The organism is Bacillus sp. bc15 (assembly GCF_900142585.1).
In the GTDB taxonomy this organism is placed as follows: domain Bacteria; phylum Bacillota; class Bacilli; order Bacillales; family Bacillaceae_G; genus Bacillus_A; species Bacillus_A cereus.
Window position 1 is genome coordinate 1 of sequence record NZ_FRBJ01000018.1, and the last position, 47,264, is coordinate 47,264.

Below are 47,264 nucleotides of genomic sequence, written 5' to 3' on the forward strand. Positions count from 1 at the left end.
CGTTCCCATACCGAACACGGAAGTTAAGCTCTCTAGCGCCGATGGTAGTTGGGACCTTGTCCCTGTGAGAGTAGGACGTCGCCAAGCAACTAAAACACGAGTCAAATGACTCGTGTTTTTTCGTGTTTTATTTTATAATCCATAGTAATAAAAAATGTGTTTAAAGTATTCATATTTTGTTTAAATACAGGGGAATGTGGCTAGGATAGTGAATAAGCAAAAGAGTTGCAAATTTTATTAATACGTATATAATTAAAGTCAAAGATAGTCAAAGTCAATAAAGGTGGCGGATAAATGAGAAATATATCTGATATCATTGAGAAATATCTAAAGCAAGTTATTGACTTAAGTAATAATAATGTGATTGAAATCAAGAGAAATGAGATTGCGGATCGATTCGAGTGCGTACCATCTCAAATCAATTATGTAATCAATACCCGTTTTACGTTAGAAAGAGGATTTGTAGTAGAAAGTAAACGTGGTGGAGGAGGTTACATTCGCATTATAAAAGTCAAACTGCATGATGATATAGACATTATTGATCAAATGCTTCATATGATTGATCATAGCGTTGCGCAAGGGAATGCAGAAAGTATGATTATACGTTTAATAGAAGAGGGAATCATAACAAATCGTGAAGCGAAACTGATGTTAAGTGTAATAGACCGTTCTGTATTATCAATGGATGTTCCTTCTCGAGATGAACTTAGGGCTCGAATATTATGCGCAATGTTAAGAACACTGAAATATAAATAAATATAACTTTTGTAAAAGATTGATAACTAAGATAAAGCAGTTAAATATTGTAGAAGTTTTGAAAAAGAACATGCACTTTTATTTAAATGGATTCAGGAAAGCGAACAATCTAGTAATGTATGAAAAGTACCATGAGATAGAGCGTTCCTGTTGTAAAGGTGGGGATAGTGATGACTTGTCAAAACTGTAACATAAGACCAGCAACTTTACATTATACAAAAGTAATTAACGAGAAGAAGGCGGAAGTTCATCTTTGTGAGCAATGTGCAGAGCAAAGTGGCTATACGTCTTTCTTTCAATCATCGCAGTCTAACTTTTCATTTCATGATTTATTTGCTGGTTTATTACACGGTGAATCAACAATGTTTGAAGAAGGAAAAAATGGATTTTCAAATGCAGATATAGTAAGGTGTCCAGATTGTAAGATGACATATGAACAATTTACAAAAGTCGGACGTTTTGGCTGTTCTTCTTGTTACGATACATTTAAGGAGCATTTAAAGCCATTATTAAAACGCCTTCACGGTGGGCATACAGAACATTGTGGAAAAATTCCGGAACGTATAGAAGGAAATATCCACTTAAAGAAAGAATTAGATGAACTAAAACTTATTCTGAAACAATACGTACAGAAAGAGGAATTTGAGAAAGCTGCAGAGGTAAGGGATAAAATCCGAGGTCTTGAAATACAGCTTAGTGAGCATAGGGAGGGGGAATAATTCTATGTCACTGGACAAAATTATGAACGAAGCAATTAGTCCATGGATGAAGGGGGATGGCCCTGATTCTGATATTGTTTTAAGTAGTCGAATTCGTTTGGCTCGTAATTTTAAACAATATCAATTTTCCACTATGCAAAACGAAGAAGAAGCTAAACAGATTCATGAACTATTCAAAAAGAAATTTATAAATAAAGCAGTAGGGTCCTTTGGGGAGTTTGGACTATTAAAGATGAATGAATTAACCCCTCTTCAAAGGAGAGTTTTAGTCGAAAAGCATTTAATTAGTCCAAATCTTGCAGGGACAGAATATGGAGCATGTCTACTATCAGAAAGTGAACATATTAGTGTTATGCTTAATGAAGAAGACCATATTCGGATTCAGTGCCTATTTTCAGGATTACAGTTATCAGAGGCGCTTCAAAGCGCCAATCAAATAGATAATTGGATTGAGAAAGAAGTTGAATACGCTTTTGATGAGTCACTTGGATATATTACAAGTTGTCCTACTAATGTTGGCACAGGGTTAAGAGCTTCTGTGATGATTCATTTACCGGGACTGGTTTTAACAAAAAGAATTAGCCGTATTATACAAGTAATTCAAAAATTAGGGTTAGTAGTAAGAGGAATATACGGTGAAGGTAGCGAAGCGTTAGGTAATATATTTCAAGTTTCAAATCAAATGACGCTAGGAAAGTCTGAAGAAGATATTATTGCAGATTTAAAGAGTGTCATTCAACAAATTATACAGCAAGAAAAAATAGCTAGAGAATTAATTGTACAAAATTCAAGTATTGAACTTGAAGATAAGGTTTATCGTTCTTACGGCATACTAGCAAACAGTCGTTTAATTCAATCTGCAGAAGCAGCCAATTGCTTATCGGATGTACGACTTGGTATTGATCTAGGATATATAAAAGGTATATCGAGAAATATTTTGACTGAGCTAATGGTTCTTACACAACCAGGTATTTTACAACAATACGCAGGTGGACCTTTAGGGCCAGAAGAAAGAGATTATCGAAGAGCAACCTTAATCCGTGAGCGATTACGTATTGAAAAAAACTAAGCGCAAGTAGGAGGCGATTTCTATGATGTTTGGAAGATTTACAGAAAGAGCACAGAAAGTATTAGCTTTATCTCAAGAGGAAGCAATTCGTATTGGGCATAATAATATTGGAACAGAACATATTTTACTTGGGCTTGTACGCGAAGGTGAAGGAATTGCAGCAAAAGCATTAATTGCTCTTGGATTAAGTCCAGAGAAAGTTCAAAAAGAAGTAGAAGCGTTAATTGGGCGTGGAACAGAAGCTTCTCAAACTGTACATTATACACCTCGTGCTAAAAAGGTTATTGAATTATCTATGGATGAAGCGCGTAAGCTAGGCCATTCTTACGTTGGAACAGAACACATTTTACTCGGTTTAATCCGTGAAGGTGAAGGTGTAGCAGCACGTGTTTTAAATAATTTAGGTGTAAGTCTAAATAAAGCAAGACAACAAGTTTTACAACTTCTTGGAAGTAATGAAGCTAGTTCAGGTCATCAAGGTGGTTCAGCATCAAATGCAAATACACCGACACTTGACAGTTTAGCAAGGGACTTAACAGTTGTTGCGCGTGAAAATCGCTTAGACCCTGTTATTGGACGTGGTAAAGAAATTCAACGTGTAATTGAGGTATTAAGCCGTAGAACGAAAAACAACCCAGTATTAATTGGTGAGCCTGGTGTAGGTAAAACGGCAATCGCAGAAGGATTAGCACAGCAAATTGTAAATAATGAAGTTCCTGAAACTTTAAGAGATAAGCGTGTTATGACACTAGATATGGGTACAGTGGTAGCTGGAACGAAATATCGCGGTGAATTTGAAGATCGTTTAAAGAAAGTGATGGATGAAATTCGCCAAGCAGGCAATATTATTCTATTTATTGATGAGCTTCATACATTAATTGGTGCAGGTGGAGCAGAAGGTGCAATCGATGCATCGAATATTTTAAAACCATCTTTAGCACGAGGAGAGTTACAATGTATTGGGGCAACAACTTTAGATGAGTATCGTAAATATATTGAAAAAGACGCGGCTTTAGAAAGACGTTTTCAACCAATTCATGTTGATGAGCCAAGTTTAGAAGAATCGATTCAAATCTTGAAAGGTTTACGTGATCGTTATGAGGCGCATCACCGTGTATCTATTACAGATGACGCTATTGATGCAGCTGTAAAACTTTCAGATCGTTATATTACAGATCGCTTTTTACCAGATAAAGCAATTGATTTAATTGATGAAGCTGCTTCAAAAGTTCGCTTACGTTCTTATACAACACCACCAAACTTAAAAGAGCTTGAAGTGAAGCTTGAGGAGATTCGAAAAGAAAAAGATGCAGCTGTACAAAGTCAAGAATTTGAAAAGGCTGCATCCTTACGTGATATGGAGCAACGCTTACGTGAGAAGTTAGAAGATACAAAACGTCAATGGAAAGAGCAACAAGGAAAAGAAAATTCAGAGGTTACGGTAGAAGATATTGCAAATGTCGTTTCTACATGGACGCGTATCCCAGTTTCTAAACTTGCACAAACAGAGACTGATAAATTATTAAATTTAGAATCCATTCTCCATGATCGTTTGATTGGTCAAGATGAAGCAGTAGTAGCTGTAGCAAAAGCTGTTCGTCGTGCAAGAGCAGGATTAAAAGATCCGAAGCGCCCAATTGGTTCATTTATTTTCTTAGGGCCAACAGGTGTAGGTAAAACAGAACTTGCAAGAGCACTAGCAGAATCTATGTTCGGTGATGAAGATGCAATGATTCGCATCGATATGTCAGAATACATGGAGAAGCATTCTACTTCCCGTTTAGTTGGTTCTCCTCCAGGATATGTTGGATATGAAGAAGGTGGACAATTAACAGAGAAAGTTCGTCGCAAGCCATATTCAGTTGTCTTATTAGATGAGGTAGAGAAAGCTCATCCGGATGTGTTTAATATTTTACTACAAGTATTAGAAGATGGTCGTTTAACAGATTCTAAAGGACGTACAGTTGATTTCCGTAATACGATTGTTATTATGACGTCTAACGTTGGTGCCGAGGCGTTAAAACGTAACAAACATCTTGGATTTAATGTACAAGATGAAAGCCGTGATTATTCGGATATGAAAGGTAAAGTAATGGATGAGCTGAAAAAGGCATTTCGTCCAGAATTCTTAAACCGTATTGATGAAATTATCGTATTCCATATGCTTGAGAAAAAACATATTCAAGAGATTGTAACTCTTATGGTAAATCAGTTAGTTAATCGCTTAAAAGAACAAGAAATCGAATTGCACTTAACGGAAGGGGCAATTTCAGCTATTGCAGATAAAGGATTTGATCGTGAGTATGGCGCTCGTCCACTTCGCAGAGCAATTCAGAAACATGTAGAAGATAGACTATCAGAAGAACTTTTAAAAGGTGCTATTGAGAAAGGACAAAAAGTTATCTTTGATGTAGAAGGAGAATCATTTGTCATTCATAGTGCGGAAAAGGTAAAATAAGTATAGACAAACAAAGAGGGCTACGCGATAGCCCTCTTTCTTGTACGAGAAGGATAAACGTTTATAGACGAAAGTGAAGTGAACTATAAAAAGGTATGGCTAAAAAGAAAACGAAATTTATATGTCAAGAATGTGGTTATCAGTCACCAAAATATATGGGTAAATGTCCTGGATGTGGTCAATGGAATACACTTGTTGAAGAAATGGAGCCAGTTGTATCATCTAGGCGCCTTAATTACGCGAATGCAATTCAAACGGAAGTAACAAAACCAAGACGTCTTACCGAAGTAGAAACAAAGTCTGAGGCACGTATTGAAACGGAATTTCAAGAGTTTAATCGTGTGCTTGGTGGTGGAATTGTAGATGGGTCCTTAGTGCTTATTGGTGGAGACCCTGGGATTGGAAAATCAACATTACTATTACAGATTTCATCACAATTAGCAGATTCTTCATATGATGTATTATACATATCGGGTGAGGAGTCGGCAAAGCAGATTAAACTTCGTGCAGATCGTTTGCATGTAAAGGGTAGCAATCTATTTGTTGTAGCAGAGACAGACCTGCAGCGTATTGCAGCACATATTGAAGAGATGAATCCAGCTTTTGTTGTTATTGATTCTATTCAAACGATACATTTACCTGAAGTGACGTCAGCACCAGGAAGTGTGGCACAAGTACGTGAATGTACAGCGGAATTAATGAAACTTGCAAAAACAAAAGGAATCCCTATTTTCATTGTCGGGCATGTGACAAAAGAAGGAGCAATTGCAGGACCTCGTATGTTAGAACATATGGTCGATGCAGTTCTTTACTTTGAAGGAGATCGACACCATACGTATCGTATTTTACGGGCTGTGAAGAACCGTTTTGGTTCCACGAATGAAATGGGTATCTTTGAAATGAAAGAGCTTGGTCTTGCGGAAGTTTTAAATCCTTCTGAAATCTTCCTTGAGGAAAGGCCGGTTGGTGTTGCAGGATCAACAGTAGTTGCTTCAATGGAAGGAACAAGACCGGTTTTAGTAGAAATACAAGCATTAATCTCCCCTACTAGTTTTGGAAATCCTCGAAGAATGGCGACGGGAATTGATCATAACCGCGTTTCGCTTATTATGGCAGTATTAGAAAAAAGAACAGGTTTACTATTGCAAAATCAAGATGCATATTTAAAAGTAGCTGGTGGTTTGAAATTAGACGAACCGGCAATTGATTTAGCGGTGGCTTTAAGTATAGCCTCAAGTTTTAGGGATAAATCTACGGCACCAACTGATGCAGTAATAGGAGAAGTAGGATTAACTGGAGAAATAAGAAGAGTATCAAGAATCGAACAACGTGTACAAGAAGCGGCTAAATTAGGATTTCAACGTGTTATTATTCCTAGAAAAAACTTAGGAGGATGGACAATTCCGGATGGGATTGAGGTTGTAGGTGTTTCTAATTTAGGAGAAGCGCTTCGTTTGACATTAGGAGGCTAGGCTATGGAAGAAAATAAGCAACGTGTCAAAAGTATGATTAATATTTTACAGCTCGTGGCCCCAGGAACACCACTGCGTGAAGGGATAGATAATGTACTTCGCGCACAAACAGGGGGGCTAATTGTTCTTGGATATAATGAGCAGATTAAAAGTATTGTGGATGGTGGTTTTCACATTAATTGTGCATTCTCTCCTGCTAGTTTATATGAATTAGCAAAAATGGACGGGGCACTTATTTTAAATGAAACGGGAAGTAAAATTTTAATAGCGAATGCACAGTTAGTTCCAGAGGCATCTATTGATTCTATTGAAACCGGTATGCGTCACCGAACAGCAGAACGTGTAGCGAAGCAGACGGGCAGCCTTGTTGTGGCCATTTCACAAAGACGTAACGTAATTACGCTATATCAAGGGAACTTACGTTATACACTAAAAGATATAGGGGTTATTTTAACAAAGGCAAACCAAGCTATTCAAACGTTAGAAAAATATAAGGCTGTATGGAATGATGGTATTACGAATTTGGGCATTCTAGAATTTGAAGAGGTCGTTACAATGTCTGAGGTAGTTCACGTTTTACATAGTGTTGAAATGGTACTGCGTATTAAAAATGAAATATTGAGCTATATTCATGAGCTAGGAACAGAAGGTAGGTTAATTCGTTTACAGCTTACAGAATTACTAGCTGATTTAGAAGCAGAGGCAGCATTGTTAATTAAAGATTACCATCAGGAGAAAACACAAGACCATCATCAAATTTTGAAAAAGTTACAGGACCTTGCAAATACACAACTTTTAGAGGATAGTGATTTAGTTAAATTACTTGGTTACCCAGGGCAAACCAGTTTAGAAGAAAGTGTGACGCCAAGGGGATATCGAATTACAAGCAAAATCTCTCGTGTTCCGCCACTTATCATTGAAAATTTAATTAATCGATTCAAAACGTTGCAAGGAGTTTGTCGCGCGACTATTCATGAATTGGATGATGTGGAAGGAATTGGGGAAGTAAGGGCGAAGAAAATACGAGAAGGCCTAAAAAGAATTCAAGAGCATCTATATATGAGTAGACACAATTAAGAATATTACATTGATTCCATAATATAACGACACTAGAACATTTTTGGTATATGATATGATATATTGGTAAATAAAACTATTTATAAAAAAACACGTCCGCTTTTGCATTCGGCGTTTTGATTAGCGAAACAATGGTTAATAATGAGTAGGAGGTGGTTGGATGTTAAAACGGATCGTACAGCTCTTCTTTCTAGTGATCGGGGGAGCGTTAGGGATTTACTTAATCCCAAAAGTTATTAATGTATTAGACATCGGTGCTGTTCCTTTATTGGAAGGATCGTATGTTCGTGCGATTATTGGTGCAATTATTTTATTTTTAACAACATTTTGGCTTGTAGATTATATTGTTCAACTTATTAAGCATATTGAAGAGGCTCTTGTAAAGGCGCCTGTAGCAGATGTTTTATTTGGTACATTAGGATTGATCTCTGGTCTTATTGTTGCATATTTAATTTTAATACCGATTCGTGAATTTACAATTCCGGTTATTAGTACGGTATTGCAAGTGTTCTTCACTCTTTTACTTGGATATTTAGGATTCCAAGTAGGATTTAAAAAGAGGAATGAATTGCTAGGATTATTTACATTACCCCAACGCGGAGGTAAGAAGAAAAATAATAACGAGAACGAAGAGGCAGAAGCAGAAAAATCTACGACTCATTGGAAAATTCTCGATACGAGTGTAATTATCGATGGACGTATTGCTGACATTTGCCAAACGAAGTTTTTGGAAGGAACAATTGTGATTCCACAATTCGTATTAGAAGAGCTTCAGCATATTGCCGATTCTTCCGATGCTTTAAAGCGTAATCGTGGTCGCAGAGGACTAGACATTTTAAATCGTATTCAAAAAGAGATGCCGATTCCGGTAGAAATTTATGAAGGCGATTTCGAGGATATCCAAGAGGTGGATAGCAAACTTGTAAAGTTAGCAAAAATCACCGGTGGAACTGTAGTAACGAATGATTTTAACTTAAATAAAGTTTCTGAATTACAAGGAGTAACAGTGTTAAACATTAATGATTTAGCTAATGCAATTAAACCAGTTGTACTCCCTGGCGAAGAATTAAATGTTTATGTTGTGAAAGATGGTAAAGAGCAAAACCAAGGTGTTGCGTACTTAGATGATGGTACGATGATTGTAGTAGAAGATGGTAGAGAGTATGTAGGTTCGCAACTTAATGTACTGGTTACTAGCGTATTACAAACATCAGCTGGTCGTATGATTTTCGCAAAACGTAAATTATTAGAAAAAGCATTATAGGTAGAGGATTATTAATATGTATACATTAATTATTCCGGCAGCCGGCCAAGGAAAGCGGATGGGTGCTGGCAAAAATAAGTTGTTCTTACTTATAAATGAAGTACCGATTATCGTTCATACATTACGTGCTTTTGAAAGAGATAAAGCGTGCAAAAGTATTGTTATGGCAATTAACGAAGAGGAACGCCCGTATTTTGAAGAATTAATGCAGAAGTATCCGATTGAAAAACAGGTACAATTTATTCAGGGTGGAGCCGAAAGACAAGATAGTGTATATAACGCGATTCAGCATGCGAGTGATGTTGAATACGTTCTTGTACATGACGGAGCGCGCCCATTCGTAACGAATAAAGTGATTCAAGATGTATTAACAGCAGCAGAAAAATATGGAGCTTCCATTTGTGCAGTGCCAGTAAAGGATACAGTTAAGAAGGTAGAGCAAGGTGTTGTTGTCGAAACGGTAGAACGATCTCAGCTTAAGGCTGTACAAACACCGCAAGGGTTCTCTGTTTCTCTTTTGCTAGAAGCTCATAGAAGTGCAAAACAGAGCTGTTTTCTTGGTACAGATGATGCAAGTCTCGTGGAACGTATTGGAAAGCAAGTAGGTGTAGTAGAAGGGAGTTACTATAATATTAAAGTGACGACTCCAGAGGATTTACTAATTGCTGAAAGTTTCCTTCATGTTCTGAAAAAATAGCCGTGATGGTGTATAACAAAGAAAAGCTCGGCAATGGCCGGGCTTTTCTTTGTAAGGATATCGATATAATATAGAGTCATAAAGCTCAGTGGTTTAGCTCAAGGAGGATGTAAAGAATGTTTCGAATTGGACAAGGTTTTGACGTGCATGAATTTGCAGAAGGTAGACCGTTAATTATTGGCGGAATTACAATTCCACACGAGAAAGGATTAATCGGCCATTCAGATGCAGATGTATTGTTACATACGATTGCTGATGCATGTTTAGGTGCCATTGCAGCAGGAGATATCGGAAAGCATTTTCCTGATACAGACCCAGCTTTTAAAGATGCAGATTCAGCTGTATTGTTGCAAAAAGTTTGGGAATTTGTGCGTGAACAAGGTTACGAGTTAGGGAATTTAGATTGTACAATTATTGCTCAAAAGCCAAAAATGGCACCGCATATTGAAAGTATGCGTAAACGTATTAGTGAACTGTTAGAAACGTCTATAGATAACATTAATGTAAAGGCAACTACAACAGAAAAATTAGGATTTACAGGTAGGGAAGAAGGAATTGCCTCTCAAGCAGTGGTATTATTACAGAAAAAATAATGGTTTTTAATTCGTAAGATGGATAATCACATTTTTTTGTTGTACAATTATAGAATGTGTAGACATTAAGAATGGAAGGTGTACCAATTATGGAAAAGCAAGTGAGAGTGCGCTATGCGCCAAGTCCAACAGGACACTTACATATCGGAAATGCGCGTACGGCATTATTTAATTATTTATTTGCTCGTCATTTAGATGGCAAGTTTATTATTCGTATTGAAGATACTGATGTAAAACGTAACGTGGCTGGTGGAGAAGAAAGCCAATTAAAATACTTAAAATGGCTCGGTATGGACTGGGATGAAGGTGTTGATGTTGGCGGTGAATTTGGACCATATCGTCAAACGGAGCGTTTAGATATTTATAAAAAATTATATCTAGATTTATTAGAGCGTGGTTTAGCTTACAAATGTTATATGACAGAAGAAGAGCTAGAAGCAGAGCGTGAAGGACAAATTTCTCGTGGTGAAACACCTCGTTATGCAGGTAACCACCGTGATTTAACTGAAGAACAAATGAAAGAATTTGAAGCTGAGGGACGTATTCCGAGTATTCGTTTCCGTGTACCAGCTAATCGTGATTACACATTCAAAGACATCGTAAAAGACGAAGTTGCATTCCATTCAAATGATTTTGGTGATTTTGTTATCGTGAAAAAAGATGGAATCCCAACTTATAACTTTGCGGTAGCAGTAGATGATCACTTAATGGAGATTACACATGTACTTCGTGGTGATGATCATATTTCAAACACGCCAAAACAAATGATGATTTATGAAGCTTTCGGTTGGGATATCCCACAATTCGGTCATATGACTTTAATTGTAAATGAAAGTCGTAAAAAATTAAGCAAGCGTGATGAATCTATTATTCAATTTATTGAGCAATATAAAGAGCTTGGATATCTTCCAGAAGCAATCTTTAACTTTATTGCGCTATTAGGTTGGTCACCAGTAGGTGAAGAAGAAATCTTCTCTAAAGATGAGTTTATCAAAATGTTTGATGCAGCTCGTTTATCAAAATCACCTGCATTATTTGATTCTCAAAAACTAAAATGGATGAACAACCAGTATATGAAAAAGCAAGATTTAGATACGGTTGTAGAGTTAAGTTTACCGCATTTAGTGAAAGCTGGACGTGTGGGAGAAACTTTAAGTGAACAAGATCAAGATTGGATCCGTGGTGTAATTGCTTTATACCATGAACAAATGAGTTTTGGAGCTGAAATTGTAGAGCTTTCTGAAATGTTCTTCAAAGATCATGTTGATTATGAAGAAGAAGGACAAGAAGTATTAAAAGGTGAACAAGTACCAGAAGTACTTCGTGCATTTGCTGGTCAAGTAGAAGCACTAGAAGCGATGGAACCAGCAGCAATTAAGGCGGCTATTAAAGCAGTTCAAAAGGAAACAGGTCATAAAGGTAAAAACTTATTTATGCCAATCCGTGTTGCAACTACTGGTCAAACACATGGTCCAGAGCTTCCGAATGCTATTGCACTTCTTGGAAAAGAAAAAGTTTTAAATCGTCTTCAAAAAGTAATTGGTTAACATTTTCTAGGTTTAGAAATATAATAAGTATACTTAAAACCTAATAAGGAAAAGCGACGAGAAGGAGAAGTAGAAAATCAGGCTTTTTACAGAGAGAACCACCTTTAGGCTGGAAGTGGTTTATAAGCGGATTTTTGAAATGCCCCTTCGAGTCTTCTGCTGAACAGTAAATTGTTTTGCGAAACGTCTTAGGGCGTAAAGTAAGCAGAAGCGGTGTACACCGTTATCAGAGATGAGTTTGAGGCTTTTTTAGCCTAAACAGAGTGGAACCGCGCTTATAAGGCGTCTCTGTCAATATGACAGAGGCGTCTTTTTTTATACCGTAAAACTGGGTATGAGTATAAATTTTATCTACGTGTATAAAGATTTAGGGAGATAAGTAGGGAGTTAGTTCATTCGAAAAAGCAGCCCATAAAGGGGAGGGAACGTCGATGTTTAAGAGGCTTCGGGAAGATATTGAAGTCGTTTTTGAACAGGATCCAGCGGCAAGAAGTTATTTCGAAGTCATTTTGACTTACTCTGGATTACATGCAGTTTGGGCCCATCGAATTGCACATGCTTTTTATAAAAAAAATTTCTTCTTTATTGCACGTTGGATCTCACAAGTTAGTCGTTTCTTTACTGGCATTGAGATTCATCCAGGAGCAACAATTGGTCGTCGTTTTTTCATAGACCATGGAATGGGGGTTGTAATTGGAGAAACGTGCGAAATTGGTGATAATGTAACGATCTATCAAGGGGTTACATTAGGTGGTACGGGTAAAGAAAAGGGAAAGAGGCACCCTACAATTCAGGATAATGTATTAATTGCAACAGGTGCTAAAGTACTAGGTTCTATTACAGTTGGAGAGAATTCTAAAATTGGAGCAGGTTCTGTCGTATTAAAAGAAGTCCCTGCACATTCTACAGTTGTAGGTATACCTGGCCGAGTCGTTATTCAAAATGGAGTAAAAATCGGTCAAGAATTAAATCATTCTGACCTTCCAGACCCAATTTTTGATAAGTTAAAGGTCATGGAAGTAGAACTTGATAAATTGAAAAAACAACTTGAAGTAAAGGTAGAAAGGAAGGATAAAAATGACTATTCACATTTATAATACGTTAACACGTCAAAAGGAAGAGTTTACTCCATTAGAAGAAAATAAGGTAAAGATGTATGTGTGTGGACCTACAGTTTATAACTATATTCACATTGGGAATGCAAGACCACCTATGGTATTTGATACGGTACGCCGTTATTTAGAATATAAAGGGTATGATGTGCAGTATGTGTCCAACTTTACTGACGTAGATGATAAATTAATTAAAGCAGCAAATGAATTAGGTGAAGATGTGCCGACAATTGCTGACCGTTTCGTTGAAGCGTACTTTGAGGATGTAACGGCACTAGGTTGCAAACACGCAACAGTTCATCCGCGTGTAACGGAAAATATGGATATTATTATTGAATTTATTCAAGAACTTGTGAATAAAGGATATGCATATGAATCAGAAGGTGATGTGTACTTTAGAACGAAGGAATTCGAAGGATATGGTAAATTATCGCATCAACCAATCGCAGACTTACGTCACGGTGCGCGTATTGAAGTAGGAGAAAAGAAACAAGACCCTCTTGATTTTGCTTTATGGAAAGATGCTAAAGAAGGAGAAATCTTCTGGGAAAGCCCTTGGGGGAAAGGTCGTCCAGGCTGGCATATTGAATGCTCGGCAATGGCACGTAAATACTTAGGAGATACAATCGATATTCATGCTGGTGGTCAAGACTTAGCATTTCCTCATCATGAGAATGAAATTGCGCAGTCTGAGGCGTTAACTGGAAAAACATTTGCACGTTACTGGATGCACAATGGATATATTAATATTAATAATGAGAAGATGTCTAAGTCATTGGGGAACTTTATTTTAGTTCACGATATCATTAAGCAATATAATCCGCAGTTAATTAGATTCTTTATGCTATCGGTACATTACCGTCATCCAATTAATTTCAGTGAAGAGTTATTACAAAGCACAAATAACGGACTGGAAAGAATTAAGACGGCTTACGGTAACTTAAAACACCGTATGGAAAGTAGTACTGATTTAACAGACCATAATGAGAAATGGTTAGCGGAACTGGAAAAATTCCAGACTGCATTTGAAGAAGCGATGAATGATGACTTCAACACTGCTAATGCAATCACTGAGTTATATAATGTGGCAAATCATGCGAATCAATATTTACTGGAAGAACATACGTCTACAGTGGTAATTGAAGCATACGTAAAACAACTTGAAACATTATTTGATATTTTAGGGTTAGAATTAGCGCAAGAAGAGTTGCTTGATGAAGAAATTGATGCACTTATTCAAAAACGCATTGAAGCTCGTAAAAATCGTGATTTTGCATTATCAGATCAAATTCGCGATGACTTAAAAGACCGTAATATTATTTTAGAAGATACCGCTCAAGGTACAAGATGGAAAAGAGGATAAGAATGATTGATGCAAAGCAATTAAACAGCTTAGCGTTAGCATACATGGGTGATGCGGTATATGAACAATATATCCGCTATCACCTACTTCAAAAAGGGAAAGTTCGCCCTAATCAATTACATCGATTAGGGACAAGCTTTGTTTCAGCAAAAGCACAGGCGAAAGTTGTTTATCATTTATTAGAGACGGCGTTTTTGACAGAGGAAGAAGAGGCGGTATTAAGAAGAGGACGTAATGCAAATTCAGGTACAGTTCCAAAAAATACGGATGTACAAACATATCGACATAGTACAGCCTTTGAAGCGCTAATTGGTTATCATCATTTATTAAATAACCGTGAAAGATTAGACGAAATTGTATATAAGGCTATTGCAGTTTTAGAAGAAAAGGAAGGGGGCACATCATCATGAGTAGTGAATATATTATCGGACGTAACCCTGTAATTGAGGCGTTACGATCAGGGAGAGATATAAATAAAATTTGGATCGCAGAAGGTGCTGCCAAAGGACAAGTACAGATTGTACTAGCGTTAGCGAAAGAAAATAAGGTTATTTTACAACATGCACCAAAGAAAAAGTTAGATCAATTAGTTGAGGGTAATCATCAAGGTGTAATTGCTCAAGTAGCTGCATATCAGTATGCGGAGTTAGAAGAGTTATTCAAAGTGGCAGAAAAACGTAATGAAGATCCATTCTTCTTAATTTTAGATGAGATTGAAGATCCGCATAACCTAGGTTCTATTATGCGTACTGCTGATGCGACAGGAGCTCATGGAATTATTATTCCAAAGAGAAGGGCTGTGGGGCTTACAGCGTCAGTTGCGAAAGCATCAACAGGAGCGATTGAATACATTCCTGTTGCGCGCGTAACGAACTTATCCCGTACAATTGATGAATTAAAAGAACGTGGACTTTGGATTGCTGGTACAGATGCCAAAGGGAAAACGGATTACCGTAATTTAGATGGTAAAATGCCAATTGGGTTAGTAATTGGTAGTGAAGGAAAAGGTATGAGTCGTATTATTGGTGAAAAGTGTGATTTCCTAATCACTCTACCGATGGTTGGTAAAGTTACATCCTTAAATGCTTCCGTAGCCGCAAGTTTGTTAATGTATGAGGTATATCGTAAACGTCACGAAATTGGTAAATAAAAGATGAACGATATTTTAATCGTTGACGGTTACAACATTATCGGAGCTTGGGGAGATTTGAAGAAACTGCGGGATGTAGATTTACAATCATCAAGAGATGCACTTATTGATAAGATGGCGGATTATCAAGGTTATACAGGTACAAAAGTGATGATAGTCTTTGATGCCTATACAGTACATGGTATTGAAAAAAAGATGAAACAATCTCGTGTGGAAGTAATATTCACACGAAAGAATCAAACTGCAGACGAAAAGATAGAGCAGCTTGCGATAGAGCTTAGAAATATAAATACACGAATATATGTTGCGACTTCTGATTACACGGAACAATGGGTTATATTTGCGCAAGGTGCCCTTCGGAAATCTGCGCGTGAATTAGAGTTGGAAGTACAGGCAATGGAGCAACAAGTAAGAAGGCGTACAAAAGACACGAAAGAACAGCAACCCGCCATGCGAAAGATATTTAGTAAAGATATTACAGAAAAATTAGAAAAATTAAGAAGAGGAGAGCGTTGAAGCATTGACGCTCTTTGTCTTTTTACTGTATAATATTGCTAAATAAATAGCGGTCGGAGGGATCAAGGTGGAAGCAGGCTTCGTAAGTGTAGGCGACGTTACATTTCGTGATTTAGAGGATGAGGCAATCGTTGAGTTAGTTCGAAAAGGTAATACTGACGCTCTAGAATATTTAATTCACAAATATAAGAACTTTGTTCGCGCGAAATCAAGATCTTACTTTTTAGTGGGTGCCGATCGAGAAGATATTGTTCAAGAAGGTATGATAGGATTGTTTAAAGCAATTCGTGATTATAAAGAGGACAAGCTGTCTTCATTCAAAGCATTTGCTGAACTGTGTATCACTCGACAAATTATTACCGCTATTAAAACGGCAACAAGGCAAAAACATATTCCCTTAAATTCGTATGTGTCTTTAGATAAGCCGATTTACGATGAGGAATCTGATCGAACATTATTGGATGTTATTTCTGAAGCGAAGGTAACTGATCCTGAAGAGATGATTATTAGCCAAGAAGAATATACAGACATAGAATCAAAAATATCAGAATTATTAAGCGATTTAGAAAGAAAAGTACTTTCTTTATATCTAGATGGGCGTTCTTATCAAGAGATTTCAGAACAGTTAAACAGACATGTGAAATCTATTGATAACGCTTTACAGCGGGTGAAGAGGAAATTGGAACGATATATGGAAATGCGAGAAAGTACAACTTTAAATTCATAACAAATAACAAGTGCAACAGGTGTAAAATAAATCACCTGTTTTCTTTTGTAGACAGTACAAAATGCATGTCATTGACATTGTCTTTTATTGTATGATACATTTTTAGGGACATAATGTTACAAGGTTGGTGTAACTAATGAGGAAAAAAGTTGTACTCTCATGTGAAGAGTGTAAAAATCGAAACTACTCTACTATGAAAGATACGAGCTCAATAGAGCGACTTGAAATAAAAAAGTTTTGTAAAACATGCAATCAGCATACAGTTCACAAGGAAACAAAATAAATAATTGAAATAATACACTGGAGGTCCCGCAGATGCGTTTAACGAACTTTTTCGGCGATGTAGGTCGCGAAATGAAAAAAGTAAGTTGGCCTAAAAAAGATGAATTACTCCGCTCAACAGCGACTGTTGTTGCTACAGTTGTGTTCTTTGCGATTTTCTTCGCAGTAGTTGATATGGGCATTTCTTCTTTAATTCGGTTAATTCTTGGTTAATTCTTGAATAAGAAGCACTTATCCATGATATAATGTTATTTATAAGAACTGTGTAAAAGCCCGGTGAACGGGTTTTTTCATTTGCGCAAAAAAATGTACGTCAGGGAGGGAAGGACGCTCGTCCTAAATGAATGGAAAAAAGTTGGTATGTTGTCCATACTTATTCTGGATATGAAAATAAAGTAAAAGCAAACCTAGAGAAGCGTGTAGAATCAATGGGTATGCAAGATAAAATTTTCCGTGTTGTTGTCCCGGAAGAAGTAGAAGTAGAAATGAAAAACGGAAAAGAAAAATTAATGAAAAGAAAAGTGTTCCCAGGTTATGTATTAGTAGAATTAATCATGACTGATGATTCTTGGTATGTTGTACGTAACACGCCGGGTGTAACTGGGTTCGTTGGTTCTTCTGGTTCTGGATCTAAACCATCACCTCTATTAGAAGAGGAAGTTGTTACCATTATGAAACATATGGGAATGGACAACGAAGTGGTTGATTTCGACTTTGAACTTCATGAGACAGTACGTGTAAATGAGGGGCCATTCGCAGATTATACAGGTGCTATTGAAGAAATTGATGTGGAGAAGAAAAAGGTTAGCGTACTTGTGGACATGTTTGGTCGCGAGACTCCAGTTGAACTTGACTTCCATCAAATTGAAAAATTATAAAATGAAACTTGAAATGAATTGTAAAAAGTGATAATATCTTTTAAGTCAGTACGTCTTCGTTATCGGAGACGTTTTTTGAAAGATTTTATCCTTACAGATAAAATATGACGTGGGAGGGCAAATCACTGTCCAATTGACCACATCACGGACTTAAGGAGGTGTGTCTCGTGGCTAAAAAGGTAATTAAAATGGTAAAGCTTCAAATTCCTGCAGGTAAAGCTAACCCAGCTCCACCAGTTGGTCCAGCATTAGGACAAGCAGGTGTTAACATCATGGGCTTCTGTAAAGAGTTTAACGCTCGTACAGCAGATCAAGCTGGTCTTATCATCCCTGTTGAAATTACGGTATTTGAGGACCGTTCATTCACTTTCATTACTAAAACTCCTCCTGCTGCTGTTCTTCTTAAGAAAGTAGCTGGTATTGAGTCTGGTTCTGGTGAACCAAACCGTAATAAAGTGGCAACTGTTAAGCGTGATAAAGTACGCGAAATCGCTGAAACTAAAATGCCTGACCTAAACGCTGCTAGCGTAGAAGCTGCAATGCGTATGGTTGAAGGTACTGCACGCAGTATGGGCATCGTTATCGAAGACTAATTCGATTTGTTTTTAAAAAAGGTTGCGGGTCTGGAATTCCAATTCGCAACCTTTATTATCGTAAATGATTATTGTTTTTAAATAAATGGATGGCGCTCATCCTCAGGTTATACCTGAAAACAGGCGTAAACGTGGGAGGTTATTCCGCTAAAACCACATTCGAGGAGGAAATAAAAATGGCTAAAAGAGGTAAAAAGTACGTAGAAGCTGCAAAGCTTGTTGATCGTGCATCTGCTTACTCTGCAACAGAAGCAGTAGAATTAGTAAAGAAAACAAACACAGCTAAATTTGATGCAACTGTAGAAGCTGCATTCCGTTTAGGTGTTGACCCTAAGAAAGCTGACCAACAAATCCGTGGTGCAGTTGTTCTTCCACACGGTACTGGTAAAGTACAACGTGTATTAGTGTTCGCTAAAGGTGAAAAAGCTAAAGAAGCTGAAGCTGCTGGCGCTGACTTCGTAGGCGATACTGATTACATCGGTAAAATCCAACAAGGTTGGTTCGATTTCGATGTAGTAGTAGCAACTCCTGACATGATGGGTGAAGTTGGTAAACTTGGTCGCGTATTAGGACCTAAAGGTTTAATGCCAAACCCTAAAACTGGAACAGTTACTTTCGATGTAACTAAAGCTGTTAACGAAATCAAAGCTGGTAAAGTTGAATACCGTGTTGATAAAGCTGGTAACATCCATGTTCCAATCGGTAAAGTATCTTTCGAAGATGCTAAATTAGTAGAAAACTTCAAAACAATCGCTGACACTTTATTAAAAGTTAAGCCATCTGCTGCAAAAGGTACTTACATGAAGAACGTAACAGTTGCTTCTACAATGGGACCTGGCGTACGCGTAGACGTTTCTACATTAGCGTAAAAATTGGAAGTTGACTTCATAAAGAAGATTTAATATAATCATTTATGTTGTGAATTTAAATAGTGTACCGTAGACAGTAGGTGTCAATAGACTTAATTTCCTACCTAGGTGTTAATATACGAAACGGAATTTTTTTCTGTGACTATATGCCTCCATGTCTACAAGTTGGGCATGGAGGTTTTTAGTGCACTTTCGGTACATCTTCTATATAATCTACAGGAGGTGTAATAACATGAGCAAAGTAATCGAAACTAAACAACAAGTTGTAACTGAAATCGCGGACAAACTTCGTGCTAGTAAATCTACAATTGTTGTTGACTACCGTGGTTTAACAGTTTCTGAAGCAACAGAATTACGTAAGCAATTACGTGAAGCTGGCGTTGAGTTCAAAGTTTACAAAAACTCTCTAACTCGTCGTGCTGCAGAATCTGCTGAAATGGCTGAGTTAAACGAATTCTTAACAGGACCAAACGCAATCGCGTTCAGTAACGAGGATGTAGTTGCTCCTGCGAAAGTATTAAACGACTTCGCTACAAAACATGAAGCTTTAGAAATTAAAGCGGGCGTAATCGAAGGTAAACTTGTAACACTTGATGAGGTTAAAGCAATCGCTACTCTTCCATCACGTGAAGGCTTACTTTCTATGCTTCTTAGCGTTCTTCAAGCTCCAATCCGTAACCTTGCACTTGCTACTAAAGCAGTTGCAGAACAAAAGGAAGAGCAAGGCGCTTAATTTTTTAAAAGATAATTACTTGTTATCTATAAAACAATACAAACCTATTTAAGGGAGGATATTTACAATGACTAAAGAACAAATCATTGAAGCAGTTAAATCTATGACTGTATTAGAACTTAACGACTTAGTAAAAGCTATCGAGGAAGAATTCGGCGTAACTGCTGCTGCTCCTGTAGCTGTAGCTGGTGGCGCTGGTGAAGCTGCTGCTGAAAAAACTGAGTTTGACGTAGTACTTGCAAGTGCTGGCGCTCAAAAAATCAAAGTTATCAAAGCTGTACGTGAAATCACTGGTCTTGGCTTAAAAGAAGCTAAAGAATTAGTTGACAACACTCCAAAAGCAATCAAAGAAGGCGTTTCTAAAGAGGAAGCTGAAGAAATGAAAGCTAAACTTGAAGAAGTTGGCGCTGCTGTAGAAGTTAAGTAATTAACTTTTGATGCTTTAAAAAAAGCTCGCTCTCATGCGAGCTTTTTTTTTAACTGTAAAGAAAAGAGGTGGCCATATGGCAGACCATTATTTTTCTAACGACCCTTCTAGTAAAAGTGATCGTAAACGATGGGAATTTCCACTTCGTGGATCTCAATTTACTTTTTTATCTGACCATGGGGTGTTTTCGAAAAACGAGGTGGACTTTGGTTCTCGTCTTTTAATTGAAGCGTTTCAAATGCCGGATATTAAAGGTGATATATTAGACGTAGGTTGTGGATACGGTCCTATTGGTTTGTCGTTAGCGAAAGAGTTTCAAGGTTGTGAAGTTCACATGGTGGATGTGAATGAAAGGGCGCTTGGGCTTGCGAAAGAAAATGCCGCTAATAACAGAATCGAGAATATACGTATTTTTCAAAGTAGCGTCTATGAAAATGTAGATGGCGAGTATGCTGCTATTCTATCTAACCCTCCAATTCGTGCGGGTAAGGATATCGTACATGAGATTTTAGAAAAAGCTGTGGAGTATTTAGTTCCAGGTGGAGAACTTTGGATTGTTATTCAAAAGAAGCAAGGTGCACCATCTGCGCTGAAAAAACTAGAAGAAGTATTTTCTGAAGTTGAGATTGTAGAAAAGAAAAAAGGATATTATATCATAAAATCAAAAAAACGTTGACGGTTATTTTTGGCTATGTTAACATTATACAATGCCAATATATGATTTTCTGCGTTGAGAAAGATGTATATTTTTGTTTCTCTTGGAAAAGATAGTAAAATCAGCAGATTATGAAACAGAATGATGGTTTTCTTATAGAAGCCATTTTTCTTTTTTGAGCAGGTAGAAAGACTCAACGTATTTATCTTTAAGAGAAAAAGACTACGCTAATAGCAGTAGTTGTATTTATTTGTGATTTTGCACAAATTTTTTTGTGCATTTATAATACTCATGATTTGAGGGGTGAAGCAGTTGACAGGTCAACTAGTTCAATACGGACGCCACCGCCAACGAAGAAGTTATGCCCGTATTAGTGAAGTATTAGAGTTACCAAATCTTATCGAAATTCAAACCTCTTCTTATCAGTGGTTTCTTGATGAGGGTTTGCGAGAAATGTTCCAAGACATTTCTCCGATTGAAGACTTTACGGGAAATCTATCGCTTGAATTTATCGACTACAGCTTAGGTGAACCTAAATACTCTGTAGACGAATGCAAAGAGCGTGATGTGACGTATGCAGCACCACTTCGTGTAAAAGTGCGTCTAATCAACAAGGAAACTGGTGAAGTAAAAGAACAAGATGTGTTCATGGGAGATTTCCCACTCATGACAGAGACTGGAACATTCGTAATTAACGGTGCAGAACGTGTTATCGTTTCCCAGTTAGTTCGCTCTCCAAGCGTATACTATAGTGGCAAAGTGGATAAAAACGGAAAACGTGGTTTTACTGCTACTGTAATTCCAAACCGCGGAGCTTGGTTAGAGTATGAGACAGATGCTAAGGATGTTGTATATGTGCGTATTGACCGTACGCGTAAACTTCCTGTAACTGTTTTGTTACGCGCATTAGGGTTTGGCTCTGATCAAGAAATCACCGAGCTTTTAGGTGATAACGAATACTTAAGCAACACATTAGAAAAAGACAACACAGATAGTACAGAAAAAGCATTGCTTGAAATTTATGAGCGTCTACGTCCTGGTGAACCACCAACAGTAGAAAATGCTAAGAGCTTACTTGTGTCTCGTTTCTTCGATCCAAAGCGCTACGATTTAGCAAATGTAGGTCGCTATAAGATCAACAAGAAGTTACACATTAAAAACAGATTGTTTAATCAACGTTTAGCTGAAACATTAGTGGATCCAGAAACTGGTGAAATTTTAGCGGCAGAAGGAACAATCTTAGATCGTCGTACACTTGATCGCATTTTACCTTACTTAGAGAAAAACATTGGATTCAAAACAGCGAAACCAATGGGTGGAGTGGTAGAAGGCGATGTTGAGCTGCAATCTATTAAGATTTATGCTCCTGAGTCGGAAGGCGAACGTGTAATTAATGTAATTGGTAATGCAAATATTACTCGTGATGTGAAACACATCACACCAGGTGATATCCTTGCTTCTATCAGTTACTTCTTCAACCTACTATACAAAGTAGGGGATACAGATGATATTGACCATTTAGGAAACCGTCGTCTGCGTTCTGTTGGAGAACTATTACAAAATCAATTCCGTATCGGTCTTTCTCGTATGGAACGTGTTGTTCGTGAGAGAATGTCGATCCAAGATACAAATGCAATTACACCACAGGCGCTAATTAATATTCGTCCTGTTATTGCATCTATTAAAGAGTTCTTCGGAAGTTCTCAGTTATCTCAGTTCATGGACCAAACAAATCCATTAGCAGAGTTAACTCACAAACGAAGACTATCTGCATTAGGACCTGGTGGTTTAACGCGTGAGCGCGCAGGCTTTGAAGTACGTGACGTTCATTACTCCCACTACGGTCGTATGTGTCCGATTGAAACACCAGAGGGACCAAACATCGGTTTGATTAACTCATTATCTTCGTTCGCGAAAGTAAATGAGTTTGGTTTCATTGAAACACCATATCGTCGTGTTGACCCAGAAACTGGTCTTGTAACAGGGCATGTTGATTATTTAACAGCAGATGAAGAAGATAACTATGTTGTAGCCCAAGCGAATATGAAATTATCTGATGAAGGTGAATTCCTAAGTGAAGATATCGTAGCTCGTTTCCGTGGTGAAAACATTGTCACAAATAGAGAACGCATCGACTACATGGATGTATCTCCAAAACAAGTAGTGTCGGCAGCGACAGCTTGTATTCCGTTCTTAGAAAACGATGACTCTAACCGCGCACTTATGGGAGCGAACATGCAACGTCAGGCGGTTCCGTTAATGAATCCGGAATCTCCGATTGTAGGTACAGGTATGGAGTACGTATCAGCAAAAGACTCAGGTGCTGCAGTAATCTGTAAACATCCTGGTGTTGTTGAGCGCGTAGAAGCACGTGAAGTTTGGGTACGTCGCTATGTAGAAGTTGACGGTCAAACAGTAAAAGGCGACTTAGATCGCTACAAAATGCAAAAATTCATTCGTTCTAACCAAGGAACTTGTTACAACCAACGTCCAATCGTAAGTGTTGGAAATGAAGTTGTAAAAGGTGAAATCCTTGCGGATGGTCCTTCTATGGAATTAGGTGAACTAGCACTTGGACGTAACGTGCTTGTTGGCTTCATGACTTGGGACGGTTATAACTACGAGGATGCGATCATCATGAGTGAGCGCCTTGTAAAAGATGATGTGTACACTTCTATTCATATTGAAGAATATGAATCAGAAGCTCGTGATACGAAGCTTGGACCAGAAGAAATTACACGTGACATTCCAAATGTTGGGGAAGACGCATTACGTAACCTTGACGAGCGCGGTATCATTCGCGTTGGTGCTGAAGTAAAAGATGGAGATTTACTTGTTGGTAAAGTAACACCTAAAGGTGTAACAGAATTAACAGCTGAAGAACGTCTATTACATGCTATCTTTGGAGAAAAAGCGCGTGAAGTACGTGATACATCACTACGTGTACCACACGGTGGTGGCGGTATTATCTTAGACGTAAAAGTATTCAACCGTGAAGATGGCGATGAATTGCCACCAGGCGTGAATCAACTTGTACGTGCATATATCGTTCAAAAACGTAAAATTTCTGAAGGTGACAAGATGGCCGGACGTCACGGTAACAAAGGTGTTATTTCTCGTATTTTACCAGAAGAAGATATGCCTTACTTACCAGACGGTACGCCAATCGATATCATGTTAAACCCATTAGGGGTACCATCTCGTATGAATATCGGTCAGGTATTAGAGCTTCATCTTGGTATGGCAGCAAGATACCTGGGCATTCACATTGCAACACCAGTATTCGATGGTGCTCGTGAGGAAGATGTTTGGGGCACAATTGAAGAAGCTGGTATGGCAAATGACGCGAAAACAATCCTGTATGACGGACGTACTGGTGAACCATTCGATAACCGCGTATCTGTTGGTGTCATGTATATGATCAAACTTGCGCACATGGTTGACGATAAACTTCATGCTCGTTCTACTGGACCATACTCACTTGTAACGCAGCAACCTCTTGGAGGTAAAGCTCAGTTCGGTGGACAGCGTTTCGGTGAGATGGAGGTTTGGGCACTTGAAGCTTACGGTGCTGCTTATACTCTTCAAGAAATCTTAACAGTGAAGTCTGATGATGTTGTTGGACGTGTTAAGACTTATGAAGCAATTGTTAAAGGCGAAAATGTTCCAGAACCAGGCGTTCCTGAATCATTCAAAGTATTGATTAAAGAGCTGCAAAGTTTAGGTATGGACGTTAAAATGATGTCTAGCGACGATACAGAAATTGAAATGCGTGATACAGAAGATGACGATGATCATCAATCAGCAGATAAATTGAATGTCGAAGTTGAGACAACTAAGGAATAATTGGGATAACCTGTAGACTAAAAGGGAGGTAGGCCCCTTGATAGATGTAAATAACTTTGAATATATGAAGATTGGACTTGCTTCACCTGACAAGATTCGTTCTTGGTCATACGGTGAAGTTAAGAAACCAGAAACTATTAACTATCGTACGTTAAAGCCTGAAAAAGATGGCTTGTTCTGTGAGCGTATTTTCGGACCACAAAAGGACTGGGAATGTCATTGCGGAAAATACAAACGTGTACGTTATAAAGGTGTAGTTTGTGATCGATGTGGCGTTGAAGTAACGCGTGCAAAAGTACGTCGTGAACGTATGGGTCATATTGAATTAGCTGCTCCTGTATCTCATATTTGGTATTTCAAAGGTATCCCGAGCCGCATGGGACTTGTCTTAGACATGTCCCCTCGCGCGCTTGAAGAAGTAATTTATTTCGCTTCTTATGTTGTAACAGAAAGTGGAGATACACCACTTGATAAGAAGCAATTACTTTCTGAAAAAGAATACCGTGCATATCGTGATCGATATGGTAGCACATTCCAAGCTGCTATGGGTGCAGAAGCGATTAAAAAGCTACTACAAGACATTGATTTAGATAAAGAAGTAGACTTCTTAAAAGAAGAATTAAAAACAGCACAAGGACAACGCCGTACTCGTGCTATTAAACGTCTAGAAGTATTAGAAGCATTCCGTAACTCTGGAAATGAACCATCTTGGATGATCTTAGATGTTCTACCAGTTATCCCACCAGAACTACGCCCAATGGTACAGTTAGATGGTGGACGTTTTGCTACTTCTGACTTAAACGACTTATATCGTCGTGTAATTAACCGTAACAACCGTTTAAAACGTCTATTGGACCTAGGTGCTCCAAGCATCATTGTTCAAAACGAAAAACGTATGTTACAAGAAGCTGTAGATGCATTAATTGATAATGGTCGTCGTGGCCGTCCAGTAACTGGACCAGGTAACCGTCCATTAAAATCACTATCTCACATGCTTAAAGGTAAACAAGGACGTTTCCGTCAAAACTTATTAGGTAAACGTGTTGACTACTCTGGCCGTTCTGTAATCGTTGTAGGACCGAACTTAAAGATGTACCAATGTGGATTACCGAAAGAAATGGCGCTTGAACTGTTCAAACCTTTTGTTATGAAAGAGTTAGTTGGAAAAGGGTTAGCACACAACATTAAGAGTGCGAAACGTAAAATTGAGCGTGTACACCCTGAAGTTTGGGACGTTTTAGAATCTGTGATTAAAGAACATCCAGTACTTCTAAACCGCGCACCAACACTTCACCGTCTTGGTATCCAGGCGTTTGAACCTACATTAGTAGAAGGTCGCGCAATTCGTCTTCACCCACTTGTATGTACTGCATACAACGCGGACTTTGACGGTGACCAAATGGCGGTTCACGTTCCGTTATCATCAGAGGCACAAGCAGAAGCTCGTATTCTTATGTTAGCGGCACAAAACATCTTGAATCCAAAAGACGGAAAACCAGTTGTTACTCCATCTCAGGATATGGTATTAGGTAACTACTACTTAACACTTGAGCGTGAAGGCGCAATCGGTGAAGGTATGGTCTTCAAAGATGCAAACGAAGCAATACTTGCATATCAAAATGGATATGTACATCTGCACACACGTGTTGCAGTTGCTGCAAGTTCAGTAAATAACGTAACGTTTACTGAAGAGCAAAAAGGTAAGCTTCTATTAACAACAGTTGGTAAATTAATATTTAACGAAATCTTACCAGAGTCGTTCCCTTATATTAATGAACCGACAAACTCAAACCTTGAAAAAGAAACACCAGCGGAATATTTCGTTGAAAAAGGTGCGAACATTAAAGAAATTATTGCTAGTCGCGAAGAAGTGGCGCCATTTAGCAAGAAGATCCTTGGTAACATCATTGCGGAAGTGTTCAAACGTTTCCAAATTACAGAAACGTCTCGCATGCTTGACCGTATGAAAAACTTAGGGTTCAAGTACTCTACAAAAGCTGGTATTACAGTTGGGGTATCTGACATTCTTGTATTAGGCGAAAAAGATGAAATTCTCCACGAAGCACAAGCAAAAGTAGATAATGTAATTAAACAATTCCGTCGCGGTTTAATCACGGAAGAAGAACGTTACGATCGCGTTATCTCTATTTGGAGTAATGCAAAAGATGTTATCCAAGGAAAACTGATGAAATCCTTGAATAAACGCAATCCAATCTTCATGATGAGTGACTCAGGTGCCCGTGGTAACGCATCTAACTTTACTCAGCTTGCTGGTATGCGTGGTCTGATGGCCAATCCATCTGGTCGTATCATCGAACTTCCAATCAAATCGAGTTTCCGTGAAGGTTTAACAGTACTTGAGTACTTCATCTCTACGCATGGTGCGCGTAAAGGTCTTGCCGATACAGCACTTAAAACTGCCGATTCTGGTTACTTAACACGTCGTCTTGTAGACGTTGCACAAGATGTAATTGTCCGTGAAGATGATTGTGGAACAGATCGTGGTCTATTAATTGGTGCGATTAAAGAGGGTAATGAAGTAATTGAGTCATTATATGATCGTCTTGTTGGACGTTTTGCAAGAAAAACTGTAAAACATCCTGAAACAGGTGAAGTATTAGTTAGTGAAAACCAATTAATTACTGAAGATATCGCTCATATCGTTGAAAATTCGGGTGTTGAAACTGTAAATATTCGTTCAGCGTTTACGTGTAACACTCGCCATGGTGTATGTAAGAAGTGTTACGGTCGTAACTTAGCAACTGGTACAGACGTAGAAGTAGGAGAAGCGGTAGGTATTATCGCAGCTCAATCTATTGGTGAGCCAGGTACACAGTTAACGATGCGTACATTCCATACAGGTGGGGTTGCCGGAGATGATATCACTCAAGGTTTACCTCGTATCCAAGAGATCTTCGAAGCTCGTAATCCGAAAGGTCAGGCAGTTATCAGTGAAATCGACGGTGTTATCGCAGCGATCAACGATGTTAAAGATCGCCAAGAAGTAGTTGTACAGGGTGAAGTTGAAGCTCGTACGTATGCTATTCCTTACGGTGCTCGTCTGAAAGTAACTCCAGGACAGCCAATTAGCCACGGTAAAGAGTTAACAGAAGGTTCTATTGATCCGAAAGAATTACTAAAAGTAACGGACATTACAGCAGTTCAAGAATACTTATTACGTGAAGTTCAAAAAGTATACCGTATGCAAGGGGTAGAAATTGGTGACAAACACGTAGAGGTAATGGTACGTCAAATGCTACGTAAAGTTCGTGTAAGTGATGCAGGTGAAACAGACGTATTACCAGGAACATTACTAGATATCCATCAGTTTACTGATGCGAATGCGAAGGTGTTACTGAAAGGTAAACAACCAGCGACAGCTAGACCTGTTCTACTTGGTATTACAAAAGCTTCACTTGAAACTGATTCATTCTTATCTGCAGCATCATTCCAAGAAACAACTCGTGTCTTAACTGATGCAGCAATTAAAGGTAAACGTGATGAGCTTCTAGGATTGAAAGAGAACGTTATTATCGGTAAACTTGTTCCTGCTGGAACAGGTATGAATCGTTATCGCAAAGTGGATCTTGTAAAAACAACACAAGATAACATGAATGTAGAAAACGATGAGATTTATGTGGAACAGTAAAATTTTCCGTCGTAAATTTTGTATAAAAACATCTAATCCTAGTTGACATTGTATGAGTCAAAATGTTACTATAATCAAGGTTGCTCCTGAACGATGCTTTGGAGGATATTTATATGTCTTATCAAAAAGTGTCAAATGCTGAAAATGTAGTCGTTGGTCATAAACGCACATTGGAAGCAATCAAAAATGGTATAGTTAAAGAAGTTGTTATTGCAGAAGATGCTGATGTGCGGTTAACCCATGTTATCATTCGCACTGCTTTGCAACATAACATACCCATAACAAAGGTTGAATCAGTTCGTAAGCTTGGAAAAGTTTCGGGGATTCAAGTGGGAGCTTCAGCAATAGGAATAATAAGTTAAAACTGTTTTTGTGAGGAGAGAGCATTTGCTCTTCCTTGCAAAAACTTTGTTTTCAACTAATAATGAACCACCTGGATATGTGGTCATACAAACATGCGAAGGGAGGATAATCAAATGCCTACTATTAACCAATTAGTGAGAAATGGTCGTACTGATAAAGTATGGAAATCTAAATCACCTGCGTTAAACAAAGGATTTAACTCTTTAAAGAAAAAATCAACTGATATCTCTGCACCTCAAAAACGTGGTGTATGTACTCGTGTTGGTACAATGACTCCAAAGAAACCTAACTCAGCGTTACGTAAATACGCTCGTGTACGTTTAACAAACGGTATTGAAGTTACAGCTTACATCCCAGGTATCGGTCATAACTTACAAGAGCATAGCGTAGTATTAATTCGCGGTGGTCGAGTAAAGGATTTACCAGGGGTACGTTACCACATCGTTCGTGGAGCGCTTGATACAGCTGGTGTTGACAAACGTATGCAAGGACGTTCTAAATATGGTACTAAGCGACCAAAACCTGCTAAAAAATAATAAACTTATAATGAAAGGAGGAACTCAATATGCCTCGTAAAGGACCTGTTGCGAAACGTGACGTGTTACCAGATCCAATGTACAATTCTAAGCTAGTAACACGCCTTATCAACAAAATGATGGTTGACGGTAAAAAAGGTAAATCTCAAACAATTCTTTATAACGCTTTCGATATCGTTCGTGAACGTTCAGATAAAGAACCAATGGAAGTATTCGAGCAAGCTCTTAAGAACATCATGCCTGTTCTTGAAGTACGCGCTCGTCGTGTTGGTGGTGCTAACTACCAAGTTCCAGTTGAGGTTCGTCCAGAACGCCGTACAACTTTAGGTCTTCGCTGGTTAGTAAACTATGCTCGTCTTCGTGGTGAAAAAACTATGGAAGAGCGTCTAGCTTACGAAATCTTAGATGCAGCTAACAACGCTGGTGCATCTGTTAAGAAACGTGAAGACACTCATAAAATGGCAGAAGCTAACAAAGCATTTGCTCATTACCGTTGGTAGGATTCAACGTAAAATAAATGTATGCATAAACCGCTTTATTTGTCGCTTATGGAAGTGTGGAGAGGGAGAATGCCTCTCCCTTTCGTTGGGCGCTCGTTTTACATAATGAGGGTACTGGACACTGGCATATGTAACAATATAAAGTGGCTTTTTTGCTACTTAAAATAAAAAATCCAATCCATATATGGAAGGAGCAAGACACCAAATGACAAGAGAGTTCTCTTTAGAAAACACTCGTAATATTGGTATCATGGCTCACATCGATGCTGGTAAAACAACAGCAACTGAGCGTATTCTGTATTACACAGGACGTATTCATAAAATCGGTGAAACTCATGAAGGTGCATCTCAGATGGACTGGATGGAGCAAGAGCAAGAGCGTGGTATCACAATTACTTCTGCTGCAACTACAGCTCAATGGAAAGGTCACCGTGTAAACATCATTGATACTCCAGGACACGTAGACTTCACAGTAGAAGTAGAACGTTCTTTACGCGTACTTGATGGTGCGGTAGCAGTACTTGATGCACAATCTGGTGTAGAACCACAAACAGAAACTGTTTGGCGTCAGGCTACTACTTACGGTGTACCTCGTATCGTATTCGTTAACAAAATGGATAAGATCGGTGCAGATTTCTTATACTCTGTAGGAACAATCCACGATCGTTTACAAGCAAACGCACATCCAATTCAGTTACCAATCGGTGCTGAAGATGAGTTCAATGGTATCATTGACCTTGTTGAAGAGTGTGCTTACATGTACGGTAACGATTTAGGAACAGACATCGAGCGTGTCGAAATTCCTGAAGAGCACAAAGAACTAGCTGAAGAATACCGTGGAAAGCTTATTGAAGCGGTAGCTGAGCTTGATGAAGAAATGATGATGAAGTACCTAGAAGGTGAAGAAATCACTGTAGAAGAGCTTAAAGCTGGTATCCGTAAGGCTACAACTTCTGTAGAATTCTTCCCAGTAATCTGTGGTTCTGCATTCAAAAACAAAGGTGTTCAAATTCTGTTAGACGCAGTTATCGACTACCTACCATCTCCATTAGATGTACCTGCTATTAAAGGTACTCTTCCGGATACAGATGAAGAAGTAGAACGTAAGTCTAGCGATGAAGAACCATTCGCAGCTTTAGCATTCAAAATCATGACTGACCCTTATGTTGGTAAGTTAACGTTCTTCCGTGTGTACTCTGGTGTGTTAAACTCTGGATCATACGTGAAAAACTCAACTAAAGGTAAGCGTGAGCGTGTAGGACGTATCCTACAAATGCACGCTAACAGCCGTGAAGAGATTTCAACAGTTTACGCTGGTGATATCGCTGCTGCTGTAGGTTTAAAAGATACTACTACTGGTGATACTCTTTGTGACGAGAAGAGCCTTGTTATCCTTGAGTCTATGGAATTCCCAGAGCCAGTTATCTCTGTAGCTATCGAACCAAAATCTAAAGCTGACCAAGATAAAATGGGTACAGCATTATCTAAGCTTTCTGAAGAAGATCCAACATTCCGTGCTCACACTGACCAAGAAACTGGCCAAACTATCATCGCTGGTATGGGTGAACTTCACCTTGATATCATCGTTGACCGTATGCGCCGTGAATTCAAAGTCGAAGCAAACGTTGGTGCTCCTCAGGTAGCATACCGTGAAACTTTCCGCGCTGCTGCGAAAGTTGAAGGTAAGTTTGCTCGTCAATCTGGTGGACGTGGACAATTCGGTCACGTTTGGATTGAGTTTGCACCTAACGAAGAAGGTAAAGGATTTGAATTCGAAAACAAAATCGTCGGCGGTGTAGTTCCACGTGAATACATCCCAGCTGTTGGAGCGGGTCTTGAAGACTCACTTAAAAATGGTGTACTAGCTGGTTACCCACTAGTTGACATTAAAGCAGCATTAGTTGACGGTTCTTACCATGATGTCGATTCATCTGAGATGGCGTTCAAAATCGCTGCATCTATGGCACTTAAAGCTGCGGTTTCTAAATGTAACCCAGTAATTCTTGAGCCAATGATGAAAGTTGAAGTTGTAATTCCTGAAGAGTACATGGGAGACATCATGGGTGACGTAACATCTCGTCGTGGACGTGTAGAAGGTATGGAAGCTCGCGGTAACGCACAAGTTGTTCGCGCTATGGTTCCACTTTCTGAAATGTTCGGTTATGCGACAGCATTACGTTCTAACACTCAAGGACGCGGAACATTCTCAATGACATTTGATCATTATGAAGAAGTACCGAAGTCTGTTTCAGAAGAAATTATTAAAAAAAATAAAGGCGAATAATTGATTTTTATCAATTGTTCGAGTATAACTACTTATGTAAGCTTAGAAAGTGGGACGTAAGTTTCGCTTTCTAGTCTAAATATAAAATAACCTATATAAACTAAGGAGGAATTTAGAATGGCTAAAGCTAAATTCGAACGTTCTAAACCCCATGTTAACATCGGTACAATCGGCCACGTTGACCATGGTAAAACTACATTAACTGCTGCGATCACTACAGTTCTTGCAAAAGCTGGTGGTGCTGAAGCACGCGGATACGATCAAATCGACGCTGCTCCAGAAGAAAGAGAGCGCGGAATCACAATCTCAACTGCACACGTTGAGTACGAAACTGAAACTCGTCACTATGCACACGTTGACTGCCCAGGTCACGCTGACTATGTTAAAAACATGATCACTGGTGCTGCTCAAATGGACGGCGGTATCTTAGTAGTATCTGCTGCTGATGGCCCAATGCCTCAAACACGTGAGCACATCCTTCTTTCTCGTCAAGTAGGTGTTCCTTACATCGTTGTATTCTTGAACAAATGCGACATGGTAGACGACGAAGAATTATTAGAATTAGTAGAAATGGAAGTTCGTGACCTATTATCTGAATACGGATTCCCAGGCGACGACATTCCTGTAATCAAAGGTTCTGCTCTTAAAGCTCTTCAAGGAGAAGCTGATTGGGAAGCAAAAATCATTGAATTAATGACTGAAGTTGATGCTTACATCCCAACTCCAGAACGTGAAACTGACAAACCATTCTTAATGCCTATCGAGGATGTATTCTCTATCACAGGTCGTGGTACAGTTGCAACTGGTCGTGTAGAGCGCGGAATCGTTAAAGTTGGTGACGTAGTAGAAATCATCGGTCTTGCTGAAGAGAATGCTTCTACAACTGTAACTGGTGTAGAAATGTTCCGTAAACTTCTTGACCAAGCTCAAGCTGGAGACAACATCGGTGCTCTTCTTCGTGGGGTTGCTCGTGAAGACATCCAACGTGGACAAGTTCTTGCTAAAACTGGCTCTGTAAAAGCACACGCTAAATTCAAAGCTGAAGTTTTCGTATTATCTAAAGAAGAAGGTGGACGTCACACTCCATTCTTCGCTAACTACCGTCCTCAGTTCTACTTCCGTACAACTGACGTAACTGGTATCATCCAATTACCAGAAGGTACTGAAATGGTAATGCCTGGTGACAACATCGAAATGACTATCGAACTTATCGCTCCAATCGCTATCGAAGAGGGAACTAAATTCTCTATTCGTGAAGGTGGACGTACAGTAGGTTACGGTGTAGTTGCTACTATCGTTGAGTAATCTTAGCTGATATAAAAAAACCTAAGGGATTTTCCCTTAGGTTTTTTGTTTGCGTTTATATAAAGAAGAAGAGTGTGTTTTTTTGTTTTGACGAGTTTCTTCTATAGTAATATAAAAACAACAAAATATAATCCAGAAACTGTAAAACGAATTCTGTTAGATGAAAACTTGAAATTCTTTAAAGTGCCATGTATAATAGCAAAAGTAGAGAAAAGCAGATGCAAACAAAAAGATGCTTGCATCTAGACGAATAACATTGTATAATAGACAATGTTGGTCTTTGACTGCGATGAAGTGGAAGGTTGCTGACACACCCGGCCGCTTTGCCATGGCATGGTGTGGGGAAATTTCCATGGAGAAGGTCTATTTTAGAAATAGGCGAACGAAGGAGGGAAAATAATGGCAAAAGAAAAAATTCGTATCCGTTTAAAAGCTTATGATCACCGTATTCTTGATCAATCAGCTGAGAAAATTGTAGAAACAGCTAAGCGTTCTGGGGCAACAGTTTCTGGTCCGATCCCATTACCAACTGAGAAGACTATTTACACAATTCTTCGTGCTGTTCATAAGTACAAAGATTCTCGTGAGCAATTCGAAATGCGCACACACAAACGTTTAATCGATATCGTGAGTCCTACTCCACAAACAGTAGATTCATTAATGCGTTTAGACTTACCGTCTGGTGTAGATATCGAAATCAAACTATAAATTATATAACTTAAAAATGTAGGAGGTGTAACTCATGACCAAAGGAATCTTAGGAAGAAAGATCGGTATGACTCAAGTATTTGCTGAGAACGGTGAGTTAATCCCAGTAACAGTTATCGCTGCTAATCCAAACGTTGTTCTTCAAAAGAAAACAACTGAAACTGATGGCTACAATGCAATCCAGTTAGGATTTGAAGATAAACGTGAAAAGTTAACTAACAAACCTGAACAAGGCCACACTGCTAAAGCATCTACAACTCCTAAGCGCTTCATTCGCGAAATCCGCGATGCAGACGTGGACGGATTAGAGGTTGGTCAAGAGGTAAAAGTTGAAGTTTTCGCTGCAGGTGAAATCGTTGACGTAACAGGAATTTCTAAAGGTAAAGGTTTCCAAGGTGTTATCAAACGCCACGGACAATCTCGCGGACCTATGTCTCATGGTTCTCGCTATCACCGTCGTCCAGGTTCAATGGGCCCAGTTGCTCCGAACCGTGTATTCAAAGGCAAAAAACTTGCTGGACGTATGGGTGGAGACCAAGTTACTATCCAAAACTTAGAAATCGTTCAAGTTGACACTGAGCGCAACTTATTACTAGTAAAAGGTAACGTTCCAGGTGCTAAGAAATCTCTTGTAGTTGTTCAAGGCGCTGTGAAGGTTAGCAAATAATTCACAATAGGAAGGAGGAATTCCAATGCCAAAAGTTACTGTATATAACCAAACTGGTTCACAGGTTGGTGAAATCGAATTAGCTGAAGCTATTTTCGGTATCGAACCAAATGAAGCTGTACTTTTCGAAGCTGTAATGATGCAACGTGCATCTTTACGTCAAGGTACACACAAAGTAAAAACTCGCTCTGAAGTTCGCGGTGGTGGTCGTAAACCATGGCGTCAAAAAGGAACTGGACGTGCTCGTCAAGGGTCTATCCGCTCTCCTCAATGGCGTGGTGGTGGTACGGTATTCGGACCTACACCAAGAAGCTATGCGTACAAACTTCCTAAGAAAGTTCGTCGTTTAGCAATCAAATCTGCATTAGCTACTAAAGTAGTTGAGAACAACATTGTAGTTCTTGAAGACCTAGTGTTAAATGCACCAAAAACAAAAGACATGCTAGCAGTACTTAAAGGATTAACTGTTGAGAAGAAAGCTCTTATCGTAACTGCTGATGCAAACGAATCTGTAGAGTTATCTGCTCGCAATATCCCTGGAGTAACAGTAATCACTGCTGATGGCGTAAACGTTTTAGACGTGCTTCATCATGATAAGCTAATCATGACAAAAGCGGCAGTGGAAAAAGTAGAGGAGGTGCTTGCATAATGAGAGATCCTCGTGATATCATTAAGCGCCCAGTTATCACTGAACGTTCTATGGAAATGATGGCTGAAAAAAAATACACGTTCGATGTGGACGTTAAATCTAATAAAACAGAAGTTAAAGATGCTCTTGAAGCGATCTTTGGTGTTAAAGTAGAAAAAGTGAACATCATGAACTACAAGCCGAAAGCAAAACGCGTTGGTCGTCACGCTGGTTTTACTAGCCGTCGTCGTAAAGCAATCGTTAAGCTAACTGCTGACAGCAAAGAAATCGAAATCTTCCAAGGCGTTTAATTCTTACTAAAGAAGGAGGGAAATTGAGATGGGAATTAAAAAGTATAATCCAACTACTAACGGTCGTCGTAATATGACTACGAATGATTTCGCTGAAATCACGACTGACAGACCCGAAAAGTCATTACTTGCTCCTTTAAGCAAGAAGGCTGGTCGTAATAACCAAGGTAAAATTACTGTACGTCATCAAGGTGGCGGACATAAGCGTCAATACCGTATCATCGACTTTAAGCGTAACAAAGATGGAATTCCAGGACGCGTTGCTACGATCGAATACGATCCAAACCGCTCTGCGAATATCGCATTAATTAACTACGTTGACGGTGAAAAACGTTACATTCTTGCTCCTAAATCTTTAGAAGTAGGTATGGAAGTTATGTCTGGCCCAGAAGCTGACATCAAAATCGGTAACGCATTACCATTAATCAACATTCCAGTAGGTACTGTTGTTCATAACATCGAGCTTAAGCCTGGTCGTGGCGGACAATTAGTTCGTTCTGCTGGTACATCTGCTCAAGTACTTGGTAAAGAAGGTAAATACGTACTTGTACGTTTAACTTCTGGTGAAGTACGTCTTGTATTATCTGCTTGTCGCGCTTCAATCGGTCAAGTAGGTAACGAACAACACGAACTTATCAAAATCGGTAAAGCAGGTCGCTCTCGCTGGTTAGGTAAACGCCCAACAGTTCGTGGTTCTGTAATGAACCCGGTTGATCACCCACACGGTGGTGGTGAAGGACGTTCTCCAATCGGACGTAAGTCTCCAATGTCTCCATGGGGTAAACCAACTCTTGGATTCAAGACTCGTAAGAAAAACAAAGCGTCTGACAAATTCATCGTTCGTCGTCGTAAAAAATAATGGGATTGTAGTACGGTTCATTTCTAGAACCGTACGCCAATCACGAAGGGAGGCACCAAAATGGCTCGTAGCTTAAAAAAAGGACCATTTGTCGATGATCACTTAATGAGCAAAATGGAAAAATTAGTTGCATCTGAGCAAAAACAAGTTGTTAAAACTTGGTCTCGCCGTTCAACAATCTTCCCTCAGTTCATCGGACACACAATCGCTGTATATGATGGTCGTAAACACGTACCTGTGTACATCACTGAGGATATGGTTGGCCATAAGTTAGGTGAATTCGCACCAACTCGTACGTATAAAGGTCACCTTGCTGACGATAAGAAAACTAGAAGATAATGAGAGGAGGCACTTCAATGCAAGCTAAAGCAGTAGCGAGAACAGTTCGTATTGCTCCTCGTAAAGTTCGTTTAGTAGTAGACTTAATCCGAGGTAAGCAAGTGGGTGAAGCGATTGCTATCCTTAACCACACACCAAAAACTGCTTCTCCAGTTGTAGAAAAAGTTTTAAAATCTGCAATCGCAAATGCAGAGCACAATTATGAGATGGACATTAACAACCTAGTTGTTGAAAAAGTCTTCGTTGACGAAGGTCCAACGTTGAAACGTTTCCGTCCACGTGCAATGGGTCGTGCAAGCCAAATTAACAAACGCACAAGCCACATTACAGTTGTGGTATCAGAAAAGAAGGAGGGATAATCGATGGGTCAAAAGGTTAATCCAATTGGTCTTCGTGTCGGTGTTATCCGTGACTGGGAATCTCGTTGGTTCGCTGAGAAAGATTACGCTACATTATTACATGAAGACATCAAAATCCGTGAGTACATTAATGTACGCTTAAAAGATTCTGCTGTTGCTAAAGTAGAAATCGAACGTGCAGCAAATCGTGTAAATGTTACAATTCACACTGCAAAACCTGGTATGGTAATTGGTAAAGGTGGTACTGAAGTTGAAGCACTTCGTAAAGCTCTTAACCAATTAACAGGCAAGCGTGTACACATCAACATTTTAGAAGTTAAGAGAGCTGATCTTAACGCTAAATTAGTAGGCGAAAACATCGCTCGTCAATTAGAAAACCGTGTATCATTCCGTCGTGCACAAAAGCAAGTTATTCAACGTGCTATGCGTGCAGGTGCTAAAGGTATTAAAACACAGGTTTCTGGTCGTCTTGGCGGAGCTGATATCGCTCGTGCAGAATCTTACAGTGAAGGAACTGTTCCACTTCATACACTTCGCGCTGATATTGACTATGCAGCAGTTGAAGCTGATACAACATACGGTAAATTAGGCGTAAAAGTATGGATCTACCGTGGAGAAGTCCTTCCTACAAAAAAGAAAGCTTCTGAGGAAGGAGGAAAATAATATGTTAATGCCAAAACGCGTAAAATATCGTAGAGAGCATCGTGGTAAAATGCGTGGTCGTGCTAAAGGTGGAACTGAAGTTGCTTTCGGTGAATTCGGTTTACAAGCACAAGCTGCTTCATGGATTACAAACCGTCAAATCGAAGCTGCTCGTCGTGCAATGACTCGTTACATGAAACGTGGCGGTAAAGTATGGATTAAAATTTTCCCTTCTAAACCTTACACTGCAAAACCTCTAGAAGTACGTATGGGTTCCGGTAAAGGGGCACCAGAAGGCTGGGTAGCAGTAGTAAAACCTGGGAAAATTATGTTCGAAATCGCGGGTGTATCTGAAGAGGTAGCACGCGAAGCATTACGTCTTGCAGCTCACAAGTTACCTGTGAAATGTAAATTCGTAAAACGTGAAGAAAATGGTGGTGAATCTAATGAAAACTAATGATATTCGTGAATTAACCACTGCCGAAATCGAAACAAAAGTTAAAGCTTTAAAGGAAGAGTTGTTTAATCTTCGCTTCCAACTTGCTACAGGACAATTAGAGAATCCAACTCGCATTCGTGAAGTGCGTAAAGCAATTGCTCGTATGAAAACTGTAGTTCGTGAAAGAGAGATCGGAATTAATCGATAAATTGAGGGGAGGTTTGCATAGTGAGCGAACGTAACCAACGCAAAGTTTATACTGGTCGTGTAGTGTCTGACAAAATGGACAAAACGATTACAGTTTTAGTTGAAACTTACAAAACTCATTCCTTGTACGGAAAACGTGTTAAGTATTCTAAGAAGTACAAAGCCCATGATGAGCAAAACCAAGCGAAACTTGGCGATATCGTTAAAATCATGGAAACTCGCCCGCTTTCTGCTACTAAGCGTTTCCGTTTAGTTGAAATCGTTGAAGAAGCGGTTATTATCTAAATAGACGAATCGGAATTTTTAGTCCGAAGGGAGGTTTCATAACATGATCCAACAAGAATCTCGTTTGAAAGTTGCTGACAACTCTGGTGCACGTGAACTTTTAACAATTAAAGTATTAGGCGGCTCTGGTCGTAAATATGCTAACATTGGTGACATTATCGTTGCTACGGTAAAACAAGCAACACCAGGTGGCGTTGTTAAAAAAGGTGACGTTGTTAAAGCAGTAGTAGTACGTACGAAGAGCGGAGCTCGTCGTCCGGACGGTTCTTACATCAAATTTGATGAAAACGCAGCGGTTATCATTAAAGACGATAAGAGCCCACGTGGTACTCGTATCTTCGGACCAGTAGCTCGTGAATTACGTGATAGCAACTTCATGAAGATCGTTTCTTTAGCTCCAGAAGTTCTATAATTTAAGGTATTGCCTTGCTAAGGAGGTGCAGAATTAAGATGCATGTAAAAAAAGGTGATAAAGTACAGGTAATCACTGGTAAAGACAAAGGAAAACAAGGCGTTATCCTTGTGGCTTTCCCAAAGCAAAACCGTGTTATCGTTGAGGGTGTTAACATCGTTAAAAAACACTCTAAGCCATCTCAATTAAATCCACAAGGTGGAATTATTACTAAAGAAGCACCTATTCACGTTTCTAACGTTATGATTTTAGATCCGAAAACAGGTGAACCTACTCGCGTAGGCTTCAAAGTAGAAGATGGTAAAAAAGTTCGTATTGCAAAAAAATCTGGTGAATTATTAGATAAATAATTTTCTTAAGAAAGGAGGTCACTTCATTGAATCGCCTTAAAGAGAAGTTCCAAAAGGAAATTACTCCTGCTCTAGTGAGCAAGTTTAACTATAAATCTGTGATGGAAGTACCGAAAATCGAAAAGATCGTAATCAACACTGGTGTTGGTGACGCGGTATCTAACTCAAAAGCTTTAGACAATGCAGTAGAAGAATTAACACAAATCGCAGGTCAAAAACCTGTTGTAACTCGTGCTAAAAAATCAATCGCTGGTTTCCGTCTTCGTGAAGGTATGCCAATCGGTGCGAAAGTAACTTTACGCGGCGAGCAAATGTATGAGTTCTTCGACAAATTAGTATCGGTTTCTTTACCACGTGTACGTGATTTCCGTGGTGTTTCTAAGAAATCATTCGATGGTCGTGGGAACTACACATTAGGTGTTAAAGAGCAACTTATCTTCCCTGAGATTGATTATGATAAAGTAAGCAAAGTACGCGGTATGGACATCGTAATCGTTACTACAGCGAAAACTGATGAAGAAGCTCGTGAACTTTTAACACAATTCGGTATGCCATTCCAAAAATAATGGAAGCCAACGCTAAGTAGAGGAGGCGAAAACGTGGCTAAAAAATCTATGATAGCGAAACAAAAGCGTACTCCTAAGTTTAAAGTACAAGAGTATACACGTTGCGAACGCTGCGGTCGTCCGCATTCTGTATACCGCAAATTTAAACTTTGCCGTATTTGTTTCCGTGAACTTGCATATAAAGGTCAAATTCCTGGTGTTAAAAAAGCTAGTTGGTAAAACCCACAAATGGGAAGGAGGTAAAACACATGGTGATGACAGATCCAATTGCAGACATGCTTACTCGCATCCGTAATGCGAACATGGTACGTCATGAGAAATTAGAGGTTCCTGCTTCTAAAATCAAAAAAGAGATCGCTGAACTTTTAAAACGTGAAGGTTTCATTCGTGATGTAGAATACATCGAGGATAACAAACAAGGTATCCTTCGTATTTTCCTGAAATATGGTGCAAACAATGAACGTGTAATCACTGGATTAAAACGTATCAGTAAACCTGGCTTACGCGTTTACGCTAAAGCTGACGAAGTACCACGTGTACTTAACGGATTAGGTATCGCTCTTGTTTCTACATCTAAGGGAGTAATGACAGACAAAGACGCTCGTCAATTACAAACTGGTGGAGAAGTAGTAGCATACGTTTGGTAATATATATTTAAAACGAACGGAGGTGTGACCACATGTCTCGTATTGGTAAAAAGATTCTTGAAATCCCTGCAGGTGTTACTATTACAATTGCAGAAGACAATACTGTAACAGTAAAAGGCCCTAAAGGTGAATTAACTCGTAAATTCAATGCTGATATGTCTATCAAAATTGAAGAAAATACACTAACAGTTGAGCGTCCATCTGAACAGAAGGAACACCGTGCATTACACGGTACAACTCGTGCTTTAATCGGAAACATGGTTGAAGGTGTAACTGCAGGTTTCGCACGCGGACTTGAATTAGTCGGTGTTGGTTACCGTGCTCAAAAACAAGGAGATAAACTTGTTTTAAGCGTAGGTTATTCTCATCCAGTAGAAATGACTCCGGAAGCAGGTCTTGAAGTTGAAGTACCTGCACCAACTAAAATCGTAATTAAAGGTATCGACAAGCAACGTGTTGGCGAATTTGCTGCTAACATCCGTGCTGTACGTGCTCCTGAGCCTTACAAAGGTAAAGGTATTCGTTACGAAGGCGAAGTTGTTCGTCGTAAAGAAGGTAAAACTGCTAAGTAAACCCGTTAGGTGAGAGAAAGGAGTGACAAGAAAATGATCACTAAAGCTGATAAAAATGCGACTCGTAAGAAAAGACATGCACGTGTACGTGCTAAACTTACTGGTACTGCAGAGCGTCCACGTTTAAACGTGTTCCGTTCTAACCAACATATTTACGCTCAAGTTATTGATGATGTGAATGGTGTAACGTTAGTAAGTGCATCTACTCTTGATAAAGACCTTGCTCTTAACGGTACTAGCAATACTGAAGCTGCTACGAAAGTTGGAGAATCAGTTGCTAAGCGTGCTGTAGAGAAAGGCGTTAAAGAAGTAGTATTTGATCGCGGTGGTTACTTATACCATGGCCGTGTTAAAGCTCTAGCTGAAGCTGCTCGTGAGGCTGGATTACAATTTTAATGGTCAAAGGAGGGAAAATTGATGCATCGCATTGACCCAAGTAAATTAGAACTTGAAGAACGTGTAGTTACGATAAATCGTGTCGCGAAAGTTGTTAAGGGTGGTCGTCGTTTCCGCTTTGCTGCACTAGTTGTAGTTGGCGATAAAAACGGTCATGTTGGATTCGGTACTGGTAAAGCACAAGAGGTACCAGACGCAATCCGCAAAGCTATCGAAGACGCTAAGAAAAACTTAATCGCTGTACCATTAGTTGGTACAACAATTCCACACACAATCAACGGTCACTTTGGAGCTGGTGAAGTATTCTTAAAACCTGCTGCTGAAGGTACTGGTGTTATTGCTGGTGGACCTGTTCGTGCGGTACTTGAATTAGCTGGTGTACAAGATATTCTTTCGAAATCTCTTGGTTCTAACACACCAATCAACATGATTCGCGCTACTGTGAACGGATTAAGCGAACTTAAGCGCGCTGAAGATGTTGCAAAATTACGCGGTAAATCTGTAGAAGAGCTACTAGGTTAAGGAGGGAAAACAAATGGCGAAAAAGTTAGAAATTACCCTCACTCGTAGTGTAATTGGTCGTCCACAAGATCAACGTGCGACGGTAGAAGCTTTAGGTCTTAAAAAGTTGAATTCAACTGTAGTTAAGGAAGAAACTCCTGCTATTCTTGGTATGATCAACAAAGTTTCTCACCTTTTAACTGTAAAAGAAGCTTAAGGATAACTCATTAATATAAGGAGGTGCCTGGGAATGAAACTTCATGAATTAAAACCTGCAGAAGGTTCTCGTAAAGTACGTAACCGTGTCGGTCGTGGTATCGGTTCTGGTAACGGTAAAACTGCTGGTAAAGGTCATAAAGGACAAAACGCACGTTCTGGTGGCGGTGTTCGTCTTGGCTTCGAAGGTGGTCAAACTCCATTATTCCGTCGTTTACCAAAACGCGGCTTCACAAACATTAACCGTAAAGAGTTTACTATTGTAAACTTATCAACGTTAAATCGTTTTGAAGATGGTACAGAAGTAACACCTGAATTATTGCTGGAAACTGGCGTTATCAGCAAGTTAAACGACGGTGTTAAAATTCTTGCAAGCGGAGCAGTAGAGAAAAAACTAACTGTTAAAGCGCACAAGTTCTCTTCAAGTGCTAAAGAAGCAATTGAAGCAGCTGGCGGATCAGTTGAGGTGATCTAATGTTTCGTACAATCTCCAACTTTATGCGCGTTGCTGAGATAAGACGTAAAATATTATTCACTTTAGCGATGTTAATCGTATTCAGGATTGGCACGTTTATCCCAGTGCCATTTACAAATGGAGACGTACTGAAAGCACAAGACCAATTAAATGCTTTAGGTATTCTAAATACATTTGGCGGTGGCGCCTTGAAAAACTTCTCCATCTTTGCGATGGGAATCATGCCGTATATTACAGCATCCATCATCGTGCAATTATTGCAGATGGATGTTGTTCCTAAATTTTCGGAATGGTCGAAGCAAGGTGAAATGGGCCGTCGTAAACTAACGCAATTCACGCGTTACTTTACAATTGTTCTTGCGTTTATTCAGGGGTTTGGTATGTCAATCGGTTTTAACGGTATGGTAGGTGGGCAATTAATTTTGAATCCTGGTTGGAGCACTTATTTATACATTGCTACGGTACTGACTGCTGGTACTGCATTTTTAATGTGGTTAGGCGAACAGATTACAGCTAAAGGTGTGGGTAATGGTATTTCCATCCTTATCTTTGGCGGTATTGCTGCAGCGATCCCAAGTGTTATATCTCAAGTGTATCAACAACAGTTTCAAAATATCGGAGATCAATTGTTCATGAGTATCGTTAAAGTTGCATTGATTTTACTAGCTGTGCTAGCAGTTATTGTTGGTGTTATTTTCATTCAACAAGCTGTTAGAAAGATCCCAATTCAATACGCGAAGCGTGTAACAGGAGGGAATGGGAATCATGCTGGAGCACAAAACACACATTTACCGCTTAAGGTAAATAGTGCGGGTGTTATTCCAGTCATTTTTGCTGTTTCATTCTTAATTACACCTCCAACTATTGCACAGTTCTTCCCGAAACATGATGTATCGCAGTGGATTATTGCAAACTTTAACTATTCTCACCCAGTGGGAATGATCATATATGTTGCGCTCATTGTAGCCTTCACATATTTCTATGCGTTTGTTCAGGTTAATCCAGAGCAAATGTCAGAGAATCTAAACAAGCAAGGTGGATATGTTCCAGGTATTCGTCCGGGTAAGAATACAGAACAATATCTAACAAAAATCTTGTATCGTTTGACCTTTGTAGGATCAATTTTCCTAGCAGCGATTGCAATCTTACCAGTTATCTTTACGAAATTGGGAAATCTTCCTCCATCTGCACAGATTGGTGGAACGAGTATGTTAATCGTTGTCGGCGTTGCTTTAGAAACAATGAAGCAGCTAGAAAGCCAACTGGTAAAACGCCATTACAAAGGGTTTATCAAGCAGTGAGTAAGTGGGAAGAACCATCTTCCCTACATGCTCATGTACTGAGGGGGAACAAGGATGAACTTAATTTTAATGGGGCTTCCTGGTGCTGGTAAAGGTACACAAGCCGAACAGATTGTAGCCAAGTATAACATCCCTCACATTTCAACAGGAGATATGTTCCGTGCAGCTATGAAGGCTGAAACTGAAATGGGTCTACAAGCAAAATCTTTTATTGATAAAGGTGCACTTGTTCCAGATGAAGTTACAATCGGAATTGTTCGTGAACGTTTAAGTCAAGAAGACTGCGTAAGAGGTTTCTTACTAGACGGTTTCCCACGAACTGTTGCACAAGCATCAGCTCTTGAAGAGATTATGAAAGATCTTGGCAAAAAAATCGACTATGTTTTAAACATTAATGTGGATTCAGGGTTGTTATTAAAACGCCTTACAGGCCGTCGCATTTGTAAAGAGTGCGGTGCGACTTACCACTTAGAATTCAATCCACCAGCAACAGCTGATGTGTGCGATAAATGTGGTGGCGAATTATACCAACGCTCTGATGACAATGAAGAAACTGTAGCAAATCGTTTAGATGTGAATATTAAGCAAACAAAACCTTTGCTTGATTTCTACGACGAGCTTGGTTACTTAAAAAGCATTAATGGTGAGCAAGATATCAATAAAGTATTTGCTGATATCGATGTTCTCATCGGAGGCTTAGCGTAATGATCATCTGCAAAACTCCTCGCGAGATAGAAATCATGCGAGAAGCTGGCAGAATCGTTGCTTTAACTCATCAAGAGTTGAAACAGCACATTACTCCAGGAATTACAACGAAAGAGCTCGATCAAATAGCGGAAAAGACGATTCAAAAATATGGTGCTACGCCATCTTTTAAAGGATACAACGGATTTCCGGGGAGCATATGTGCTTCTGTAAATGAAGAGCTTGTACACGGAATTCCAGGAAAGCGCAAGCTCAAAGAGGGCGATATCATCAGTATCGATATTGGTGCGAAATACAATGGGTACCATGGAGATTCTGCATGGACGTATCCAGTTGGAAACATTTCTGAATCTGTTCAAAAGCTACTTGATGTCACAGAAAAATCGTTGTATCTTGGTCTAGAACAAGTAAAACCAGGCGAGAGATTATCAAATATCTCACATGCGGTTCAAACCCATGCTGAAGAGAATGGATTCTCGATCGTTAGGGAGTATGTTGGTCACGGAATCGGGCAAGACTTACATGAGGACCCTCAAATCCCGCACTATGGTCCACCAAATAGAGGCCCTAGATTAAAGCCGGGAATGGTCATCTGTGTTGAGCCGATGGTGAATCAAGGAAGACGATATGTAAAAACACTATCTGATGACTGGACAGTGGTAACGGTAGATGGTAAATGGTGTGCCCATTTTGAGCACACGATTGCTCTTACAGAAGCAGGATACGAAATCCTTACCACTTTATAAGTAGCTGGCTCTCCGGGATTTCAGAGCAGTGTAAAATGTTACTGATTTGAAGAAGGGAGAACTATTGAATGGCTAAAGATGATGTAATTGAAGTCGAAGGTACCGTTCTTGAAACGTTGCCAAATGCTATGTTCAAAGTAGAATTAGAGAATGGGCATGTCGTATTGGCTCACGTTTCTGGTAAAATCCGTATGAACTTCATTCGTATTTTACCAGGAGACAAAGTTACGGTAGAATTATCTCCGTACGATTTAAATCGTGGTCGTATTACGTACCGTTTTAAATAATATAGCACTCCGTAATCTTTAAGGAGGTTCGAGACATGAAAGTAAGACCGTCAGTTAAACCAATCTGCGAAAAATGTAAAGTTATTCGTAGACGTGGAAAAGTAATGGTTATTTGTGAAAACCCTAAACATAAACAAAAACAAGGTTAATCAGAAGGAGGTGCATTCAGAATGGCACGTATCGCAGGTGTAGATATTCCTCGAGACAAACGCGTTGTTATTTCTTTAACTTACGTATTCGGCATTGGTCGCACAACTGCTGAAAAAATTCTTACTGAAGCTGGTATTTCTTCAGAAACACGAGTTCGTGATTTAACGGAAGACGAATTAGGACGTATCCGTGATGTTATCGATCGTATTAAAGTTGAGGGAGACCTTCGTCGTGAAGTATCTCTTAACATTAAACGTCTAATGGAGATCGGTTCTTACCGTGGTCTTCGTCACCGTCGTGGTTTACCAGTTCGTGGTCAAAATTCTAAAAACAATGCTCGTACACGTAAAGGTCCACGTCGTACAGTAGCAAATAAAAAGAAATAATAAGTAAAGGAGGTTGAACTAACAATGGCACGTAAAACAAACACTCGTAAAAAACGTGTGAAAAAGAATATCGAAGCTGGTATAGCTCATATTCGTTCTACTTTCAACAACACAATCGTAACACTTACAGATACTCACGGTAACGCGCTTTCTTGGTCTAGTGCTGGTGCACTTGGTTTCCGTGGATCTCGTAAATCTACTCCATTCGCTGCGCAAATGGCTGCTGAAGCTGCTGCTAAAGTTGCAATGGAGCACGGTTTAAAAACTTTAGAGGTTACTGTTAAAGGTCCTGGTGCTGGTCGTGAAGCTGCAATTCGTGCTCTTCAAGCTGCAGGTCTAGAAGTAACAGCAATTAGAGATGTTACTCCAGTTCCTCATAATGGATGTCGTCCGCCAAAACGTCGTCGTGTGTAATTTTTCTGTATAGAATTTTCCCTTTTGTCTATAATGGATATGATGCATTATCGAGAAATTTCGTACAGAAACATCGCTTGTTGTGCACAATCGGGAACTGCCTAAGGGGGACTTTCGGTTAGACAGGGGTTATACCTTTGTTTAACCGGGGTTTCGACGTTTTGAAGGAGGGTTTAGTTAATGATTGAAATCGAAAAGCCGAAAATCGAAACGGTTGAACTTAACGAAGATGCTAAATATGGTAAATTCGTAATTG

60 protein-coding genes, 1 rRNA gene and 2 other annotated features are annotated in these 47,264 nt (G+C 39.2%); all 61 genes read left to right on the plus strand.

Going from position 1 to position 47,264, the window contains the following annotated elements:
• Window positions 1-87 (plus strand): 5S ribosomal RNA (rrf, locus tag BUA87_RS28000); the annotation flags it as partial.
• A 207-nt stretch (window positions 88-294) separates the two neighbouring features.
• The gene (gene ctsR / locus BUA87_RS28005; RefSeq protein WP_072941460.1) at window positions 295-756 is read left to right on the plus strand and encodes a transcriptional regulator CtsR; all 462 of its coding nucleotides are present in this window, start codon (window positions 295-297) and stop codon (window positions 754-756) included.
• A gap of 170 nt (window positions 757-926) precedes the next feature.
• Window positions 927-1,475 carry a protein-arginine kinase activator protein McsA gene (locus BUA87_RS28010; protein WP_000128385.1) on the plus strand — a complete coding sequence of 183 codons (549 nt, stop codon included), beginning with the start codon at window positions 927-929 and terminating at the stop codon, window positions 1,473-1,475.
• A 4-nt stretch (window positions 1,476-1,479) separates the two neighbouring features.
• Entirely contained in the window at window positions 1,480-2,544 is a 1,065-nt protein-coding gene (locus BUA87_RS28015) for a protein-arginine kinase McsB (protein ID WP_000050836.1), read from the plus strand.
• A 22-nt stretch (window positions 2,545-2,566) separates the two neighbouring features.
• Entirely contained in the window at window positions 2,567-5,002 is a 2,436-nt protein-coding gene (gene clpC, locus BUA87_RS28020; RefSeq protein WP_000971170.1) for an ATP-dependent protease ATP-binding subunit ClpC, read from the plus strand.
• Between the two features lie 95 nt (window positions 5,003-5,097).
• On the plus strand, window positions 5,098-6,474 hold the full coding sequence (gene radA, locus BUA87_RS28025; RefSeq protein ID WP_001085199.1) for a DNA repair protein RadA: 1,377 nt from the start codon (window positions 5,098-5,100) through the stop codon (window positions 6,472-6,474).
• 3 nt (window positions 6,475-6,477) lie between these two features.
• Window positions 6,478-7,551, plus strand: coding sequence for a DNA integrity scanning diadenylate cyclase DisA (gene disA, locus BUA87_RS28030; protein WP_000392164.1), 1,074 nt, complete (start codon window positions 6,478-6,480; stop codon window positions 7,549-7,551).
• A 160-nt stretch (window positions 7,552-7,711) separates the two neighbouring features.
• The gene (locus BUA87_RS28035) at window positions 7,712-8,815 is read left to right on the plus strand and encodes a PIN/TRAM domain-containing protein (RefSeq protein WP_000919679.1); all 1,104 of its coding nucleotides are present in this window, start codon (window positions 7,712-7,714) and stop codon (window positions 8,813-8,815) included.
• A gap of 16 nt (window positions 8,816-8,831) precedes the next feature.
• Window positions 8,832-9,512 carry a 2-C-methyl-D-erythritol 4-phosphate cytidylyltransferase gene (gene ispD, locus BUA87_RS28040; protein ID WP_000288307.1) on the plus strand — a complete coding sequence of 227 codons (681 nt, stop codon included), beginning with the start codon at window positions 8,832-8,834 and terminating at the stop codon, window positions 9,510-9,512.
• Window positions 9,513-9,628: 116 nt separating this feature from the next.
• Window positions 9,629-10,105 carry a 2-C-methyl-D-erythritol 2,4-cyclodiphosphate synthase gene (gene ispF / locus BUA87_RS28045; RefSeq protein WP_000488386.1) on the plus strand — a complete coding sequence of 159 codons (477 nt, stop codon included), beginning with the start codon at window positions 9,629-9,631 and terminating at the stop codon, window positions 10,103-10,105.
• Window positions 10,106-10,194: 89 nt separating this feature from the next.
• Window positions 10,195-11,652: a glutamate--tRNA ligase gene (gene gltX / locus BUA87_RS28050; protein ID WP_000415150.1), complete on the plus strand. Its 1,458-nt coding sequence runs from the start codon at window positions 10,195-10,197 to the stop codon at window positions 11,650-11,652.
• Window positions 11,653-11,699: 47 nt separating this feature from the next.
• Window positions 11,700-11,945: a binding site (T-box leader), on the plus strand.
• A 138-nt stretch (window positions 11,946-12,083) separates the two neighbouring features.
• Window positions 12,084-12,749 (plus strand): serine O-acetyltransferase, encoded by a 666-nt coding sequence (cysE, locus tag BUA87_RS28055; RefSeq protein ID WP_000476500.1) that lies wholly within the window; start codon window positions 12,084-12,086, stop codon window positions 12,747-12,749.
• Window positions 12,730-14,127 carry a cysteine--tRNA ligase gene (gene cysS, locus BUA87_RS28060; RefSeq protein ID WP_000152272.1) on the plus strand — a complete coding sequence of 466 codons (1,398 nt, stop codon included), beginning with the start codon at window positions 12,730-12,732 and terminating at the stop codon, window positions 14,125-14,127. The genes cysE and cysS overlap by 20 nt, the downstream gene beginning before the upstream one ends.
• A 2-nt stretch (window positions 14,128-14,129) precedes the next feature.
• Complete coding sequence (locus BUA87_RS28065; protein ID WP_000564261.1) at window positions 14,130-14,537, plus strand: Mini-ribonuclease 3; 408 nt, start codon at window positions 14,130-14,132, stop codon at window positions 14,535-14,537.
• On the plus strand, window positions 14,534-15,277 hold the full coding sequence (rlmB, locus tag BUA87_RS28070; protein ID WP_000093765.1) for a 23S rRNA (guanosine(2251)-2'-O)-methyltransferase RlmB: 744 nt from the start codon (window positions 14,534-14,536) through the stop codon (window positions 15,275-15,277). Before BUA87_RS28065 ends, rlmB begins: the two co-directional genes overlap by 4 nt.
• A gap of 3 nt (window positions 15,278-15,280) precedes the next feature.
• Window positions 15,281-15,793: an NYN domain-containing protein gene (locus BUA87_RS28075; protein ID WP_000997887.1), complete on the plus strand. Its 513-nt coding sequence runs from the start codon at window positions 15,281-15,283 to the stop codon at window positions 15,791-15,793.
• 67 nt (window positions 15,794-15,860) lie between these two features.
• Entirely contained in the window at window positions 15,861-16,520 is a 660-nt protein-coding gene (locus tag BUA87_RS28080; RefSeq protein WP_000387198.1) for an RNA polymerase factor sigma-70, read from the plus strand.
• A gap of 136 nt (window positions 16,521-16,656) precedes the next feature.
• Window positions 16,657-16,803, plus strand: coding sequence for a 50S ribosomal protein L33 (rpmG, locus tag BUA87_RS28085; RefSeq protein WP_014481927.1), 147 nt, complete (start codon window positions 16,657-16,659; stop codon window positions 16,801-16,803).
• A 32-nt stretch (window positions 16,804-16,835) separates the two neighbouring features.
• On the plus strand, window positions 16,836-17,015 hold the full coding sequence (gene secE / locus BUA87_RS28090) for a preprotein translocase subunit SecE (protein ID WP_001241323.1): 180 nt from the start codon (window positions 16,836-16,838) through the stop codon (window positions 17,013-17,015).
• A gap of 131 nt (window positions 17,016-17,146) precedes the next feature.
• On the plus strand, window positions 17,147-17,680 hold the full coding sequence (gene nusG, locus BUA87_RS28095; RefSeq protein ID WP_000415794.1) for a transcription termination/antitermination protein NusG: 534 nt from the start codon (window positions 17,147-17,149) through the stop codon (window positions 17,678-17,680).
• Window positions 17,681-17,847: 167 nt separating this feature from the next.
• Window positions 17,848-18,273 (plus strand): 50S ribosomal protein L11, encoded by a 426-nt coding sequence (gene rplK / locus BUA87_RS28100; RefSeq protein WP_001085872.1) that lies wholly within the window; start codon window positions 17,848-17,850, stop codon window positions 18,271-18,273.
• A 176-nt stretch (window positions 18,274-18,449) separates the two neighbouring features.
• Window positions 18,450-19,142 (plus strand): 50S ribosomal protein L1, encoded by a 693-nt coding sequence (gene rplA / locus BUA87_RS28105; protein ID WP_002094239.1) that lies wholly within the window; start codon window positions 18,450-18,452, stop codon window positions 19,140-19,142.
• A gap of 49 nt (window positions 19,143-19,191) precedes the next feature.
• Window positions 19,192-19,335: a sequence feature (ribosomal protein L10 leader region), on the plus strand.
• Window positions 19,336-19,374: 39 nt separating this feature from the next.
• Window positions 19,375-19,875: a 50S ribosomal protein L10 gene (gene rplJ, locus BUA87_RS28110; RefSeq protein WP_000048718.1), complete on the plus strand. Its 501-nt coding sequence runs from the start codon at window positions 19,375-19,377 to the stop codon at window positions 19,873-19,875.
• Between the two features lie 67 nt (window positions 19,876-19,942).
• Window positions 19,943-20,302, plus strand: a complete 360-nt coding sequence (gene rplL / locus BUA87_RS28115; protein WP_000159737.1) for a 50S ribosomal protein L7/L12 — start codon at window positions 19,943-19,945, stop codon at window positions 20,300-20,302.
• A 76-nt stretch (window positions 20,303-20,378) separates the two neighbouring features.
• A complete protein-coding gene (locus BUA87_RS28120) occupies window positions 20,379-20,978 on the plus strand; it encodes a class I SAM-dependent methyltransferase (protein ID WP_000763269.1) in 600 nt (199 codons plus the stop codon).
• 291 nt (window positions 20,979-21,269) lie between these two features.
• On the plus strand, window positions 21,270-24,803 hold the full coding sequence (gene rpoB / locus BUA87_RS28125) for a DNA-directed RNA polymerase subunit beta (RefSeq protein ID WP_000147553.1): 3,534 nt from the start codon (window positions 21,270-21,272) through the stop codon (window positions 24,801-24,803).
• 37 nt (window positions 24,804-24,840) lie between these two features.
• Window positions 24,841-28,452: a DNA-directed RNA polymerase subunit beta' gene (rpoC, locus tag BUA87_RS28130; RefSeq protein WP_000567943.1), complete on the plus strand. Its 3,612-nt coding sequence runs from the start codon at window positions 24,841-24,843 to the stop codon at window positions 28,450-28,452.
• Between the two features lie 113 nt (window positions 28,453-28,565).
• On the plus strand, window positions 28,566-28,814 hold the full coding sequence (locus BUA87_RS28135; protein WP_000121833.1) for a 50S ribosomal protein L7ae-like protein: 249 nt from the start codon (window positions 28,566-28,568) through the stop codon (window positions 28,812-28,814).
• A 114-nt stretch (window positions 28,815-28,928) separates the two neighbouring features.
• Window positions 28,929-29,351, plus strand: coding sequence for a 30S ribosomal protein S12 (gene rpsL, locus BUA87_RS28140; protein ID WP_001142341.1), 423 nt, complete (start codon window positions 28,929-28,931; stop codon window positions 29,349-29,351).
• Between the two features lie 29 nt (window positions 29,352-29,380).
• Window positions 29,381-29,851 (plus strand): 30S ribosomal protein S7, encoded by a 471-nt coding sequence (rpsG, locus tag BUA87_RS28145; RefSeq protein ID WP_001137492.1) that lies wholly within the window; start codon window positions 29,381-29,383, stop codon window positions 29,849-29,851.
• A gap of 205 nt (window positions 29,852-30,056) precedes the next feature.
• Complete coding sequence (fusA, locus tag BUA87_RS28150; RefSeq protein WP_000196384.1) at window positions 30,057-32,135, plus strand: elongation factor G; 2,079 nt, start codon at window positions 30,057-30,059, stop codon at window positions 32,133-32,135.
• Between the two features lie 117 nt (window positions 32,136-32,252).
• A complete protein-coding gene (tuf, locus tag BUA87_RS28155) occupies window positions 32,253-33,440 on the plus strand; it encodes an elongation factor Tu (protein WP_001029617.1) in 1,188 nt (395 codons plus the stop codon).
• Between the two features lie 399 nt (window positions 33,441-33,839).
• Window positions 33,840-34,148 (plus strand): 30S ribosomal protein S10, encoded by a 309-nt coding sequence (rpsJ, locus tag BUA87_RS28165; RefSeq protein WP_001040595.1) that lies wholly within the window; start codon window positions 33,840-33,842, stop codon window positions 34,146-34,148.
• A gap of 34 nt (window positions 34,149-34,182) precedes the next feature.
• Window positions 34,183-34,815 (plus strand): 50S ribosomal protein L3, encoded by a 633-nt coding sequence (rplC, locus tag BUA87_RS28170; RefSeq protein WP_000160209.1) that lies wholly within the window; start codon window positions 34,183-34,185, stop codon window positions 34,813-34,815.
• 25 nt (window positions 34,816-34,840) lie between these two features.
• Complete coding sequence (gene rplD, locus BUA87_RS28175; protein ID WP_001127258.1) at window positions 34,841-35,464, plus strand: 50S ribosomal protein L4; 624 nt, start codon at window positions 34,841-34,843, stop codon at window positions 35,462-35,464.
• Entirely contained in the window at window positions 35,464-35,754 is a 291-nt protein-coding gene (rplW, locus tag BUA87_RS28180) for a 50S ribosomal protein L23 (protein WP_001205558.1), read from the plus strand. The genes rplD and rplW overlap by 1 nt, the downstream gene beginning before the upstream one ends.
• A 28-nt stretch (window positions 35,755-35,782) precedes the next feature.
• Window positions 35,783-36,613: a 50S ribosomal protein L2 gene (gene rplB, locus BUA87_RS28185; protein ID WP_000511583.1), complete on the plus strand. Its 831-nt coding sequence runs from the start codon at window positions 35,783-35,785 to the stop codon at window positions 36,611-36,613.
• A 60-nt stretch (window positions 36,614-36,673) separates the two neighbouring features.
• Window positions 36,674-36,952 carry a 30S ribosomal protein S19 gene (rpsS, locus tag BUA87_RS28190; protein WP_000124454.1) on the plus strand — a complete coding sequence of 93 codons (279 nt, stop codon included), beginning with the start codon at window positions 36,674-36,676 and terminating at the stop codon, window positions 36,950-36,952.
• Window positions 36,953-36,969: 17 nt separating this feature from the next.
• Window positions 36,970-37,311 (plus strand): 50S ribosomal protein L22, encoded by a 342-nt coding sequence (gene rplV, locus BUA87_RS28195; protein ID WP_001148024.1) that lies wholly within the window; start codon window positions 36,970-36,972, stop codon window positions 37,309-37,311.
• Window positions 37,312-37,314: 3 nt separating this feature from the next.
• A complete protein-coding gene (gene rpsC, locus BUA87_RS28200; protein ID WP_000529956.1) occupies window positions 37,315-37,974 on the plus strand; it encodes a 30S ribosomal protein S3 in 660 nt (219 codons plus the stop codon).
• 1 nt (window position 37,975) lies between these two features.
• Window positions 37,976-38,410 carry a 50S ribosomal protein L16 gene (rplP, locus tag BUA87_RS28205; protein ID WP_000928971.1) on the plus strand — a complete coding sequence of 145 codons (435 nt, stop codon included), beginning with the start codon at window positions 37,976-37,978 and terminating at the stop codon, window positions 38,408-38,410.
• Window positions 38,400-38,600 (plus strand): 50S ribosomal protein L29, encoded by a 201-nt coding sequence (gene rpmC, locus BUA87_RS28210; protein WP_000855718.1) that lies wholly within the window; start codon window positions 38,400-38,402, stop codon window positions 38,598-38,600. Before rplP ends, rpmC begins: the two co-directional genes overlap by 11 nt.
• Before the next feature lie 20 nt (window positions 38,601-38,620).
• The gene (gene rpsQ, locus BUA87_RS28215; RefSeq protein ID WP_000004106.1) at window positions 38,621-38,884 is read left to right on the plus strand and encodes a 30S ribosomal protein S17; all 264 of its coding nucleotides are present in this window, start codon (window positions 38,621-38,623) and stop codon (window positions 38,882-38,884) included.
• A 43-nt stretch (window positions 38,885-38,927) separates the two neighbouring features.
• Window positions 38,928-39,296: a 50S ribosomal protein L14 gene (rplN, locus tag BUA87_RS28220; RefSeq protein WP_000615912.1), complete on the plus strand. Its 369-nt coding sequence runs from the start codon at window positions 38,928-38,930 to the stop codon at window positions 39,294-39,296.
• A 38-nt stretch (window positions 39,297-39,334) separates the two neighbouring features.
• The gene (gene rplX, locus BUA87_RS28225) at window positions 39,335-39,646 is read left to right on the plus strand and encodes a 50S ribosomal protein L24 (RefSeq protein WP_000558200.1); all 312 of its coding nucleotides are present in this window, start codon (window positions 39,335-39,337) and stop codon (window positions 39,644-39,646) included.
• A gap of 26 nt (window positions 39,647-39,672) precedes the next feature.
• Entirely contained in the window at window positions 39,673-40,212 is a 540-nt protein-coding gene (gene rplE, locus BUA87_RS28230; protein WP_001080829.1) for a 50S ribosomal protein L5, read from the plus strand.
• A gap of 33 nt (window positions 40,213-40,245) precedes the next feature.
• A complete protein-coding gene (gene rpsN, locus BUA87_RS28235; RefSeq protein ID WP_001085700.1) occupies window positions 40,246-40,431 on the plus strand; it encodes a 30S ribosomal protein S14 in 186 nt (61 codons plus the stop codon).
• 29 nt (window positions 40,432-40,460) lie between these two features.
• Entirely contained in the window at window positions 40,461-40,859 is a 399-nt protein-coding gene (rpsH, locus tag BUA87_RS28240; RefSeq protein WP_000245511.1) for a 30S ribosomal protein S8, read from the plus strand.
• Between the two features lie 32 nt (window positions 40,860-40,891).
• Window positions 40,892-41,431, plus strand: a complete 540-nt coding sequence (rplF, locus tag BUA87_RS28245) for a 50S ribosomal protein L6 (protein ID WP_000086551.1) — start codon at window positions 40,892-40,894, stop codon at window positions 41,429-41,431.
• A 33-nt stretch (window positions 41,432-41,464) separates the two neighbouring features.
• On the plus strand, window positions 41,465-41,827 hold the full coding sequence (rplR, locus tag BUA87_RS28250) for a 50S ribosomal protein L18 (RefSeq protein WP_000628818.1): 363 nt from the start codon (window positions 41,465-41,467) through the stop codon (window positions 41,825-41,827).
• Between the two features lie 21 nt (window positions 41,828-41,848).
• On the plus strand, window positions 41,849-42,349 hold the full coding sequence (gene rpsE / locus BUA87_RS28255; RefSeq protein WP_000554646.1) for a 30S ribosomal protein S5: 501 nt from the start codon (window positions 41,849-41,851) through the stop codon (window positions 42,347-42,349).
• A gap of 13 nt (window positions 42,350-42,362) precedes the next feature.
• Window positions 42,363-42,545 (plus strand): 50S ribosomal protein L30, encoded by a 183-nt coding sequence (gene rpmD / locus BUA87_RS28260; protein ID WP_001085233.1) that lies wholly within the window; start codon window positions 42,363-42,365, stop codon window positions 42,543-42,545.
• Window positions 42,546-42,578: 33 nt separating this feature from the next.
• A complete protein-coding gene (gene rplO / locus BUA87_RS28265; protein ID WP_000766083.1) occupies window positions 42,579-43,019 on the plus strand; it encodes a 50S ribosomal protein L15 in 441 nt (146 codons plus the stop codon).
• Entirely contained in the window at window positions 43,019-44,320 is a 1,302-nt protein-coding gene (gene secY / locus BUA87_RS28270) for a preprotein translocase subunit SecY (protein WP_000490118.1), read from the plus strand. The genes rplO and secY overlap by 1 nt, the downstream gene beginning before the upstream one ends.
• Before the next feature lie 54 nt (window positions 44,321-44,374).
• The gene (locus BUA87_RS28275; RefSeq protein WP_001048997.1) at window positions 44,375-45,025 is read left to right on the plus strand and encodes an adenylate kinase; all 651 of its coding nucleotides are present in this window, start codon (window positions 44,375-44,377) and stop codon (window positions 45,023-45,025) included.
• On the plus strand, window positions 45,025-45,771 hold the full coding sequence (gene map, locus BUA87_RS28280) for a type I methionyl aminopeptidase (protein WP_000582539.1): 747 nt from the start codon (window positions 45,025-45,027) through the stop codon (window positions 45,769-45,771). The genes BUA87_RS28275 and map overlap by 1 nt, the downstream gene beginning before the upstream one ends.
• Window positions 45,772-45,839: 68 nt before the next feature.
• Entirely contained in the window at window positions 45,840-46,058 is a 219-nt protein-coding gene (infA, locus tag BUA87_RS28285; protein ID WP_001029884.1) for a translation initiation factor IF-1, read from the plus strand.
• 35 nt (window positions 46,059-46,093) lie between these two features.
• Window positions 46,094-46,207 (plus strand): 50S ribosomal protein L36, encoded by a 114-nt coding sequence (gene rpmJ, locus BUA87_RS28290; protein WP_000868344.1) that lies wholly within the window; start codon window positions 46,094-46,096, stop codon window positions 46,205-46,207.
• 21 nt (window positions 46,208-46,228) lie between these two features.
• A complete protein-coding gene (gene rpsM / locus BUA87_RS28295; RefSeq protein ID WP_000090792.1) occupies window positions 46,229-46,594 on the plus strand; it encodes a 30S ribosomal protein S13 in 366 nt (121 codons plus the stop codon).
• A 24-nt stretch (window positions 46,595-46,618) separates the two neighbouring features.
• Window positions 46,619-47,008 carry a 30S ribosomal protein S11 gene (rpsK, locus tag BUA87_RS28300; RefSeq protein ID WP_000101797.1) on the plus strand — a complete coding sequence of 130 codons (390 nt, stop codon included), beginning with the start codon at window positions 46,619-46,621 and terminating at the stop codon, window positions 47,006-47,008.
• A 180-nt stretch (window positions 47,009-47,188) separates the two neighbouring features.
• On the plus strand, window positions 47,189-47,264 hold a 76-nt coding region (locus BUA87_RS32015), incomplete at its 3' end, for a hypothetical protein (protein ID WP_256678996.1).

Excerpts from the sequence above, each read along its gene's own strand:
- rpmD (WP_001085233.1), top strand. The coding sequence starts at position 42,363 with ATGGCGAAAAAGTTAGAAATTACCCTCACTCGTAGTGTAATTGGTCGT.
- rpmJ (WP_000868344.1), top strand. The coding sequence starts at position 46,094 with ATGAAAGTAAGACCGTCAGTTAAACCAATCTGCGAAAAATGTAAAGTT.
- rpsJ (WP_001040595.1), top strand. The coding sequence starts at position 33,840 with ATGGCAAAAGAAAAAATTCGTATCCGTTTAAAAGCTTATGATCACCGT.
- rplJ (WP_000048718.1), top strand. The coding sequence starts at position 19,375 with ATGAGCAAAGTAATCGAAACTAAACAACAAGTTGTAACTGAAATCGCG.
- BUA87_RS28120 (WP_000763269.1), top strand. The coding sequence starts at position 20,379 with ATGGCAGACCATTATTTTTCTAACGACCCTTCTAGTAAAAGTGATCGT.
- rplO (WP_000766083.1), top strand. The coding sequence starts at position 42,579 with ATGAAACTTCATGAATTAAAACCTGCAGAAGGTTCTCGTAAAGTACGT.
- rplL (WP_000159737.1), top strand. The coding sequence starts at position 19,943 with ATGACTAAAGAACAAATCATTGAAGCAGTTAAATCTATGACTGTATTA.
- rlmB (WP_000093765.1), top strand. The coding sequence starts at position 14,534 with ATGAGTAGTGAATATATTATCGGACGTAACCCTGTAATTGAGGCGTTA.
- rplF (WP_000086551.1), top strand. The coding sequence starts at position 40,892 with ATGTCTCGTATTGGTAAAAAGATTCTTGAAATCCCTGCAGGTGTTACT.
- rplP (WP_000928971.1), top strand. The coding sequence starts at position 37,976 with ATGTTAATGCCAAAACGCGTAAAATATCGTAGAGAGCATCGTGGTAAA.
- secE (WP_001241323.1), top strand. The coding sequence starts at position 16,836 with ATGCGTTTAACGAACTTTTTCGGCGATGTAGGTCGCGAAATGAAAAAA.
- rpsG (WP_001137492.1), top strand. The coding sequence starts at position 29,381 with ATGCCTCGTAAAGGACCTGTTGCGAAACGTGACGTGTTACCAGATCCA.
- tuf (WP_001029617.1), top strand. The coding sequence starts at position 32,253 with ATGGCTAAAGCTAAATTCGAACGTTCTAAACCCCATGTTAACATCGGT.
- rplA (WP_002094239.1), top strand. The coding sequence starts at position 18,450 with ATGGCTAAAAGAGGTAAAAAGTACGTAGAAGCTGCAAAGCTTGTTGAT.
- BUA87_RS28010 (WP_000128385.1), top strand. The coding sequence starts at position 927 with ATGACTTGTCAAAACTGTAACATAAGACCAGCAACTTTACATTATACA.
- BUA87_RS28275 (WP_001048997.1), top strand. The coding sequence starts at position 44,375 with ATGAACTTAATTTTAATGGGGCTTCCTGGTGCTGGTAAAGGTACACAA.
- BUA87_RS28015 (WP_000050836.1), top strand. The coding sequence starts at position 1,480 with ATGTCACTGGACAAAATTATGAACGAAGCAATTAGTCCATGGATGAAG.
- rpmG (WP_014481927.1), top strand. The coding sequence starts at position 16,657 with ATGAGGAAAAAAGTTGTACTCTCATGTGAAGAGTGTAAAAATCGAAAC.
- rplC (WP_000160209.1), top strand. The coding sequence starts at position 34,183 with ATGACCAAAGGAATCTTAGGAAGAAAGATCGGTATGACTCAAGTATTT.
- BUA87_RS28035 (WP_000919679.1), top strand. The coding sequence starts at position 7,712 with ATGTTAAAACGGATCGTACAGCTCTTCTTTCTAGTGATCGGGGGAGCG.
- BUA87_RS28075 (WP_000997887.1), top strand. The coding sequence starts at position 15,281 with ATGAACGATATTTTAATCGTTGACGGTTACAACATTATCGGAGCTTGG.
- ispD (WP_000288307.1), top strand. The coding sequence starts at position 8,832 with ATGTATACATTAATTATTCCGGCAGCCGGCCAAGGAAAGCGGATGGGT.
- rplD (WP_001127258.1), top strand. The coding sequence starts at position 34,841 with ATGCCAAAAGTTACTGTATATAACCAAACTGGTTCACAGGTTGGTGAA.
- rpmC (WP_000855718.1), top strand. The coding sequence starts at position 38,400 with ATGAAAACTAATGATATTCGTGAATTAACCACTGCCGAAATCGAAACA.
- clpC (WP_000971170.1), top strand. The coding sequence starts at position 2,567 with ATGATGTTTGGAAGATTTACAGAAAGAGCACAGAAAGTATTAGCTTTA.
- rplX (WP_000558200.1), top strand. The coding sequence starts at position 39,335 with ATGCATGTAAAAAAAGGTGATAAAGTACAGGTAATCACTGGTAAAGAC.
- rpsL (WP_001142341.1), top strand. The coding sequence starts at position 28,929 with ATGCCTACTATTAACCAATTAGTGAGAAATGGTCGTACTGATAAAGTA.
- rplB (WP_000511583.1), top strand. The coding sequence starts at position 35,783 with ATGGGAATTAAAAAGTATAATCCAACTACTAACGGTCGTCGTAATATG.
- BUA87_RS28065 (WP_000564261.1), top strand. The coding sequence starts at position 14,130 with ATGATTGATGCAAAGCAATTAAACAGCTTAGCGTTAGCATACATGGGT.
- rplR (WP_000628818.1), top strand. The coding sequence starts at position 41,465 with ATGATCACTAAAGCTGATAAAAATGCGACTCGTAAGAAAAGACATGCA.
- rplW (WP_001205558.1), top strand. The coding sequence starts at position 35,464 with ATGAGAGATCCTCGTGATATCATTAAGCGCCCAGTTATCACTGAACGT.
- map (WP_000582539.1), top strand. The coding sequence starts at position 45,025 with ATGATCATCTGCAAAACTCCTCGCGAGATAGAAATCATGCGAGAAGCT.
- rpsE (WP_000554646.1), top strand. The coding sequence starts at position 41,849 with ATGCATCGCATTGACCCAAGTAAATTAGAACTTGAAGAACGTGTAGTT.
- infA (WP_001029884.1), top strand. The coding sequence starts at position 45,840 with ATGGCTAAAGATGATGTAATTGAAGTCGAAGGTACCGTTCTTGAAACG.
- ispF (WP_000488386.1), top strand. The coding sequence starts at position 9,629 with ATGTTTCGAATTGGACAAGGTTTTGACGTGCATGAATTTGCAGAAGGT.
- nusG (WP_000415794.1), top strand. The coding sequence starts at position 17,147 with ATGGAAAAAAGTTGGTATGTTGTCCATACTTATTCTGGATATGAAAAT.
- cysS (WP_000152272.1), top strand. The coding sequence starts at position 12,730 with ATGACTATTCACATTTATAATACGTTAACACGTCAAAAGGAAGAGTTT.
- rpsS (WP_000124454.1), top strand. The coding sequence starts at position 36,674 with ATGGCTCGTAGCTTAAAAAAAGGACCATTTGTCGATGATCACTTAATG.
- rpsM (WP_000090792.1), top strand. The coding sequence starts at position 46,229 with ATGGCACGTATCGCAGGTGTAGATATTCCTCGAGACAAACGCGTTGTT.
- rpsC (WP_000529956.1), top strand. The coding sequence starts at position 37,315 with ATGGGTCAAAAGGTTAATCCAATTGGTCTTCGTGTCGGTGTTATCCGT.
- radA (WP_001085199.1), top strand. The coding sequence starts at position 5,098 with ATGGCTAAAAAGAAAACGAAATTTATATGTCAAGAATGTGGTTATCAG.
- secY (WP_000490118.1), top strand. The coding sequence starts at position 43,019 with ATGTTTCGTACAATCTCCAACTTTATGCGCGTTGCTGAGATAAGACGT.
- gltX (WP_000415150.1), top strand. The coding sequence starts at position 10,195 with ATGGAAAAGCAAGTGAGAGTGCGCTATGCGCCAAGTCCAACAGGACAC.
- BUA87_RS28135 (WP_000121833.1), top strand. The coding sequence starts at position 28,566 with ATGTCTTATCAAAAAGTGTCAAATGCTGAAAATGTAGTCGTTGGTCAT.
- rpsH (WP_000245511.1), top strand. The coding sequence starts at position 40,461 with ATGGTGATGACAGATCCAATTGCAGACATGCTTACTCGCATCCGTAAT.
- cysE (WP_000476500.1), top strand. The coding sequence starts at position 12,084 with ATGTTTAAGAGGCTTCGGGAAGATATTGAAGTCGTTTTTGAACAGGAT.
- fusA (WP_000196384.1), top strand. The coding sequence starts at position 30,057 with ATGACAAGAGAGTTCTCTTTAGAAAACACTCGTAATATTGGTATCATG.
- rplN (WP_000615912.1), top strand. The coding sequence starts at position 38,928 with ATGATCCAACAAGAATCTCGTTTGAAAGTTGCTGACAACTCTGGTGCA.
- disA (WP_000392164.1), top strand. The coding sequence starts at position 6,478 with ATGGAAGAAAATAAGCAACGTGTCAAAAGTATGATTAATATTTTACAG.
- rpsK (WP_000101797.1), top strand. The coding sequence starts at position 46,619 with ATGGCACGTAAAACAAACACTCGTAAAAAACGTGTGAAAAAGAATATC.
- rplV (WP_001148024.1), top strand. The coding sequence starts at position 36,970 with ATGCAAGCTAAAGCAGTAGCGAGAACAGTTCGTATTGCTCCTCGTAAA.
- ctsR (WP_072941460.1), top strand. The coding sequence starts at position 295 with ATGAGAAATATATCTGATATCATTGAGAAATATCTAAAGCAAGTTATT.